Genomic DNA, 55,720 nt, shown 5'->3' on the forward strand with positions numbered 1-55,720 from the left:
CAGTTCAGCGTCCCTCGGGACCAGCCAGGTGACGGGCGATGACCATCCGCTGAATCTGGTTGGTGCCCTCGACGATCTGCAGGACCTTGGCCTCGCGCATATAGCGCTCGGCCGGGAAGTCCGCGGTGTAGCCGTACCCGCCGAGGATCTGGACGGCGTCGGTGGTGACCTTCATCGCCGCGTCCGTGCAGTGCAGCTTGGCCATCGCCGCCTGCTTGGCGAACGGCCGGCCCGCGTCGCGCAGCCGTGCCGCCGCGAGGTACAGCGCGCGGCCGGCCTCGATCTGGGTCGCCATGTCGGCGAGCATGAAGCGCAGTCCCTGGAAGTCGGCGATCGGCTTGCCGAACTGCCGGCGCTCGCTCGCGTACGCCACCGCCTCGTCCAGCGCCGCCTGCGCCACGCCGATCGCGCAGGCCGCGATGCCGAGCCGGCCGGAGTCGAGTGCGGACAGGGCGATGGCGAAGCCCTGGCCCTCCTCGCCGAGCCGCCGGTCGTCGGCGACCCGCACGCCGTCGAAGTGGACCTGGGCTGTGGGCGAGCCCTTCATGCCCATCTTCTTCTCGGGCGCCGCCGCGCTCAGGCCGGCCGCGTCCCCGGGCACCAGGAAGGCGGTGATCCCGCGCGGGCCCTCCTCGCCGGTGCGGGCCATGACGGTGTAGAAGTCGGCGATGCCGCCGTGCGTGATCCAGGCCTTGGTGCCGGTGATCACCCAGTCCTCGCCGTCCCGCACGGCCTTCGTCCGCAGGGAGGCCGCGTCCGAGCCCGACGACGGCTCGGAGAGGCAGTACGCCCCCAGGAGCCCGCCGCCGAGCATCGCGGGGAGATGCTCGACCTGCTGCTGCTTGGTGCCGTAGGTGGCCAGGGCGTAGGAGGCGAGGGTGTGCACGCTGACGCCGAGGCCGACGGTGAGGCGGGCCGCGGCGAGCTCTTCGAGGACCTGGAGGTAGACCTCGTACGGCTGGTCGCCGCCGCCATGTTCGGAGTCGTACGGCAGGCCGAGCAGTCCGGATTCGGAGAGCAGGGTGAAGACCTCGCGCGGGAAGCGTCCGGCGTCCTCCTCCTCGGCCGCCTTCGGGACGATCTCGCGCTGCGCGATGTCGCGGACGAGCGAGAGCAGATCCCGGGCCTCGTCCGTGGGCAGTTGACGGTCCACCGGCTGCGGGGCGCGGTCGGGCATGGCGACGATCCTCCCTGTCGGGCACATCGGCGCACATCCGCCTTGGGTGGGGCGGCTGCGCCGGGTCTCACTGGTGCCGGGCCGATGCTCGCATTCCCGGGTCTCGGAAGCTGCTGACCAGCGGCTGTGCGCTGTGAGTATGCCCGATCAGAGGCATCGCGTCACCAGTTAACGACCGCTCACTCAAAAGAGTATCCGGCAAGTTATCCGCGGCGCGGAAATTGGTCCGAACCATTGACGTACTGGTCTAGTCCTCCTACGGTGACAGATCAATGCATCAGCGCGTTCATGCCAATCGGAGCATGCTCCCCTCTCCCCCACGAGGAGACACCCGATGCACATCTCCCACCGCCCGCGCATCCGCCTGCGGGCGCTCGTGTCCGCCGCATGCGCGGCCGTCCTCGGCGCCGGGCTGCTCGCCGGCGCGGGCTCCAAGGTCATCGGCTACTTCACCGAATGGGGCACCTACGACCGCAAGTACTACGTCAAGAACATCGAGACCTCGGGCTCGGCCGCGAAGCTCACCCACATCAACTACGCCTTCGGCAACGTCACGGGCGGCAAGTGCGCGATCGGCGACTCCTGCGCGGCGACCGAACGCACCTACACCGCGGCCGACGGCAAGTTGAGTGCCGTCGGCCACGCAGCGGCGTAGTACGTCGACTGGTACAACCGTTCCTCGCGCGGCTGACCGAAGTCGGCTCAACCACACGCCCGGATCGCTCCGAGCCGCCCCCGCGAACGGTCTTCGGGGCCGGAGAGCGCGCTGGTCCACTTCGGCGATCCGCGTCTTACGGCCGACAGGCTGCGCGAAGTCCTCGGCGGGGCTGATCCACCCTCCTGCGGCCCTCGGCTGCAAGCACCCCGACGGGTAGCTCTCTCGGCGCGATCCTCTGGTCGCGCGCGAGTCACACCTCGCCGATAGCAGGCGCCCCGCTGCAACCGATCAGCACAGCATATCGCCCGATGAGAGCAACTCGTGACGCAACGTGGTCAACCCGGCAGGCACCAACCCGATGACGTACGACTTCTTCGGCGCCTGGGACGCGACCGGACCGACGGCTCCGCACTCGGCGCTGAACTCCTACTCCGGCATCCCGAAGGCGGACTTCCACACCTCGGCGACGATCGCCAAGCTCAAGGGCCTCGGCATCCCGTCGGCCAAGCCGCTGCTCGGCATCGGCTTCTACGGCCGCGGCTGGACCGGCGTCACCCAGTCGGCGCCGGGCGGCACGGCGACCGGGACGGTGGGCGGCACGGCGTACGCCAAGTGCGGGAGCGAGTGGTGGAGTTACGACACGCCCGCGACCATCGCGACGAAGATGGCGTACAAGAACCAGCAGGGCCTTGGCGGGACGTTCTTCTGGGAACTGAGTGGGGACACGGCGAACGGTGAGCTGATCAAGGCGATCGACTAGCCGGGCCCAGGGGCTGATCGACCAGCCGGTCCCACGGAGGCGTGGGGCGGAGGACCACGAGACCTCCGCCCCCTGGGGCCGGTCCCGGGTCAGTCGTCCCGGCGGGCCGGCTCCGGGGCCCGGTAGGCGGGGTCGAGCTCCTCGATGGCCCGCATGGCACCGCCGAGCATCTTCACCAGCAGCTCGCGCATGGTGTCCCGGGGCAGCTCGGGGTGGTCCATCCAGTCGAGGGTGGCGCCCTCCACACTGCACACCCAGGCGAGCAGGCCCATGCGGGCCATCGGGGCGATGTCGGTGCGACCGTACGCCCCCTCGGCGATGGTCGCGACGATCGCCTCGCGCACACCGTCCCGGATCGCGTGCACCTCGGCGTCGAAGCCGACGCCGCCGCTGACGATGGTGCGGTAAGCGGCCTGGTTGTGCTCGGCGTAGCGCAGATAGCTGTCGATGGTGCGGTGGACCCGGCCCACCGGCTCCATTTCGACGCCGCTCGCCGCATAGGTGACCAGGTCGGCCACGGAGTCCTGGATGATCGCCAGGTAGTAGCCGCGCTTGGACTGGAAGTAGTAGTAGATGAGCCCCTTGGCGACATGGGCCTGGCGGGCGATGTCGTCCATGGAGAGCGCGTCGTACGACGTGTCGGCGAACAGCTTCCGCCCGATGGCGATGAGTTCGGCACGGCGCGCCACCGAGCGTTCGGTGCCGCGAGCCCGGGGACGGGCCGCGTCGCGCTGTTGACTAATATTCAATTTCGACCCTGTTGTTCAACGGGCGGCGGGACATCCGCAGTATGGCAGACCTTCACCGGCTGCTCGTTCGAGTCTGGTCGACTTTGACAGGACTATTGGACAACAGGGTCGACATATGCCCGATAAGCGGCCCGATGTGCGTCAGGTCACAACACTCCCACCGCGGCGAGCGCGGCCCGCTGGCGCGGGGTCGGGCTCGCCGGGAAGTAGAGGTAGCAGACGCCTCCGGTGCCGGAGACGACCTTGCCCTGGGCGTTGTACCGCTTGGTCCGCAGCCAGATGTTCTCCCACTCACGCCGCTTGTAGACGCGCCGCACCGCCTCGTTGCTCGGTGAGTTCGGGTCGTTGGCGATCACGTCGCCGTCGGCGGTGAAGCCGATGACGGTCATCAGATGCCCGGCGGTGCCGTACCCCGCCCCGGTCAGCTCCGCCTCCAGGAAGGACTGGGACGTGATGGCCGGGATGCCGGCCGCGATCAGCCTCTCCACGTCGGTGAGCGAGCCGAGCCGGGTGACGACGCCCTGCAGGCCCTCGAAGGTGGCCGCGTAGGCGGCGTTGAACGGCCAGTTTCCGCAGCCCTCGTACTGGTGGTCGTAGGTGAACCGGGCCGCGTGGCAGACCTGCGGGTCGGCGAACGACGGGTCGACCCAGGCCAGCTGCTCGCGGGTGAGCCGGCCGCCCCAGTACTCGATGATCATCTGCGAGGAAGTGGGGCTGCACCAGGCCTCGCCGCCGTTGTCGTACTCCGGGTACTGGCCGATGTGGATCTCCTGCGAGTAGCGAGGGACGATCAGTTCCCGGGCCAGGCCGGGGGCGGAGGCCGGGACGGTGAAGCGGTCGGGGACGTCGGAGCCCATCGCGCCGGCCCGCCACACGGTGGGGGTGAGCTTCGTGCCGGGCTTGCGGTACAGGGTCAGCCGCAGCCGGTACGAGGCGAGCCGCAGGCCGGTCGCCGGGTCGTCGATGGCGAACGTGTCGGTCCAGACGCTGCTCTTGCCGTCGCTCTGGTCGTCGACCGAGGTGCGGCGGATGTCCTGGTCGCCGGCGGCCCAGCGGCCCATGACGTACCAGGGGGTCGCGGTGCCGTCGGAGTAGGTCCCCGAGAGTTCGATCTGGAGCCAGGTGCCGTCAGGGGTGCGCGCGTTCCAGGAGGCGATCGCCTCGGTCGCGGGGACGCCGAGCCGGTGGACGGGGGAGGTCCAGGTCGCGTACTCCCAGCGGGCGGTTCTGCCGGTGTGCGGGTCCGTGTGGTCGGTGATGCCCGCGGGCGTGGCGATCACGATGCCGGGGCGCTTGCCCGCCACCGCGCGGGTGCCGGTCGCGGTGCCGGTGCGCCAGTCGGTGTACGTGGTCCAGGCGCGGTTGTCGACGGTGCGGGCCGGGGTGTCGGCGGTGGCATCGGCCGGCTCGTCGGCGGCGCCCGCCGGGCTCGCGGCGCCCGCCACGGCCGCGGTGACCGCGGCGGCGAGGACGGTTCTGCGGGACGGCTGTTCGGCTCTGCTCATGGGCGGAAGACTCCCAGGTGTCCGATTCGGCGGCTCCTGTGCACGGCTGTCCGCCAACTATGACCGCACGAGGCAGCCGCTACCAGCACTTCGGCCCCTGGCGTGGCTACGAACATTGGTGTCGGCCACTGGCACCAATGCTGATGATGTCCCGTGGCCTCAACCGTCCTACGGGCGGGGCGGGATGAGCGATCGGGCCCCGGTGCACACCGCCGCCACGGTGTGCACCGGGATCGATGACAGCCCCTCAGACCAGGTCCATCGCCGCGACCTCGTCGGGACGGCCGTAGCTGACCGGGCCGTGGAAGCGGCGGCGGGCGGTGGTGCACCACCACACCGTGGCCACGCCCAGGACGACGACCAGGGCGACCGGCGCGTAGTTGAACGAGTCGACGGTCACCGGCGAGGCCTGCGGCAGCATGAACAGCACGCTGCTGAGCAGGATCCAGGTCACCGCGACGATCCCGACCGGCCTGCCCCAGCGGCCCAGGTGCCAGGGGCCGGGCTGGAACTCGTCGCCGAGCCGCAGCCTCAGCAGGATCGGCACGGCGTAGGCGAGGAAGAGCCCGACCACGTTGACGCTGACGATGGCCGTGAACGCCGTGTGCGACCACCACCCCGGCACCACGAGCGCCAGTGAGCAGCAGACGGCCAGCCACACCGCCTTGACGGGCGTGCGGGTGCGCGGCGAGACCGAGTGCCACCAGCGGGAGCCTGGCATCGCGCCGTCCCGGGAGAAGGCGAAGATCTGCCGGGTGTTGCTGGTGAGATTGGCCAGGCCGCAGAAGAGCATCGCGCCGATCACGATCAGCAGCAGCACCTTCGCGGTGCCCACACCGAGCCCGTCGATCAGGATCTGCACGGGCGGTGCGTCGGCGCTCGCCACTCGGTCCTCGTCACGAATGCTGTAGACCAATGCGAGCATCAGCAGCAGTCCCGCGATTGCCGAGTATCCGATCGCCCGGGTGATCCCCTTCGGCGCGTTCACCGTCGCGCGGACTGTTTCCTCCGACATGTGGAAGCTGCCGTCGAAGCCGGTGAAGGTCCAGCTCGTCACCAGCAGTCCGAGCATCCCGCCGTAAAGGGCACTGGTGAAACCGGTGTTGTTCGCGAAATGCGTGACGTAGGAAGCCGGCTGATGGTGATCGGGAATCACGATCAGGGCGGTCACGATCACCACGAGTCCGCTGAGCAGCCACCACACGGAGATCCGGTTCAGTACGGCGACCAGGTGCACGGTGTAGGTGTTGGCGAGCCCCTGCACCACGATGATCAGGGCCGTGATCAGCACCGTGCGGTGGCCGGACGCCTCGTACGAGGGCCACTGGAGGGCGATGAAGGCCTGGATGAAGGTGGCGGCGGCGTACCCGGTGGCGGCCGTGCCGCCGACCTGGCCGACGAAGTTCAGCCAGCCGGTGTACCAGGACCAGGCGCCCTTGTGCCGTTTGGCGAGTTTCCCGGCGGAGAAATACAGTGCGCCACTCGTCGGATAGGCCGAGGCGACTTCCGCCATCGCTGCTCCCACGAAGAGCACCATGACGGAGACGCCGATCCAGCCGAAGACGAGAATGCTCGGACCGCCCGCGTTCAGACCGAACCCGAAACCCGAGAAGATACCCGAGATGATGTTGATGATGGTGAACGAGATGGCGAAATTGTCGAACGCCTGAAAGCGCCTCGTGAGTTTTCTCGGATAACCCATCGCATGCAGTGTGGCGTCATCGTCGAGCGCGATCGGATCCGCTCCCCCGTGCGCTCGTGCGCGCCGTGCGGATATCCGTTGTGACACGGTCCGGACCTCTCTCTCGGTGGGGGGTGGCGGTCCGTCAGGCGGTCGGCACGGGCAGCCCGCAGGCGCGCCGCGCCCGGGACAGTTGCTCGGCCGGGTCGCCGAAGACGGACCAGGGCATGCGCGAGGCGTAGGGCCCCATCGCCGTGAAGACGGCGCGCGCCTGCGTCTCGCACCCGGCCATGACCAGGGCGTGCGCGAGGTAGGCCAGGTCGAGGACCGGAGTGAAGGGGTAGCCGGCCACCGTGGGCAGCCAGTGGTGGTGGATCGCCAGGGCGGTCGCGCGCCACTGCGGCTGCTCCCAGACGCGGTCGGCGAGCAGTTGGGTGGGGTCGTAGCACTCGACGAGGGCGACCAGGGGAAGCAGGCGCAGCGGTGAGTCGGCGGGCGCGCGCTGGCCGAGGAAGGCGGCGACGTCCCAGGCGGCGGTCACGGAGCCGCCGTAGCGGGGGAAGTAGCTGGCCAGGAAGCGATGGTGGGCCTCGCGGTGCCAGGGGTCGAGCGAGAGGACGTGCGCGAACAGGCGCCAGGGTCCGGGCGGTGCGGTGAGCAGTCCGCGGGGTGCCGGTTCGCGCAGCTGGTGCAGCCGGGCCATGGCCAGCTTGGCCACCCAGGGGGTGGGGTCGGCGCCGCCCACCGTCGCCGCCCGGTCGCAGGCGGCCAGCGCTATCCGCTCCAGCGCCTCGGTGCGCGGGTCGTGCGCGTCGGCCGCGCGCAGCGCCCGCAGCACGGCGACCCGCGCCCACATCAGCGCGGCCTCCGGGCCGGGCTCCTCCGCCAGCCAGCGCTCGACGAGGTCGGAGTCGGCGGCCTCCGAGGCGAGCACCAGGGAGCGGTGGGCCCGCAGCCGTAAGTCACCGCGGGTTTCGGCCAGGGCGTCGCGGGCGCTCAGATAGCGCCCGGCGCGGACATCGACGCATACGCTCGCCAGCACGCGGTCGTCGGCCGCCGGATGCCACACATACTGCCCTTCGAATAACCCAGCGGCCATGTGTCCCAGCCCATCCCCGTTACGTCATCCCACAGTTGCGCACCAGGCACCCTACTCAGCGTGGGCCTCAACCGGAACGTGGATTTCACCGTGGTGGCCGGAGTTTTTCGGCTGCATTGCGGACCTCGGCCGGCTAGTTCAAAGCGACACCTTTTCTCTTCTCGCCGCCGCCCGCCGCCCCATCCGCTTTCGCCCGCTACTAGAATGTTCCAACGAAATATGCCCACCTCCGCTTCGCTTTCGGGAAAGACGATTCACGCCCTCGCCACCCGGCTCCGCCGCCTCCCGCCGTCCTGCGGCCCCGTCCGCCTGATCGGCGTCGACGGGCACGCCGGCTCCGGAAAGTCCACGTTCGCCGGGCAGTTGGCCCGGGCGCTGGACGACGCCCCGGTGCTGCACCTCGACGACATCGCCAGCCACGACGAGCTGTTCGAGTGGACCGGACGCCTGCTGACCCAGGTGATCGCACCTCTCTCGCGCGGCGAGACCGCCCACTACACCCCCTACGACTGGCGGGCCCGCCGCTTCGGACCGCCGCTGCCCCTGCCGCCCGCCCCGGTGATCGTCATCGAGGGCGTCGGCGCCGGCCGCCGCGCGCTGCGTCCGTATCTCGCCGAGCTGGCCTGGATGGAGCTGCCGCACGAGGACTCCTGGGCCCGGGGGCGCTCACGGGACGGGGAGGAGCAGCGGGAGTTCTGGGAAGGCTGGGTCAGGGCGGAGCGCAGACACTTCGCCGACGACCCTTCCAGGCCTTTCGCCGGCCTTCTGGTCCGACAGCGCGGAAAGGGATATGAGGTGACTCCCGGGCCTGCCGGGACAGTTGGACCGGACCAGCCCATCACGCAGGGTGACGACCCATCGGCAATGTGCTGAACTTGTGAAGAACCCCGTCGGCCAAGTTCCCGGAGTGCCTCAACTCGGCTTGACCCGGGGGCCGTACAGGACTTACGTTCTCAATGTGCGGTCGTTCGAGACCGCCCGAAGACGCGAAGCCCCCGGTTGTTCCCCCGTGATCGGGGGCTTCGTTCTACCCTGATCCCTTTTTCCGGGCGCCGAGAGGCGCGATTTGCTCACCCTCGGTCACCGAGCGCGCTCCCCCGGATCTGCTCCCACCTCGCCAAACGGCCGGTGCGGCACCCTGGGGCGGGCCACGCCCTCGCAGGTACGATGCCCTCGGTGCGCCCTACGGACGGCTGCTCTGCGCACCGTTGCAACTCCGGTCCACGGTACGGCCGTTCGATCAAGGTGGCCGACGGGCGAGCGGCCGGCCAACCGACGGGGGCACGGTTTGTGGGGGACGTGATGGACTTCGGCACGCAGGGCCCCGAGGCCCCGGCCGACCTCGCCTGGCTGCGAGGTGTGGATGCCTACACGATGGGCGCGTATCCACAGGCGGAGGAGGAGTTCCGTACCGCGGTGCGGATCGATCCCGGGATGGCCGACGGCTGGCTCGGCCTGCACGCGCTGCGCGTCGACACGACGACGGCGCTGCTGCGGATGTTCCGGCACCGGGAGCGCTTCGGGGAGCAGCGCGCCCGGCACCGGCGCACGCTCAACTCCTGGTACTGGCTGGGCTGGTGGGTGCAGCCGGTCCTGGAGAGCCCCCGCGATCTGCTGCTGGCGCACGCCTCGCACTGGCTGGACGGCCGGCACGTCCCGGAGCTGGACCGGGCGCTCGCCGGGCTCCCGCCCGTGGACACCGACCACCAGGTCCGCTTCCTGCACGCCTGCCGCGCCTATCTGGTCAAGGACTGGGAGCAGCTCGTACGGCACACCGACCCACTGCTCGACGATCCGATGCTCGGCATCGAGGCCGGCCTGTTCGGGGGCATGGCGCGGGTGCGCCTCGAGATGTACGGGCAGGCCGAGCCGCTGCTGTCGGCCGCGCTGATGCGGTGCCGCAGCGAGCAGCCGCAGCGCAAGGAGCTGCGGTACTGGCTGGCGCGGGCGCACGAGGGCACGGGCCGGTCGGCGGCCGCGCTCCCCCTCTACCGCGCGGTGCACCGAGTCGACCCCGCCTTCATGGACACCTCGGCCCGGCTCGCGGCCATCGCCGAGGGCGACGGGTACGACGACCCGACCGACCTCGCGGCGATCACGCTCACCGGGTTCGGCGGGGACATGGCCGACGGGCCCGACGGTCTTGACCCGCTGTTCGGCACCGAGGGCCGGGAGCTGAAGCTGTCCGACCCGGACCTGCCGCCGGCCGGGCCGCTGTCGTCGGTGGCGGATCCGGCGGTGCGCCAGAAGACGGGCGTACCGTCGCAACCGTTGCCCGCCGGTCCGACCGATCCGCAGTTACTCGAGGAGGCGCTCGCCGAACTCGAGCGCATGGTGGGGCTCGAGCCCGTCAAGCGCCAGGTCAAGGCGCTGTCCGCCCAGTTGAACATGGCCCGGCTGCGGGCCGGGCAGGGGCTGCCGGTGCAGCCGCCGAAACGGCACTTCGTCTTCTCCGGCCCCTCGGGCACCGGCAAGACCACGGTCGCGCGCATCCTGGGCCGCGTCTTCTACGCCCTCGGGCTGCTCGGCGGCGACCATCTCGTGGAGGCCCAGCGGGCCGATCTGGTCGGCGAGTATCTGGGCCAGACGGCCGTGAAGGCCAACGAGCTCATCGACTCCGCGCTCGGTGGCGTGCTGTTCGTGGACGAGGCGTACTCGCTGTCCAACACCGGCTACGGCAAGGGCGACGCGTACGGCGACGAAGCCCTTCAGGTGCTGCTGAAGCGGGCCGAGGACAACCGGGACCACCTGGTGGTGATCCTCGCCGGCTATCCCGAGGGCATGGACCGGCTGCTGGCCGCGAACCCCGGTCTGTCCTCGCGCTTCACGACCCGGGTCGACTTCCCCTCGTACCGTCCCCTCGAACTGACCTCGATCGGTGAGGTGCTCGCCGGGGAGAACGGAGACGTGTGGGACGAGGAGGCACTGGACGAGCTGCGGTCGATCGCCGGGCATGTGGTCGACCAGGGGTGGATCGACGAGCTGGGCAACGGGCGGTTCCTGCGGACGCTGTACGAGAAGAGCTGTGCGTATCGGGATCTGCGGTTGACGACTTATCCGGGGGCGTTGACGAGGGACGACTTGTCGACACTTCGGTTGCCGGATCTGATGCAGGCGTATGGGGAAGTGCTGTCGGGGCGGGGGCCGCAGGATCCGTCTGCCATGTGAGCGGCGTTGAGCTGTGCCCGGCGGCTTGGTTGCCGCCGGTGGTGGGGTCGGCCATGTGATCCGCGTTTCGCTGTGCCCGGCGCCTTGGTTGCCGCCGGGGGTGGGGTCGCTCGCCCGCGCTGGCGGGGGTGCCGCCTGCGCCCACCCGTGCCGCCCCAGCGGCACGACTGCCCGCAGGCTGCGTTGGGATGCGGTGCCGCCGGGTCGGCGGCGGTGTGTCTCAGCCCGCCAACGCCCCCTCCGGCTCCCCTCTGCTCACCCGCGGCCCCGTCACCCGCACCTCCGGCACCTCCCGATGCGCCGGGTCCCGTACCTCGCCCACCAGGAGTTCCAGTACGTCTTCCAGCGCGACGAGCCCCAGGACCTTGCCGGACGCGTCGGCCACCTGGGCCAGATGGGTCGCGGCGCGGCGCATCACCGTCAGGGCGTCGTCCAGGGGGAGTTCGGAGCGCAGGGTCGTCATCGGGTGCCAGACCTGCTGGGGTACCGCGCGCTCCGACTCCTCCAGGTCCAGTACGTCCTTCACATGCAGGTAGCCCATGAAGGCGCCGGTCTCCGCCGCCACCGGGAAGCGGGAGTACCCGGTGCGGGCGGTGAGCGCGACGATCTGCCCGGGGGTGACCGAGGGGCTGACGGTGACCAGGGACTCGCGCTTGAGCAGCACGTCCGTCACCGGGCGCGAGCCCAGCTCCAGGGCGTCCTCCAGGCGCTCCTGCTCCTCCGGGTCGAGCAGTCCGGCCTGGCCGGAGTCCTCGACGAGCCGGTTGAGCTGCTCGCTGGTGAACACCGCCTCGACCTCGTCCTTCGGCTCGACGCGGAACAGCCGCAGGATGGCCTGGGCGACGGCGCCGAGGGCCACGGTGATCGGCCGGCAGAAGCGGGCGAAGTAGACCAGGCCGGGGCTGAGCCACAGCGCGACCTTCTCCGGCGCCGCCATCGCCAGGTTCTTCGGCAGCATCTCGCCGATGACCAGATGGAAGAAGACCACCGCGGCGAGTGCGATGACGTAGGTGAGGGGGTGAATCATGCCTTCCGGCAGGTGGATCCACTCGAACAGCGGCTCCAGCAGGTGTGCCACCGTGGGCTCCGCGACCGCACCCAGCGTCAGGGAGCAGACCGTGATGCCGAACTGGGCCGCCGCCATCATCTCCGGCAGCCGCTCCAGGCCGTACAGGACCTTGCGGGCCCGCGCCGTGCCCAGCGGTTCGATCTGGCTGCGGCGGACCGAGACGAGGGCGAACTCGGCGCCGACGAAGAAGCCGTTGGCGAGCACGAGCAGCGCGGCGAAGACGAGTTGGAGGACGCTCATCGGGCGACCTCCACCACGGCCCCGGTCCGCACCAGCCGGACGCGCTCGGCGCGGTAGTGGCCGACCCGGCGCACCGACAGCCGCCAGCCCGGCAGCTCCGCCTTGTCGCCGACGGCCGGGATGCGTCCGAGCAGGTCGGCGACCAGTCCGGCGACGGTCTCGTACGGCCCCTCGGGCACATCGAGTCCTATGCGCTGGAGGATGTCGACACGGCAGCTTCCGTCGGCGTCCCAGGCCAGGCGGCCGTCCTCCGGCGGAGCGGCGGCGAGTTCGGGCAGGTCCTGGCCGTCGTGCTCGTCGCGGACCTCGCCGACGATCTCCTCGACGATGTCCTCCAGGGTGACCACTCCCGCGGTGCCGCCGTACTCGTCGACCACGACCGCGATGGGCTGCTCGCTGCGCAGTTGGGCCAGGAGCGGCTGGACCGGCAGGGTCTCGGGGACGAGCAGCGCCGGGCGGGCGATACGGCCGACCGGGGTGCGCAGACGTTCACCCGAACGGATCGCCAGGGCGTCCTTCAGATGGACCATGCCGACGATCTCGTCGATCTTCTCCCGGTAGACCGGGAAGCGGGACAGGCCCGTGGCGCGCGTCAGGTTGACCACGTCCTCGGCCGTGGCCGACGACTGCAGTGCGCTCACCTTCACGCGCGGCGTCATGACGTGCTGCGCGGTCAGCTCACCGAGCGACAGCGTCCGTACGAAGAGGTCCGCGGTGTCCTGTTCCAGGGCGCCGGCCTGGGCGGAGTGCCGGGCCAGGGAGACGAGTTCGCCGGGGGTGCGGGCGGAGGCCAGCTCCTCGGCGGGCTCGATGCCCAGGGCACGGACCAGACGGTTCGCGACCGAGTTCAGCGCGGCGATCACCGGGCGGAACAGGCGCGCGAAGACATGCTGCGGGCCGGCGACGAAGCGCGCGACCTGCATCGGCCGGGACACCGCCCAGTTCTTGGGCACGAGTTCGCCGATCACCATCTGCACGGCCGAGGCCAGCAGCATGCCGACGACCACGGCGACACCGGGCACCGCGCCCTCGGGGATGCCGATCGCGGTGAACGGGCCGCCCAGCAGGTCGGCCAGCGCCGGTTCGGCGAGCATGCCGACCACGAGGGAGGTGATGGTGATGCCGAGCTGGGTGCCGGAGAGCTGGAAGGACAGTTCCTTGAGCGACTCGACCACCCGGCGGGCCCGTCGGTCGCCTTCCGCGGCGGCCTTCTCGGCGTCCGTCGCCTCGACCGTGACCAGGCCGAACTCGGCCGCCACGAAGAAGCCGTTGGCGAGAATCAGCAGGAACGCGGCTGCCAGGAGCAGCAAGGGGATGCTCATGATGCCGCCGCCCCGGTATGTCGGGAGGGGGCGGCGCAGGTACTACAGGACGATCCGTCCATCGCTGGAGGGAATCACTCCTCGGGTAGCAGGGGGGCCTCTGAGGACCGGTTGGGACATCAGGTCGGAACATCAGTGGCGGAGGCGCCACGAAAACGCCTCCGCCAACAGATTAATCAAGACATCGCGATTTACGTCAGGGTGAACGTCTCCCCGTGAGCCCGATGGCCCTGTGAGTCAGCCCTCATGGTCCTCGGGCTCCCTGATGGCACGGGCCTCGGCGAGCGCCCGCAGGGTGCGGGCGTCGGCGATGGCGCGCTGCTTGGCGATGCCCGGCTGGATGCCGAGCGCGGGCAGGCTGGTGCCGTCGCTGAGATTGAGGAACACCCAGGGGTCACCCGGGCGGAGGTTCACCTGAAGGATCTCCGCCCAGTCCAGACGGCGTTTGGTGGCGATGTTCACCACGGTGACGCCGGACTCGTCGGCGACGACCTTCACGCGTGCCAGCATGGCCAGCACGCCGGACATCAGCGCGCCGGTGAGGATGAAGCTGAGGCGCTCCCCCGGGCCGAGCTTCTCCAGCAGCAGCGCGACCGCCGTGATGACGACGAAGATCGCGGCGCCCGCGGTGAGCAGGACGGCCCGGGTGCGGCCCGGCCGGAAGGTGACGGGAAGGGCAGGCAGTTCGGACATCGCTGGCTCTCTACAGACGGCAGGCGTGGATGGCCGTGGTCAGGATGGCCCGGGCGCCGAGGTCGTACAGGTCGTCCATGATGCGCTGGGCTTCCTTGGCCGGAACCATCGCCCGGACGGCGACCCAGCCCTCGTTGTGCAGCGGCGAGACGGTCGGGGACTCCAGGCCCGGGGTGAGGGCGACGGCGTTCTCGAGCTGCTCGACGCGGCAGTCGTAGTCCATCATCACGTACGTCCGGGCGACCAGGACGCCTTGGAGGCGGCGCAGGAACTGCTGCACCTTGGGATCCTCGCCGTCCGTGCCGGTGCGGCGGATGACGACGGCCTCGGACTTCATGATCGGCTCGCCGACGACCTCCAGGCCGGCGTTGCGCAGCGAGGTGCCGGTCTCGACGACGTCCGCGATGACCTGGGCGACACCGAGCTGGATGGAGGTCTCGACGGCGCCGTCGAGGTGGACGACGGAGGCGTCGATGCCGTGGTCGGCGAGGTGCTTGGCGACGATGCCCTCGTAGGAGGTGGCGACCGTCTTGCCGCTGAGGTCCGCCAGGTCGTGGCCGACGATGCCGGGCCTGGTGGCGAAGCGGAAGGTGGAGCGGGCGAAGCCGAGCGGCAGGATCTCCTCGGCGTTGGCGCCGGAGTCGATCAGCAGGTCACGGCCGGTGATGCCGATGTCGAGCTGGCCGGAGGCGACGTAGATGGCGATGTCGCGGGGGCGGAGGTAGAAGAACTCGACGTCGTTCTCGGGGTCGACGATCCGCAGTTCCTTGGACTCGCGCCGTTGCTGGTAGCCGGCCTCATGCAGCATCTCCGCCGCAGGGCCGGACAGTGAACCCTTGTTGGGGACGGCGATGCGCAGCATGAGGTCGGCTTCCTTCGTTCGCTCTTACGGTGTGCGGGTCTTCTTGAGGCTGGCGGTGCTCAGAGGTGGGCGTAGACGTCGTCCAGGGAGATCCCGCGGGCGACCATCATCACCTGGACGTGGTACAGCAGCTGCGAGATCTCCTCGGCGGCCGCTTCCTTGCCCTCGTACTCGGCGGCCATCCAGACCTCGGCGGCCTCCTCGACGACCTTCTTGCCGATGGCGTGGACGCCCTTGCCGACGAGTTCGGCGGTGCGGGAGGTGGCGGGGTCGCCGTTTGCGGCCTTGTGCTGGAGCTCGGTGAAGAGCTCCTCGAACGTCTTCTTGGACATGGTGGCGCCCACTTTACGCGTAGTGCCGGTCCACCTAGCGCCACGGTTCAGATACTGAGCGGAGAGTCGCGGCGGTGGCCACCGCCGCGGTCACCGCCTCGTGCCCCTTGTCCTCGTTGGACCCCTCGATGCCCGCCCGGTCCAGGGCCTGCTCCTCGGTGTCGCAGGTCAGCACGCCGAAGCCGACCGGGACGCCGGTCTCGACCGAGACCTGGGTCAGGCCCTGGGTCACACCCTGGCAGACGTACTCGAAGTGGGGGGTGCCGCCGCGGATGACGACGCCGAGGGCCACGATCGCGTCGTAGCCGCGGCCCGCGAGGACCTTGGCGACCACTGGGAGCTCCCAGCTGCCGGGGACCCGCAGCAGGGTCGGCTCGTCGATCCCCAGGTCGTGCAGGGCGCGCAGGGCGCCGTCCACCAGTCCGTCCATCACCTTCTCGTGCCACTGTGCCGCGATGACCGCGACCCGCAGGTCGCCCACATTGTGTACGGACAGCTCCGGTGCGCCCTTGCCGCTCACGTTCTTGAGTCTCCTCGGTGTGCTTCTTCTGGTCTTACTGGTTGGTGCAGGTGGACAGCGCGGTCTCGGGGGCGGCGTCCAGCCAGGGCAGGTCGTGCCCCATCCGGTCGCGCTTGGTGCGCAGGTACGTCAGGTTGTGCTCGCCCGCCTGCACGGGCATCGGCTCCCGCTCGGTGACCTCGATGCCGTGGCCGAGCAGCGCGTCGGTCTTGTCGGGGTTGTTGGTCAGCAGGCGCACGCTGCGCACGCCGAGGTCGGCCAGGATCCGTGCGCCGGCGCCGTAGTCGCGGGCGTCGGCGGGCAGGCCGAGTTCGAGGTTGGCGTCCAGGGTGTCGCGGCCGCGCTCCTGGAGTTCGTAGGCGCGCAGCTTGGACATCAGGCCGATGCCGCGCCCCTCGTGTCCGCGCAAGTAGACGACGACGCCGCGGCCCTCGTCCTGGATGCGTTCCAGGGCAGCCCGCAGCTGGGGGCCGCAGTCGCAGCGCAGGGAGTGGAAGACGTCGCCGGTGAGGCATTCGGAGTGGACGCGGACGACGACGTCCTCGCCGTCGCCGATCTCGCCGTGCACGAGCGCGACGTGCTCGACGCCGTCGGCGGTGGAGCGGTAGCCGTACGCGGTGAAGGCGCCGTGGGCGGTGGGCAGGTGGACCTCGGCCTCGCGGCGGACGGTGGGCTCGGGCCGCTGCTCGGCCGGGGCGGCCTCCTGCCGGGCCGGCTTCGGGCGCTCGGCTTCGCGGCGGTAGGCGATCAGGTCCTCGATGGAGACGATGGTCAGGCCGTGCTTGCGGGCGAACGGGATCAGCTCGGGCAGCCGCAGCATCTCGCCGTCCTCGCCGGCGATCTCGACGATGGCGCCGGCCGGGCGCAGCCCCGCGAGCCGGGCGAGGTCGACGGCGGCCTCGGTGTGGCCGTCGCGGACCAGCACGCCACCGGGCCGGGCGCGCAGCGGGAAGATGTGGCCGGGCCGGACGAGGTCCGACGGCTGTGCCTCCCCGCTCGCGAGGAGTCGCAGCGTGGTGGCCCGGTCGGAGGCCGAGATGCCCGTGGTCACACCGTGGGCGGCGGAGGCGTCCACGGAGACGGTGAAGGCGGTCTTCATCGACTCGGTGTTGTCCTCGACCATCTGCGGGAGTTCGAGCCGGTCCAGCTCCTCGGGCTCCATGGGCGCGCAGATCAGGCCGCGGCACTCGCTCATCATGAAGGCGACGATCTCGGGGGTCGCGTGCTCGGCGGCGATGACGAGGTCGCCCTCGTTCTCCCGGTCCTCGTCGTCGACGACCACGACCGGGCGGCCGGCCGCGATGTCGGCGATGGCCCGCTCGATCGGGTCGAGGGTGAGGTCCTCGAAGCCGTCGGTGCTGTACAGAACAGGTGCCGTGGTCATGCCGGCGCTCCTTCCAGGACGGGCCGCGCGCCGTCGCGGGAGCGCAGCCACCAGTCGCGCATGCCCCACAGGACGAGTGCGCCGTAGATGACGTAGACGAAGCCGGAGAAGGCGTAGCCGTTGGCGAAGTTGAGGGGGACGCCGACCAGGTCGACGAGCAGCCAGGCGAACCAGAACTCGACCATGCCGCGCGCCTGGGCGTACATGGCGACGACGGTGCCGACGAAGATGTAGGCGTCCGGCCAGGGGTCCCAGGACAGGGTCGGGTACGCCTCGAAGAGCAGCGCCACCGCGACGGTGCCGACGGCGGCCGCGGCGGCCATCGCCGCGCGCTCGCGCCAGGTGGCGAACCGGACGCTGATGTGGCCGTCCGCGCCCTGGTCCTTGCCGCGCTGCCACTGCCACCAGCCGTACAGGGCGACGAGCATGACGATGGCCTGCTTGCCGGCGCTGCCGGTCAGATGGCCGAAGAAGGCGCCGAAGAGGATCAGGCCGGCGAGGAACTGCACGGGCCAGGTCCATATGGAGCGCCGCCAGCCGAGGGCGAGGGCGGCGAGACCGAAGAGGTTGCCGACCATGTCCGACCAGAGGATGTGCTGGCCGAACAGGGCGAAGGCCTCGGAGTTCAGCGAGTTCACCGGGCCGCCGCCCCGGTGGAGGAGACCCGGTCGCCCAGCATCCGCTCGACGTACTTGGCGATGACGTCGACCTCGAGGTTGACCGGGTCGCCGGGCTGCTTGTGGCCGAGCGTGGTCAGGTCGAGGGTGGTGGGGATGAGGCTGACGGTGAAGTAGTCGGGCCCTGCGTCGACGACGGTGAGGCTGATGCCGTCGACGGTGATGGAGCCCTTCTCGACGACGTACCGGGACAGGTCCGCGGGGAGCGAGACCTTCACGATCTCCCAGTTGTCGGAGGGCTTGCGCTCCAGCACCTCGCCGGTGCCGTCGACGTGGCCCTGCACGATGTGCCCGCCGAGGCGGGCGCCCACGGCGGTGGGGCGCTCCAGGTTGACGCGGGAGCCGACGGCGAGGGCGCCCAGGCTGGAGCGGTTCAGGGTCTCGGCCATGACATCGGCGGTGAACTCGTCGCCCTCGTGGTCGACGACCGTGAGGCAGACGCCGTTGACCGCGATGGAGTCGCCGTGCTTCGCGCCGTCGGTGACGACGGGGCCGCGCACTCGGAAGCGACAGGCGTCGTCGAGGGTCTCGACGGCGGTGATCTCGCCCAGCTCTTCGACGATTCCGGTGAACACTTCCCGGGTCCTCCTGCCTCATTCGGGCACGGACTCCGGGGCCTGTCGATGACGACAGAATGTACGAGCGAGAGCACCGGGCGACGCCGGACGGGGCTCGCCTCGTGGACGAACCGGTACGGCGGCGCGCATGGATGCCCGCCCGCCGCGCACTGCCTCCCATCCGGACTTTAACCGTCGGTCCAGGAATTTCACCTGGTCAACCGGCCGCTGGAGGCGACCGGGTCGCGGACTGTAACCGCCGGTTCGGACTTTCACCGACCCCGGAGTGCGCTGCTTCTGGTACAGGGCCAGTTTGCCACGCCTGATCGGCGTCCATACAGGCGAAGGGTGTGGGCTGCCTCACAGGCTCCCTCACTGGACTTCCACGACCGCCCCCGACGCACTCAACTCCCCTACACGGAAATGCCATTGATGCTGGTCCGTACCTATTGACGCTATGGTCTAGTCCTCTCTAGGGTGCGGGAGCCTGCGGGAACCTCTTCGCCCTCGGCCCCCTCTTCCAGTGCGGCCCCGCAGACGACCCGGCGGCGGTGACGACGGCCCTTGCCCGCCGCCGGGTCCCCACATGGCCGCCGACGGCGCTCTGGCAGGGTGGGGCCATGACGATCACCGCGGCCGCCGAAGAGTTCGAGACCCACCGTTCCCGGCTGTTCGGCCTCGCGTATCGCATGCTCGGCTCCGCCCACGAGGCCGAGGACACCGTGCAGGACGCCTATCTGCGCTTCAGCGGCGCCGACCGCGACGGGATCGAGCATCCGGCGGCCTGGCTCGCCAAGGTCGTCACCAACCTCTGCCTGAACAGGCTGACCTCGGCGAGGGCCCGGCGCGAGCGGTACGTCGGGCCCTGGCTGCCGGAGCCGGTGATCACCTCGGACGGCACGCTGGGGCCGCTGGAGTCCGCCGAGCAGCGGGACGCCGTGTCGCTGGCGATGCTGGTGCTGCTGGAGCGGCTCACACCGACCGAGCGGGCCGTGTACGTGCTGCGGGAGGCGTTCGGTTACGGCCACCGGGAGATCGCCGGGGTGCTGGAGCTGACCGAGGCGAACTGCCGCCAGCTCTACCGGCGGGCGGTGCGGCGGATGGATGACGGGCAGGCGCGGTTCGAGTCGACGCCCGAGCGGCAGGAGGAGCTGGTCAGGTCATTCCTGACGGCGGCCCGCGAGGGGGACTTCAGCGGGCTGGAGAAGCTGCTGGCGGCGGACGTCGTCTGGTCGAGCGACGGCGGCGGCAAGGCCCAGGCGGCCCTGCGGCCGATCGAGGGCCGGGAGAAGGTGTTCCGGTTCCTGGAGGGTGCGACGCGGACGATCCTGGTCGGCATCGGCTTCACGGAGATCGAGATCAACGGCGCGACCGCGCTGGCCGCGTGGGCGGGCGACACGCTGCTGGCGGTGGTGGCGCTCGACGTGCGCGACGGGCTGATCGCGCACGCCTGGGCCGTGGTGAATCCGGACAAGCTGGACTTCGTACGCCGTCAGCTCGCGCGGGCGTAGCGGGCTGTCACATTTCGCACGGGGTACTCGGTCCCAGCTCACGAGGGGCGCTCCAGCCTGGGGTGCCCGGCGTCCGAAGGGGCTGAACAGCATGACCACGATCCTGGTGACCGGCGGCACCGGCACACTCGGCCGGCTCGTCACCGAGCGGCTGCGCGCGGACGGGCACGAGGTGCGGGTGCTCAGCCGGCACGCCCAGCCGTACGCCGTCGATCTGCGCAAGGGCGGTCCCCGTCTGGACGAGGCGCTGGCGGGCGTGGACACGATCGTGCACTGCGCGAGTTCGCCGGGCGGCGGGGACGAGGAGGCGGCGCGGCACCTGATCGCGGCGGCGCGGCGGGCGGCCGTACGGCACCTGGTGTACATCTCGATCGTCGGCGTCGACCGCGTGCCGTTCGGCTACTACAAGGCCAAGCTCGCCGTGGAGCAACTGGTCGAGGAGTCGGGGCTGGGCTGGACCGTGCTGCGTACGACGCAGTTCCACAACCTGGTGGTGCGGGTGCTGGAGGCCATGGCCAAGCTGCCGGTCATGCTGCTCCCGGCCCATGTGAAGGACCAGCCCATCGAGGTGGCGGAGGTCGCGGACCGGCTCGCCGACCTCGCGGTGGCGGCCCCGGCCGGGCGGGTCGAGGACATGGGCGGCCCCGAGGTGCGGACCTTCGACTCCCTGGCCCGCGCCTACCTCAAGGCGACCGGCCGCAAGCGACTCGTCGTGCGCGTCCCCCTGTGGGGCAAGGGATACCAGGGCTTCCGCTCGGGCGGCCACCTGGCACCGGAGCGGGCGGTGGGCAAGGGCACGTTCGAGGAGTTCCTGGGGCGGCGGTCCGGGGGTGGGCGGGGCGCCTGAGGGGCGGTTTCGCAGGCCGACTCGGGGGTTGCTGTCCGGGCGGGGGTCCAGGGCGTCGGTTCCAGGACATCGGTCCAGGAAATCGGTTCCAGGTCGTCGGTCCAGGACGTCGGCTCCAGGACATCAGTTCCAGGTCGTCGGTTCCAGGGCGTCGGTCCAGGACGTCGGGCGCCTGACCGGCGCTTCGCGGCGGGGCTCAGGTGTTGCCTGGACGGACCGGGGTGGGCCGGGGGTGCCGTGCGGGCCTTTCACAGCACCCCCAGGCGCCCGGCCGACGGTGCCCAGCGCAGCTCAGGCCCTGCCCGTGCCGCGGACCGGGCAGACGGAGCCCCTCACCGACGCTTCATGGGCTCGGGCGCCGCCGCACGGACCCGGGCCGGCCAGAACGTCCGGCCGAGGCGCACAGCCGACTCCGGCCTTACCCGGGACCCAGAACCGGGCCGATGGAGCGCCCCTGACCCACGCTTGACGGGCTCGGGCGCCGCCGCACGGACCGGGGGCCGGCCAGAACGTCCGGCCGAGGCACACAGCCGACTCCGGCCCTGCCCGGCACGCAGACCCGGGCCGACGGAGCGCCCCTGACCGACGCTTCACGGGCTCGGGCGCCGCCGCACGGACCGGGGGCGGGCGAGACTTCCGGTCGAGGTACGCAGCCCGACTCCGGCCCCGCCCGGGACGCAGACCCGGGCAGGTGGAGCCCCTGACCGGTGTTGGCGATTCGCGGCCCGGCCCAAGGCTTCGGTGGTCAGCGGGCCGGTGGTGCGAACAGGTCCTCCTGTGCGGCGTCGCGCGCCGTGAGCAGCGCGCCGCGCAGGACGGCGGCGCCGCCCAGGGCGCTGGGTCGTACGACGGTAGCGAGCGGGGTCATCCGGCGGATCCGGTCCTCCACCCGTGCCGCCAGCGCCTCCCCGCCGGCCTGTCCGACCTCCCCGCCGAGGACCACACACCCGGGGTCGAGGATGGCGACGACGGAGGCGACGCCGATGGCGAGGCGGTCGGCGAGGGCGTCAAGGAAGCGGGCGGCGGAGACTGCGTCGCGGGGGGTGGCGGCGACCGTGGGTGGTGGGGCGTGCGACACGTCGCCCGGTGTCATCGCGTCGGAGGTGTGGCGGGAGGGGGGTACGGATGCGGCCGTCGATTCGCCGTGTTTCGGCGCGCCGCCGTGTTTCGGCGCGCCGCCCTGTTCCCGTGCACCGCCTTGTTCCGGCACACCATCCTGGTCGGACACACCGCCCTGTTCCCGCACGCCGCCTTGTTCCAGCACACCACGCTGGTCCGACACACCGCCCTGCTCCCGCACACCACCCTGTTCCGACACACCGCCCTGCCCCCGCGCACCGCCTTGTTCCGGCACACCACCCTGTTCCCGTGCACCACCATGTTCCGACGCACCACCGTGTCCCCGCGCACTGCCGTGTTCCGACGCACCGCCGCGTCCCCGCCCACCACCATGCTCCGACGCGCCACCACGTCCCGACGCACCCCCACTCATCTGCGCGACCAGCGCCACCGCCTCCCCCACGACCTCCGCGGCAACCGGCTCGCGCGCGGGCCTGCCCTCGACGGTGAACCCGTGCGCGCACGCCAGTTCCACGATCCCCGCCGACCCCGCCAGCGAGTGGAACCCGCCCTCGCAGTCCACCGCCGACGGGAGTCCCGCCGTCCCCGGCACCGGCAGGAAGCCGATCTCGCCGGTGCCGCCGGAGGCGCCGCGGCGCAGGGCGCCGTCGAGGACCACGGCCGCGCCGGTGCCGTGGCCCAGCCACAGCAGGACGAAGGTGTCCCGGTCGCGGGCGACTCCGTCGCGCTGTTCGGCGAGGGCGGCGAGGTTGGTCTCGTTCTCGACGGTGACCCGAGCCGCGGGGAGCCGTTCCTGGAGCGTCGCGACCAGGCGGCGGTGCCACTCCGGCAGGCCGGTCGAGTCACGCAGCTCGCCGCTCGCCGGGTCGATCAGGCCCGGGGCGCCTATGCCCACCGTGTGCAGCCGGTCCGCCCCGGCCTCCTTCACGACCCGCTCCACCAGCGTCACCGCCTGCTCCACGGCGGGCCCCGTCCCGGTGTCGCCGCCGATCGGCACCGACGCCTCGGCGAGCACGGCCCCGACCAGGTCGGACACGACCACGGAGACACCTTCGGTACGGACGTCCAGCGCCGCCAGATGGGCGCGGTCGGCGACGATGCCGTACAGCCTCGCGTTCGGCCCGCGCCGCTGCTCGCCGGCCTCGCCCACGACCGCTATCAGGCCGGCGGCGGTGAGGCGCTCGACGAGGTCGGCGACGGTCGGCCGGGACAGTCCGGTGAGCTGCTTGAGCTGACCCGCCGTCAACGGGCCCTCCTGCTGGAGCAGTCGCAGGGCGAGACGGTCGTTGATGGCCCGGGCGGTGCTCGGGGATGCGGGCATGCCGGGATCCTTCCAGATCGCGGGACCGCGCAGCACGCGGCCGGGAGTTGGGCAGCAGCCGTCGGCCCGGAAATTCTCTATCTATCAGGCAGGGTCCCTGATAGTTTACGCCCGACCTGAGCACCGAGCGACGACCTAGAGGACCTAAGGGGCCGCACAATGAGTGGGATGGTCTACGACCTGCGCGAAGTCAGGCGCGCCCGGTTCGCGGTGGGCGCCGTCTTCGCCGTGCACGGTGCCGTCACCGGCTCGTTCGCGACGCGCGTGCCGTGGATCCAGGACCATGCCGGGGTCAGCGCCGGGCAGTTGGGGCTCGCGCTCGCCTTCCCCGCGCTCGGCGCGTCCGTGGCGATGCCGCTGGCCGGCAGCATCAGCCACCGCTTCGGCGCCCGGAACGCCCTGCGCGGACTGATCGCCCTGTGGACGCTGGCCCTGATCCTGCCGTCCCTCGCCCCCAACATGCTGACCCTGTGCCTGGCCCTGTTCGTCTACGGCGCCACGGCGGGCATGGCGGACGTGGCGATGAACGCGCTCGGCGTCGAGGTCGAGAACCGCCTCGACCGGTCGATCATGTCGGGTCTGCACGGCATGTGGAGCGTGGGCGCCCTGACCGGCTCGGCGGCCGGCACGCTCGCGGCGCACCTGGGCTCGGACGCCCGGCTGCACCACGCGCTCGCGGCGGCGGCGCTCACCCTCCTCGGGGTGGCGGCCTGCCAGTGGGTGCTCGACCTCCAGCCCGCCGAGGACGAGGAGCCGCCGCCCCGGTTCGCGCTGCCGCCCAAGTCGGCGCTGCTCATCGGCGCGGTCGGCTTCTGCGCGGTCTTCGCGGAGGGCGCGAGCCTGGACTGGTCGGCGGTGTATCTCCGGGACCAGCTCGGCACCTCGGCCGGTCTCGCGGCGGCCTGCACGACCGGCTTCACGCTCACCATGGCGATCGCCCGGCTCGTCGGCGACAAGGTGGTGGACCGCTACGGCGCGGTGCGCACGGTCCGGTTCAGCGGCTTCCTCGCCACGCTCGGCGGACTGCTCATCATCGCGTCGGATCAGCCGGCCCTGGCGATGACCGGGTTCGCGCTGCTGGGTCTGGGCATCGCCGTGGTCGTGCCGCTGTGCTTCGCGGCGGCGGGCCGCAGCGGCCCCAACCCCTCGCTGGCCATCGCGGGCGTCGCGACGATCACGTACACCTCGGGCCTGATCGCCCCGAGCGCGATCGGCGGGATCGCCCAGGCGACCAGCCTGATGGTGTCGTTCTGCCTGGTCACCTTGCTGGCGTCCGGACTCGCCGTGTTCGCCGGCGTCCTGCGCGCGGGCGACCGCGACCGCCCGAAGGTCAGGCGGCCGGACGCGGCGGTTCCGGACCCGCGGCCCTGACCGGTCACGCTCAGCACCTCTGATCGGCCCGCGCCGTCCGGCCCCCGGCGAACGCCCTCACCGCGGGGCAGACGGTCCAGCGGCGCCCCCGTATTCGGCGTGCCCCACCGCAGCGCAGCCAGGCGCCCACCGCGATCACGAGGGCCGCCGTGCCGTAGGCGGAGGCCTGGAGGGGGAAGCCGCCGCCGAGGAGGTAGACGACGGTGCCGGCGAGGGTGACGGTCAGCCATTCCCAGCGGCCGTCCAGGGCCACGAGGGCGATCACGAGCAGGGAGTACCAGGGATAGCTCGGCGAGAAGAGGAGCAGGGCGACGCCGGTGACCAGCAGGGCGCCGCGCCAGGGCCGGGCCGGGTCCCCGCGCCACCACACGTACAGGCCGGTCAGCGCAAGCAGCGCCGCTGCGGTCACTCCGGCGGCCGCGTCCGGCAGCAGCAGCCGCAGCAGGGCGAAGCGGCGTACGTGGCCGGGTTCGTAGCCCTCCTCGTGGAGGTAGCCGGGCAGGTAGCCGAGGACGCCCGCGCCGGAGGCCACGACGTAGGGCAGGTAGGCGAGGGCCACGGCGGCGACGGCGGCCGCGACGACGCGCAGGACGCGGGCCGGGCCGCGCTGTCCGGACAGTGCGCCGGGCAGGGCGAGGACGGGCAGGAGTTTGACGGCGATCGCCGCGCCGAGCAGCGCGCCGCGACGGGTCCCCGCGGTGGCGGTGCCGAGCGCCAGCACGACGAACAGCACGCCGAGGGTGTCGATGTGGGCGTTGTTGACCGCTTCCAGGGTGACCGCCGGGCACCAGGCCCACAGCGCGGTCCGGGCCGGGGCGCGCCGCGGGTCGCCGCGCCGGCGCAGGACGCGGAGCAGGGCGAGGGTCGTGCCGAAGGCGAGGACGGCGCCGCCGATCTGGAGCGGCTTGTGGCGGCTGTCCGGCGGGGACAGCGTGTGCACGGCGAGGAACCAGCCCTCGGAGACCGGGGGGTAGATGGTGGGGGCGGTGGGCCGGTTCATGCGGACGCACAGGCCGCTGCCGGTCTGGGAGAGCCCCCATCCCTCGCAGGCTTCCTGTGTGGGGAACAGCCAGGGGTCGCGCAGGTGGGCGAGTTCGGGTGCGGCGGGCGGGTGGGCGTAGGGGGAGATCCCGGCGGCCTGGACGCGGCCGTCCCACACGTAGCGGTACATGTCGTCGCTGGTGCGCGGCTGCGCGGTGAGCCCGGCCAGGGCGATCGCGGCCGAGCCGGCGAGGACGAGGACCGTCGCGGCGCGGGCCGGGACCTTGCGTACGGCCCACACGGCGGCGGCGAACAGCGCCCAGGCGACGGCGTATCCGGCCAGCAGGCGACCGGGTGCGCTGCGGTTGTCGCCGGCGTGGAGGGTGTCGACGACAACGGCGGCCAGGGCGGCGAGAAGGACCGCGATCACGGCGATGCGGAGGCGCGCAGTGCGTGCGGAGGGACGCGGGGGCGGGGCCGCGGCGGAGGGCCCGGGGTGCTGCTGCCGGTGCGGGGTGGTGACGTCGGTCATGGACGGTCCGGCCCTCGGTGGGGCGTGGGTCGTACGGTCCCTCCGTGGCGGGCGGGCCGTGCGGCCCCGCCATGTCGCGGGGGACGCACGGCGTCGGACTCCGCGTGCGGGCGGCGCAGTTCGAGGAAGGGGCGGTCGTCGGTCGACCACCGGCCGGTGAGGACCCATCCGGTGGCGTCGGCGGCGCGCAGCAGGGCGGTGGCGCCGACGCGGGCCCAGGGAAAGGGACGTCCGTGGCGGCCGTGGGCGTCCTCGACGCGGAAGGTGAGGCGTTCGTCCACGTCCTGCTCGGCGGCCTCGGCCAGCAGGCACCCGCCGGGGCGCAGCAGGTCGCGCAGGCGGGCGAGCAGCGCCCTCGGGTCGCCCCCGATACCGATGTTGCCGTCCATCAGCAGGACCGTGTCCCAGCGGCCTTCCCTGGGCAGCCGGTCGAAGACGGACCGCCGCAGCGCGGCTCCGCCCCGGCGGCGGGTCAGGGCGACGGCGGCCGGGCTGACGTCCACCCCGAGCGCCGTCATGCCCCGGTCCGCCAGGGCGGCCACCAGGCGTCCCGGACCGCAGCCGACGTCCAGGACGGGTCCGGTGCAGCGGTGCAGCACGCCGGTGTCGGCGGCGTCGGCCGGGGCGCAGAAGCGCTCTACGTCCAGCGGCAGCAGTTCGGCCGCCCCGTCGGTGCGCGGTGCCATGCAGCGCAGGTACAGCGGGCCGCGGCCGGTGCGCAGGGCCCGGTTGTAGGGGTCGTCCGTCCAGGGCTTCCCCGCGTCGACGGGTGTGCGCCGATCGGTGCGCCGCACAGGTCGCTGGAGTGGGGAGGACAGCGTGGTGTGCACGAGGTTCTCCTCCGGCCCGGTTCGTTCCAGCGGCTTGGTCCGCCCGGCGACGGCGGCCTGCGTCCCGTGTCCCGTGCCGCTCATCGGACGGGCTCCGCGAGCCGGGCCATGGCGGCGGCGAAGCGGGATCCGGGCGGGCAGCCGGCGGCCACCGAGGCGGCGTCGGCGGCGGTGTCCACGTCGCGCAGCGGCGGCAGGTCACGCACCGTCAGTCCGGACTCCGCGAGCCTGCGGCGTTGCAGGGCCCCGGTGCGGTCGGTGGACATCGGGACGCCCCGCACGAGGGCCCCGGCCCGGGACGGGTCCGACAGGCCCAGGGCCCAGAATCCGCCGTCGGCGGCCGGCCCGAACCAGGCGTCGTACCCGTCGCGGCCGACCTCGGCCAGCAGGTCGGGCGTGAGCTGCGGGGTGTCCATGCCGACCAGCAACGCCGGGCCGTCGTCGCAGAGTTCGAAGGCGGCGGCGATGCGCTCGTCGAGTCCGCCGGACGCCTGGGGCACGACCTCGAAGCCGCGCGGCAGCCAAGGACCAGGGGTGCCGTCGAGGACGAGGATCCGGCGCCGGGCGGGGATCCGGAGAACGGTGTGGAGGGTGTCGGCCAGCGCGGCCTCGGCCAGGGCGGCGGCCTCCCGCGGGGTGTACGACGGGGTGAGGCGGGTCTTGACCCGGCCGGGCACCGGCTCCTTCGCGATGACCAGCAGGGTGGCCGAACCGGCGTTCACAGGGCGGGAGTTCATCGGGCGCCTCCCGCGACGGCGGGGGCGGCGAGGGCCGGCTGCTCGGCGAGGACGGCCCGTGTCCCACATACCGGCGGCCAGGTGCCGGTGCCCTTCGAGCGGCCGGTACGAGGCCGACTGGGCGGGATCCGTTCCGGCACCCACGGCAGGGCCTCGGTCTCATCGAGGCACGGCGGCACGACGTCCACAGCGGAGGTGGGGGATGTCTCGATCACCTCACTCACCCTACGGACACAAATAAGACAAAAGGGATTCCAGGTCCTTACGGATCACTGACGTCGCGCGCAGCCTCCGCCCGGGGCGCTCTCCTGCCGTGAGACTCGACCAGATGAAGCACATACTCGTCGTGGACGACGATCCGACCGTCTCCGAGGTCGTCGCCGGCTATCTGGACCGGGCGGGATTCGCCGTCGACGTGGCCGCCGACGGCCCGACCGCGGTGGCGCAGGCCGCTGCCCTGCCACCCGACCTCGTGGTGCTGGATCTGATGCTGCCCGGCATGGACGGACTGGAGGTCTGCCGCCGCATCCGGACGGCCGGCCCCCTCCCGGTGATCATGCTGACCGCGCGCGGCGACGAGGAGGACCGCGTCCTCGGCCTGGAGGTCGGCGCGGACGACTACGTCACCAAGCCGTTCAGCCCCCGGGAACTGGTGCTGCGGGTCGAGTCCGTGCTCCGCCGGTCCGGCGCGGCCGCGGCCGTCCGGGCCGAGCGGCCGGAGCCATGGCTGCGGGCCGGCCCGATCGCCCTGCACCCCACCGCCCGGCGCGCCACCCGCGCGGGCGCCGAACTGGCCCTGACCATCCGGGAGTTCGACCTGCTGGAGTTCTTCCTCCGGAACCCCGGGCAGGCCACGAGCCGGGAGGAGCTGATGCAGCGGGTCTGGGGGTGGGAGTTCGGCGACCTGTCGACCGTCACCGTGCATGTGCGGCGGCTGCGCGAGAAGGTCGAGGACGACCCGGCCCACCCGCGTCTGATCAGCACCGTGTGGGGTCTCGGCTACCGCTTCGACGCTCCCCTGCCGCAGGAGGTCGAGGCCGGTCATGGTCACTGACGCGCTTCTCATCGCGCTTCTCTCGGCGATCGGCGCGGCGGGCACCGGGCTGCTGGGCGTCGCGGCCCTGCGGGCGCTGCGGCACCGGTCCGTCGCCGTGTCCCTGGCCGTGGTCGCCGCCGTCACCGTGGCGGCGATGCTCTCCGGAACCCTGCTCGTGTCGTGGGCGATGTTCCTGTCCGACCACGACCTGTGGGTGGTGACGACGGTGTGCTTCATGGCCGCCGTCGTCTCGCTGGCCGTGGCGCTCCTGCTGGGCCGCAGCGTCGTGCGGGGCAGCCGGCAGCTGGCCGAGGCCACCCGCGCCCTCGGGGACGACGGCAGTTTCCGCCCGCCCGCCGCCGCGCCCACCGCCGAACTCGCCGAGCTCAGCCGCCAGTTGGCCGCGACCAGCGCCAAGCTCGCCGCCTCCCGGGAACGGGAGCGGACCCTGGAGGCCTCACGGCGCGAACTGGTCGCCTGGATCTCCCACGACCTGCGCACCCCGCTGGCCGGCCTGCAGGCGATGACCGAGGCCCTCGAGGACGGCATGGTCGCCGATCCGCGCGTCTACCACACCCGGATCCGTACGGAGGTCGGCCGCATGAGCGCCATGGTCAGCGACCTGTTCGAGCTCTCCCGCATCCAGGCCGGCGTGCTCACCCTGTCCCCGGCCCGGATGTCGGTCTACGACCTCGTCGGCGACGCCATCTCCGGCGTCGACGCCCTGGCCAGGGAACACGGCGTACGGCTCGTGGGCGACGGGGTCGAGCCCGTGCCGGTGGAGGTGGACGGCCGCGAGATGTCCCGCGTCCTGGCCAACCTGCTGGTCAACGCGATCCGCCGCACGCCCGCCGACGGCACGGTCGCCGTCGCGGCCCGCCGTACGGCCGACCGGGTCGTGCTGTCGGTGACCGACGGCTGCGGCGGTATCCCCCCGGAGGACCTCCCCCGGGTCTTCGACACCGGCTGGCGCGGCACCGACGCCCGGACACCGCCGGCCGGCGCGGGGCTCGGGCTGGCCATAGTGCGCGGCATCGTGGAGGCCCATCAGGGGCGCGCGGCCGTGAGCAACGTGCCGGGCGGCTGCCGGTTCGAGGTACATCTGCCGGCGGCCTTCTGAGCGGGTCTTCGAGTGCATCTGCCGGCGGCCCTCTGAGCAGGTCTTCGGGGGTGCATCTGCCGGCGGCCCTCTGAGCGGGCCGCGGAGGCAACACCGGCGCGGCGGGGACCGGGCCGGTCGAGGCACACGCGTCAAGCCCGGGTCCGGCGAGGGCTGTCGGCCCTCTCGGCGTCCTCGGCGGGACGGGACGCCGCCACCGTCAGCAGGGCGAACGCCACGGCGAAGCCGACCATGGTGTACACGCCCCTCGGCCAGAAGATGTGGCTGTCGACGAACGACCAGCACGCGGCGAGCAGGACGACAGCGCCCGGCAGCACCCGCACACCGTGCCGTCGCCACAGCACCGCGCAGGTCGCCAGCGAGGCCACGGCCAGCCCGTACACCCCGATCCGCCCCAACTCGTCGCCGGTGGCGAACAGCCGCCCGGCAGCCCCGCGGACACCGTGGTCCAGCACGGTGCCGGCGGAGATGCCGGCCACCGCGTCCAGGCCGGAGTAGTACGCGGCGTAGCAGAGGGATCCGGCCCAGGCGAGCACCGTCAGAGCACCTTCCGCGTCGCGGCGCGGCCAGCCCCACAAGGGGACCAGCAGCCCGAGCACGAGGAAGGGGAAGACGGGCAGCAGGACGATGTGCAGTCCCGCCCAGTCGCCTGCCGTGGCCGCCGTCAGATGCCGGGGATGTATCACGCCCGCGACGGCCAGCAGCAGCGGAGGGGCCGTCACCAGGGCCATCAGGCGAAGGGTACGGAAGGATCGCATCCGGTCACGCTAGGCGGGCGCCCACGGCTCCGACGCGCCCGTCGGCGACGCGTAAGACACCTGTAAGACGGCTCGCGGGCTGACCGGAGAGGATGCGTCACGCATCATCAGGCCGCCGTCGGCCACCGCGTCCGAGCAGCCCCCGTACGACCGCCCACAGCGCCGTCACCACGGCCACCGCCAGCAGCGCGATCAGCCAGTTGCGCGGATAGTCCAGCGGCAGCACCGACGAGTTGGCCGTCCTCCCCGGCCGCAGCAGCACCGGCAGCGCCACCGCCGTCAGCGCGCCCGCGACCAGCAGGGCGCCGCGGACCGGCCCGCGCACACCGCCCCGCACCAGCAGCAGCCCGGCCAGCAGTACCACCGGGGCGATCACCGCGTCGTGCAGGACGACCGCCCCGCCGAGCCACACCAACACACCCCACAGGTCACGGACTTCCATCAGCAGGGAAGCCCCGACGCCCATGAGCGCCACACCGGCCACCCCCACCGCCACCCGCAGCGCCTTCATGCCAGCACCTCCAGCCGGCCGACCCACTTGGTCTGCAGCACACCCGGCCGGTTGGGGGCGATGAGGCGTGCCGGATAGCCGTGGTCGGGGTCGAGTTCCTCGCCGTTCAGCCGCAGGGCGAGCAGCGTCAGCGGATCGCGGGCGTGTGCGTGGCCCATCTCCGAGACCCGGTAACCGCCGCGCAGTTGCAGCGACACCACCCGCACCCGCGCCCGCTCCGGCGCACCCGCGCGCTCCAGCAGGTCCACGACCCGTACGCCGGTCCAGCGCGCCGACTTGCTCCAGCCCTCCACGCACGCGATCGGCAGCTCGACCTCGTGCTGCGGCAGCGCGCGCAGCTCGTCCAGCGTCACGGTGTACGGCCGCGGGCCGGTCACCACCAGGCGGTACTCCTCGTCGGCGATCCGGCCGACTCCGGCCGCGGCGGCGGTCCGGTTGACCGGCAGCCCCTGCGGCCCCTTGTCCGGGTGCCGGGGCGCGAACAGCAGGAAGTCCTTCAGCGGGGTGAACGACTGCCCCACGGTGGTGAGCGTGACGGCCCCGACGGCCGCGCCCACCGCGGCCAGCAGCGAGCGCCGGTCGGGGCCGTCCTGCGCGGGCAGGGCGAGCGTCCCCGGCGACCGGCGGGTCCAGTGCGCCCTGATCTCCGGTGCCTTGACCGCGATGTGCAGCACCAGCGCCCCGACGACCACCCACGCCACCGCGTAGTGCACCGGCACGAACGAGAACGGCCACGGGTACCACTGGGCCGCGTTGAGCAGCCCGGTCGCCAGCTCGAAGACGGCACCGGCCACCAGCACCGCGACCGACAGCCGCTCCAGGAGGTGCTTGACCGACCGGAACGGCGGCCACTGGAACAACCGCGGATACACCGTCCAGAGCTTCGCCAGCAGCAGCGGGATCGCCGCGGTGCCGGAGGCGACGTGCAGGCCCTGGGTGAGCCGGTATCCCCAGGCGGGGCGGCTCGGGACGGCGTTGGCGAGCCAACCCGGCGGGTGTTGCATGAAGTGGCTGATCAGACCGGTGGCGAAGCAGACGACGAACGCCGGTCCCAGCCAGCGGCCGATGACGGTCGCCGTGCGGGCGTCATGCAGTCGGCCGCGGAACACCGGTGGGGAGACACGCAGTTTCATGTCCTCCATCCCACTCGGCGCACGGCCGTCGTGGAACCAACGAACCCTTACGGACCAGGGACGTCACGGTGAGGGTCACCGCGCCAGGTCGTAGGCGTACGACGCCGTGAAGGTCCCCGGCTTCCCCTTGCACCCGTCCGACTCCCCCGGCAGCTTCACCCACAGGTAGGCGTCGATGCGCGCCTCGCCGGTCGCCGTCGTCGGTGCCCGGCCCAGCTTGCGGCCCGCGGGGTCGCACCACTCGCCGTCGGCCGGGGCCCCGGCGCCGTTGCGGCTGGTGTCGACGACGGCGCCGAGCGAGGCGGGGCCGCCGAGGGCGTCGAGGACCTGGCGGTCGTGGGTGATCTCGTCGGCCGTGGTGTGGAAGTTGGAGACGTTGCTGAAGATGCCGTCGGAGGACGCGGTCGAGGCGGCGCCGGCCTGCCGCAGCAGCTCCGCCTGCTTGCCGGGCGCGTTCCAGCCGGAGTGCCCGGCGTCGTAGTACACGCGCGCCTTGGGGTTCGCCTCCTTCAGGACGCGGCCCGCGCGGGCGAGGGAGGCGAAGCGGTCGGCGCGGGCACCGGCGGTCAGGCACTCGGACTGGGCGATGGAGTCGGGCTCCAGGACGACGATGACGTCGCCGGAGCCGAGCCCGGCGGCGAACCGGTCGATCCAGGCGTCGTAGGCGTCGAGGCTGGGCGCCCCGCCCTGGGAGTGGCCGCCGCAGTCGCGGTCCGGGATCGCGTACGGCACGACGACGGGCACCCGCCCCAGCGCCGAGCCTCCGGAGGTGACCGCGCGGACCCGGGCGGTGATGGTGTCCGGCGTGAAGTCGGCGAACCACACCGCGGCCGGCTGGGCGGCGATACGGGACCGGATGACGGCGTGGCGCGGGTCGGCGGGGTTGTCGCGGACCCAGTCCAGCACCTGGGAGTCGGGGTGGCGGTAGAGGCGGGGGGATACGACGGCCGTCCGCTGTTTCCGCTCGGTGCCGGTCGGCGAGGGCGTGGGGGTGCTCTTCCTCGGAGTGGGGGTCGGCGAGGCGGACGTCGGCGAGGGCGACGGTGCGGCCGACGGGGAGGCGGACGGCAGCAGCGGCAGGGACTCCAGGCTCGGCGAGCGGGTCACCCGGGGCGGCCCGGCCTCGTCGGTGGTCCTTCTGTCATCGAGCGCCGACAGCGTCCCGGTCACCGCGCCGACGGCGACCACGACCGAGGCCGCCACCACCATGGCGCCCCGCCGGGCCGCCCTCCTGCGCTCGGCCCTGCGTGCGGCCCGTCGCTGGGCGCGTAAGCCTGGCACCGTCCTGCTCCCCCTCCCCCACAGCGAGCGCGTTCCCCCGTTCTGGGGAAGCGCCGGGCCCGCCGACAGCGCGGCCAGCCTAAAGCTGGGACATTGCCCCCATGGCGCAATGCGAACAATTCACCACAGCCGTGGACGCCGTCATCTCCCGTATGCGCGCCCTCGACGCGACCCTGCCCGAGCGCGACGGCGTCGCCGTCTTCAACCGCGTCTACCTCACCGTCACGGAGGAGGTCGACCGGCACATCGACGGCGCCCGGTTCCCGGACGCGCGGGCGGCGATCACGCTGGACGTGCGGTTCGCGGAGCGGTATCTCGCGGCGGTGGCGGCCGAGGACGGGCGTCGCCCGCCCGCCTGCTGGCGGCCGCTGTTCCAGATGCGCCGGCATCCGGGCGTACGGCCGTTGCAGTTCGCGCTCGCGGGCATCAACGCGCACATCGGCCACGATCTGGCGCTCGCCGTGGTGGACGCCTGTCGTAGCCTCGGCTGCGAACCGGGCGAGCTGGAGGACGAGTTCGATCGGGTGGGTGATCTCCTCGTCTCGCTGGAGGAGCGCGTCCGCGAAGATCTGATGCCGGGCCCCGATCTGCTCCAGATCGCCGACCCGCTGACCCATCTGCTGGGCTCGTGGAGCCTGGAGCGGGCCCGGGACGCCACCTGGGCGGCGGCGCGGGCGCTGTGGGCGCTGCGCAGGTTGCCGGACGTCGCGGAGGAGTTCACCGAGCGGCTGGACGCGGCGGTGGGGTTCGCGGGACGCATGCTGCTCACGCCATTGGCGGACTGATCTCGGCCACACCGCGCGGTACACCCGCCCCATGCGGGTACTCGGCCTAAGTTGACGATTGAACCGTCTGTGACGAGCCGACCAGAATCTGTGACGGACCGACGCAAAGGAGCGTACGGATGCCCATTCGGCTGGGGCTCAGCCTTCCCCAAGCACAGCAGTACGACATCGGCCGCGATGTGCCGGACGTGGCGCGCACGGCCGAGCGGATCGGTTACGAGAGCCTGTGGGTCTATGAGCGGGCCCTGTTCCCGGAACCCCAGACGCAGGGCCTGTACGGCATCGAGGGGCTGCCGTGGCCCGAGATGTACCGCGGCGTCCCCCACCCCCTGGTGACCCTGACCCTCGCGGTGCCGGCGACCGAGCGCGCCCGGCTCGGCACCAGCGTCCTGGTCGCCCCGCTGCACAACCCGTTCCAGCTGGCCAAGGCGCTGGGCACGCTGGACGCGGCGAGCGGCGGCCGGGTCGTGGCGGGCTTCGGCACCGGGTGGTCCCTCGACGAGTACGCGGCCGCGAGCGTGACGCCGTTCGAGGAGCGGGGCAAGGCCCTCGACGAGATGATCGACGTGTGCCGGGCCGTGTGGGGCCCGGACCCGGTGTCCTACGAGACCCGCCACTCCAAGGTCGCCTCGGCCGTGGTCGCGCCCAAGCCCGCCCGGCCGATCCCGATCCTGGTGCCCAGCAACAGCAAGAAGGCGATGACCCGGCTCGTCGACCGCCTCGACGGCTGGATGCCGATCGCCATGGGGGCCGAGCAACTGGCCGCGCAGTGGCGGCAGGTGCAGGACCTCGCGGCCGAACGCGGACGCACCGAGCCGATCCGGTCCGCGGTCCGGGTCAACGCCCGGTACACCCCCAAGGCGTACGACGGCGCCGACCGCTCCGCGTTCCAGGGCAGCGTCGAGCAGATCGTCGAGGACCTGGCCGCGCATGTCGTGGACGGCCTCGAGGAGTTCTTCTTCGAGTTCCAGGGCCAGGCCCGCGACGCCCAGGAGCTCAAGGACATCGCCGCCGAGGTGTACGAGGCGGTGCGGGCCGCCGGGATCTGACGGTCCCGCCCCGGCTCAGTCCTCGGGCAGTTCGACCGGCGCGATCTCGTCGTAGACGTCGCCCGGCCCCGGGTTGGTCGCGTCGGTCGCGCCGCCGAAGTGGTGCATCACGCCCCAGACCGCGTTGAGCGCGGTCTGGACGGCGCCCTCGGCCCAGCCGGCCGTCCAGGAGATGTCGTCGCCGGCGAGGAAGATGCCCCGCTTGTCCTCGGGCAGCCGGTCCTGCATGAAGTGGGTGAACAGGCGCCGCTGGTAGCGGTAGTGCCCGGGCAGGTTGGCCTTGAACGCGCCCATGAAGTAGGGCTCGTTCTCCCAGGACACGGTCACCGGGTTGCCGATGATGTGCTTACGGATGTCGACCTTGGGATAGATCTCGCCGAGCGACTTGAGCATGACCTCCATCCGCTCGTGCGCGGACAGCGGCAGCCACTTCAGACTGTCGTCGCACCAGGTGTAGGAGAGACAGATGACGGCGGGCTGGTCCGGACCGTCGTCGAGGAGATAGGTCCCGCGCGTCATCCGGTCGGTGAGCGTCATCGACATGACATCCCGACCCGTCTCCTCGTCCTTGTCCAGCCAGAACGGCCGGTCCACCGGCACGAACAGCTTCGAGCTCTCCATGTAGTGGGTGCGCTCGATGGCGGTCCAGTGGTCGATCGGGAAGAGCGAGTCGTCGCAGGCGATCTTCGACAGCAGCATCCAGGACTGGGCGGTGAAGATCGCCGCCTGGTAGGTGCGGATGTCGCCGTCGGCGTCGGTCACGGTGATCCGGTTGCCGGCGGCGCGGTGCAGGCGGGTGACGGCCGGGCGCGGCGCGCCGTTCTCGTGCAGCTTCGCCAGCGACGTCCCGTGGGCCCAGTGGACGATCTTCTCCGGCTCGCGCTCCCAGAGGCGGAGCGGCAACTGCTGGGAGCCGCCGACGATGCCGCGGTGGTGGTCGTCGGCCTCGGTGTAGACGACGCGCAGGATCTCCAGGATGGAGTTCGGAAAGTCGGTGTCCCAGCCGCCGGTGCCGAAGCCGACCTGGCCGAAGATCTCGCGGTGCCGGAACGACTTGAAGGCTTCGGAGTCGCAGAGGAAGCCGTAGAAGGTCTGGTTGTCGAGCTTCTCGACGAGCTGGGACCAGATCTCACGGATGCGCGGCACGTCCCGCTCGCGCATCGCGCGGTTCATGTCGGAGAAGTCGGCGCCCTCCTCGAGGCACTTGTTCCAGGCGTCGGCGACATCCCGGTAGACCTGCGGCAGGTCGTCGATCGTCTCGGCGTAGTGGGACTCGCCCTTGAGGTCGACGACGGTCGAAGGCGTCGCCTCGGCGAGGGGGTTGGGGAAGGGGCGGGTCTCGAGCCCCACCAGGTCGATGTAGTGCTGCAGCGCCGTGGAGGACGGCGGGAACCGCATCGCGCCCATCTCGGCGGTCAGGCCCTCGGCGCCCGGGCCGTCGAAGCCGACGGTGCGCAGCCGCCCCCCGATCCGGTCGGCCTCGTACACGACGGGCTTGAGGCCCATCTTCATCAGCTCGTACGCGGCGACGATGCCGGAGAGGCCGCCGCCGATGACCGCGATCTCGGTGCCGTGCTCGGTCGCCGGTATCTGGCCGAGCCCCGCCGGGTGGGCGAGGAAGTCGTCGTACGCGTACGGGAAGTCCGGGCCGAACATGGTGATCGGCGGCTGCTGCTCGTCGGCGTGCTGGACGGCGTTGGGCACCATGGACGTCATGGGGTGCGGGACTCCTTGCGAGTGCTGCTGGGGAGGCTGGGGGATTCAGACGAGGGACCCGTAGAGACCGGGGCGGCGGTCCTTCAGATACGGGTTCGCCTCGCGGGAGGCGGCGAGGAAGGCGGGGTCGACGTCGGCGAGGACCAGTTCGTCACCGTGGCCCGCGCGGGTGCGGGCGACTCCATCGGGGCCGGCCAGCGTGGACAGCCCGACGAACTCGAACTCCCCTTCCCGGCCAGCCCGGTTGACGTACGCCACGTACATCTGGTTCTCGAAGGCCCGCACCGGGATCATCGACTCGGCGACGAACTGGAACGGGTGCATCTGCGCCGTCGGGACGAGCAGCAGGTCGGTGCCGGCCAGGGCGTGGGCGCGGACGTTCTCCGGGAACTCGACGTCGTAGCAGATCAGGATGCCGACGCGCAGGCCGCCGAGTTCGGCCTGGACGATCTGCTTCTCGCCCGGTGTGAAGTGGTCGCGCTCGAAGCAGCCGAAGAGGTGGGTCTTGCGGTAGTTGGCGAGCCGGGTGCCGTCGGCGGAGATCAACTGGGCGGAGTTGAAGACGGTCTCGCCGGCCCGCTCGGGGTAGCCGTAGGCGATCGCCAGGCCGTGCCGCGTCGCGGTCTCGGCGATCGCGTCCGCGCAGTCGCCGTCGGCGGGCTCGGCGAGGCGGGCGATGGCGTCGCCGATCGCGTACCCGGTGAGGAACATCTCCGGCGTCACCAGCAGCCCGGCCCCCGCGGCGGCGGCACGGCCCGCGGCCTCGTCGAGGACCTTGAGGTTCTCGACGGTCGAGCCGGGGCGGCCGGAGCTCTGGAGCAGGGCGGTGCGCATGCGTGTTCCTCACCGGACGAGAGGGGGATCGGGGGGCCGCTTCGGGGCCATCTAGACGGTACGGGCGGCTGACCAGGGCGGACAAGAAGGAGCCGTTGCGCGCCGGTGAGCGGTTTGTTGCGTCGGTCGCTGGACCGGCGGCGATTCGTTGCGGGCCGTCGTCCCCGGCGTGCGTTGCGCCCCCTTCGAGAAGGTCAGGAAGGGGGCGGGCGACTTCAGGGTCGTGCCGTGGCGGCCCGAGCCCTGGCCAGCGCCAGGGCCGTCACCAGGTAGGGCACCGCGAGCACCGCGAAGACCGTGCTGTGCGGCGCGCCTGTGCCGAGCAGCGCGTACCCGCCGAAGGTGACGACCGTGGCCAGCTCGGTGCCCAGGCTCGCCACGGAGGTGAGGGTGGCCCGGCGGGAGTCGTCGATACGGTGCTGGAGGCGGGCGTCGGCGAGCACCTCGGCGAGCTGGAACCCGGCGAAGGCGAGGCTCACCAGGGCGATACCGGCCAGTGAGCGGGCCGCGGCGCCGACGGCCAGGGCGAGTGCGGCGCCCGCGAGCAGCGCCGCGAGCCCTCTCGTGCCGAGGCGTTCGGCCGGTCCGGCCAGGAGGCTTCCGGCGGTGGCGCCGGCCCAGATCAGCATGATCAGGTAGGGCACCGTCGCCTCGGCGACGCCGATGTCCCGGATCAGCAGCGGGGTGTACTCGTCGAGCGCGCCCCACACCGCGGCCACGGCCGGGATCAGCAGCAGGGCCCCGCGCACCGAACGTTCCCCGCGGACCTGGGCGAGTCCGGTCCGCAGGGTCGTCGCCCAGTTGTCGTCGGAGGACTCCGCCCGCGTCCGGTGCTCGGGGAACCGGGTCGCGGTGGCGGCGGTCAGCACACAGGCCAGGAAGCTCGCCACGCCGACGGCCGCGTAGCCGCCCTGGGCGAAGACGGGCCCCGCCAGGCCGATGGAGGTCACGGTGCCCACCAGCCGCGCGGCCCGGGCCCGGCCCATGATCCGCGCATACCGCCCGGCGGCGCCGAGCCGGTCCAGTTCGTCGTACACCAGCGCCTCCAGCGCACCGGAGCCGAGCGCTCCCCCGGCGCCCCACAGGACGAAGCCGGCCGCGAAGGCCCAGTACGACGGGACGACGACCCACAGCGCGAAGCCGACGGCGGTGAGCAGTGGGCCGATCCACAGCAGCCGGCGACGCGAGACGGTGTCGGCCCAGGCGCCGGAGGGCACCTCCAGCACCACACCGGTGATCGACCACAGGGCGAACAGGGACGAGATCTGCCAGAGCGACAGGCCGGTGTCGGCGAACAGCAGCGCGTACACCGGGTAGAGCAGGACGAAGTCGTCGAGGAACGAGTAGCCGTACAGCGTGGTCGTCAGCCGCCGGACACCGGTGGTGGGCACGCGTGCAGGTGAGAGTGTCATGAGGCCTTCCCGCAGGGACTGGTCGGACGCCGGAGGTACGGCGTCCGAGGCGGCCCTCGGGAGGCACGGCTGGTGGATCAATGTCGCCAGGTCATGGCACCGATGGTAGGCCGGTCCGGCTCATTCGCGCAGGGAGAATGTGGTGATCACGGCCGCGTGGTCGGACGGCCACTCGTTGTGCTCGACGTCCGGCCACGGGCGCGGGTGGCCGCTGACGTACGTCTCGGAGCCGAGCACCCGAAGGCCCCGGTGCAGGACGAAGTCGATCCGGTCCTGCGGCTCCGGGCGCCCGCTGCCGTCCTCGTGCACGGGGTGGATCGGCGACCAGGTGTGGCCGGGGTGGGCGGTCGGGTCCGGGTGGGCCTCGCGGTAGGAGTCGCGCAGCCCCGCGTCCTCTGCGGCCTTGGTCACCGGCCACTCCACGTCCGGCCCATCCAGGTGGGAGGGGCTGTTGAAGTCGCCGACGAGGACGACCGGCATGGTGTCGTCGAGGCGGCCGAGAGCGTCCTGCATCTGGGCGAGGCGCACGTCCTCGTGGGCGGTCGGATCACCGTCGGTCACATAGGGCCCGTACTCCTTGTAGTCCAGATGGACCGTCCATACGTCCGCCTCGACCCCCTCGTGTACACGGACCCGCACCCCGGCCGCCCCGTAGAACCCGACGTCCGGGTCCCCGAAGCGGGCCGTGATCGGGTACCGGCTGATGACGCCGAGGTTCTCCCCCGCTCGGTGGTGATACCAGCCCAGGGCGTCGGCGAGTTCCTCCGCCGCCGTGCCGTACGTCTCCTGGAGTCCGACCACGTCCACGCCGGTCTCGGCGATGACCTTGAGCTGCTTGGCCCGGTGGTCGTGGACCTTCGTGCCGCCGTACCAGAGGTTCCAGCTCATGACGCGGAGGCGGTACGGCAGCAGGGAGCGCAGCGCCGAGGGGGTCACGCCCTCCAGGCCGGCCACGACGGTCCGTCCGGGCGCCGCCTCGATGGGCGCGAGCGAGGGCACCGCGAGCACCGTGCACCCGGCGGCCTCGGCGGAAGCGACACCGGTCGCGGTGTCCTCGACGGCGACGCACCCGGCCGGGTCGACGCCCAGGACACGGCAAGCGGCCAGATACGGGTCGGGGTCCGGCTTGGTGCGCTCGGTGTCGTCGGCGGTGACGGAGACCGCGAAGCGGCCGGCGCCGAGGGCTTCGAGGACGGTGTCGGCGACGGCTCGGGGCGACGCCGTGACCAGGGCGGTGGGGACGCCGTCGCGGGCGAGGGCGTCGAGCAGGTCGAGGGCGCCGGGGCGCGGGACGATGCCGGCGCGGACGCGGTCGGCGAACTCGCGGTGCAGCACGTCGGCCAGCTCGGCGACCGGTGCGCCGGTGGCCGCGGCCAGCCAGTCGGCGGTGTGCTCGACGGGCCGGCCGAGCACCTCCGCCTCGTCGGCCTCGGTCAGGGCCCGGCCGGCGACCCGCTCCACCGCCTCCCACCACAGTCGCTCGGTGTCGACGAGCGTGCCGTCCATGTCGAACAGGACGGCTTGGAGCGGGAGTCGAGTCACGGTCGTCTCTTTCTTGCGCGGGGGGTTCAGTGGGTCGTACGGGGGGGTCAGCGGCTACGTTCGGCCACCAGCACCGGCCGCTCGGGCAGCGACACGCTCACCGCGGCCCCGGCGCCCAGCGCGGCGCCCTCGTGGGCGGGCAGGTCGGCCTTCACTTCGGTGCCGTCGGGGAGCCGTACGGTCAGCCGGGTGGTGGCACCGAGGAAGGCCGTGGCGACCACGCGCGCGTCGGAGGCGCCGTCGGCACGCACCACCACGGCCTCCGGCCGCACCAGCACGTCCACGTCGGACACCGAGGGTGCGTCGCCGTCGACGGACAGCCGCCGGCCCAGCACCTCCACACCGCCGTCGACGAGCCGGCCCGGGATCCGGCTCATCGTGCCGACGAACTCGGCGACGAAAGCGGTGGCCGGGCGGCCGTACAACTCGGCGGGCGCGGCGCACTGTTCGAGCCGTCCGGAGCGCATGACGGCGACCCGGTCGGCCATGGACAGGGCCTCCTCCTGGTCGTGGGTGACGAAGAGGGTGGTGATGCCGAGCTCGCGCTGGAGCCGCCGGATCTCCTCGCGGAGCGTCAGCCGCACCTTGGCGTCGAGCGCCGACAGCGGCTCGTCGAGCAGCAGGACGCGGGGGCGCAGGGCGAGGGCGCGGGCCAGGGCGATGCGCTGCTGCTGGCCGCCGGAGAGCTGGTGCGGGAAGCGCTCGCCCTTGTCGGCGAGGCCGACCAGCTCCAGCAACTCGGTGGCGCGGGCCCGCCGTTCGGCGGTGCGGACCTTGCGCATGCGCAGCCCGAAGGCCACGTTGTCGCGTGCGTTCAGATGCGGGAAGAGGCTGTACGACTGGAAGACCATCCCGGCGTCCCGGCGGTGCGCGGGGATCGCGGTGACGTCCTCGCCGCCCACCAGCACCTGGCCGGAGTCGGGGTGCTCGAAGCCGGCGAGCATGCGCAGGGCGGTGGTCTTGCCGCAGCCGGACGGGCCGAGCAGGGCCAGGAGTTCGCCGGGCCGGACGGTCAGGTCGAGTCCGTCCAGGGCCACGGTCGGCCCGAACTCCCGGCGCAGGCCACGGAATTCAACGGTGGCGGCCTGCGTGGTGGCCGTCGCTTCAGCTGTCTTTTCGAGCACGGTCATGGTTCATCCCCGGGAGGTAGTACGGGTACGGCCGCCGACGCCGGCGAGCGCGAGGAGCAGCACCCAGGTCACGAGCAGGCTGAGCACGGACACGGCGACGGACAGCTGGGCCTGCGAGCCGCTGACGTTGACGATCCACACGGCGAACGGCTGATAGCCCCCCAGCAGCTGCGCCACGGTGAACTCGCCGAGCACCAGGGCGAGAGTGAGGAAGGATGCGTTGAGCAGCGCGCCTTTGAGGTTGGGCAGGACGGCCTGGGCGATGGCCTGCGGCCAGCCGGCGCCGCAGCTGCGGGCGGCCTCCACGAGGGTGCGGACGTCGACGGCGCGCAGCCCGGCGTCCAGGGCCCGGTACACGAACGGCAGCGCCATCACGACGTAGGCCAGGACCAGCACGAACGGGAAGTCCGGGTTCTGGATGGCGACGAACGTCTGGAACAGCGGCGTGCGCGACAGATGCTCGGGCCCCCACTGCAGCACCGTCCTGATCCCCGCGACGAACGCGATCGGCGGCACGACCAGCGGCAGCGAGCACACCACTTCCACGACCGGCCGCAGCCGGGGCGCGCCGAGCCGCAGCGCGACCATGGCGGGCACCATCAGCAGCAGGACGAGGGCGATGGTGGCGGCGGCCAGTTCCAGCGAGAGCAGCAGGCTGGAGACGAAGCCCTCGGTGGAGAAGATCCGGGTGTAGGCGTCGAAGGTGAGCCCCTGGCCGGGCACGTCGACGGTGAAGACGACCGACGCGGCCAGCGGCACCAGGAAGTACAGCCCGGCGAGGCCGAACACGCCCCACCGCCACAGGTTCAGGCGAGCCATCGCGCACTCCGTCGTTGCAGGGGCAGATACACCGCCATGACCAGCCCGGCGACCAGGACCATGTCGAGGCTGAGGGCGAGCGCCACGTTCTCCTGGCCGACCAGGACGTTGCCGGAGAGGGCGTCGGCGATCTGCAGGGTGACCAGGGGGACGGAACTGCCCACCATGGCGGCGGCGGTGGCGTACGCGGCGAAGGCGCTGCCGAAGAGCAGCACGAACCCGCCGAGGAGCGTGGGCAGCAGGACGGGCAGGGCCACGTGCCGCCAGTACTGCACGGTGGTGGCGCCGTTGTTCTGCGCGGCCTCGCGCCACTGGACGCGCAGCCCCTCCAGGGCGGGGGTGATGGTCAGCACCATCAGCGGGATCAGGAAGTACAGGTAGACCAGGACCAGTCCCCAGAAGCTGTAGAGGTCCCAGCCCTTGTCCGTCAGGCCCAGGTGCCGGGTCAGCACACCGGCGTTGCCGAGCGTGGCGACGAAGGCGAAGGCCAGCGGGACACCGCCGAAGTTGGCGAGCACTCCGGACGCGGTGAGCACGGCCTGGCGCAGGGCGCGGAAGCGGGAGGTCACCACGGCCTGGGCGAGCGGCAGCCCGCACAGCGCCCCGAGCGCGGCGGAGACGGCGGACAGCTTGACGCTGCCGAGCAGGGCCGTGAGGTAGGCGCCCTGGAGCGAGGCCGTCAGGTTGTCCGCGCTGTACGAAGTCGCCCCCGTGGCCGGGTCCTTGACGGTGAAGGCGCCGTCCAGCATGGCCAGGGCGGGCAGCCCGAAGGCGAGCGCGGTGAGGACGAGCAGCGGGACGACGGCGAGCCAGCCGGACGACCGGCGCCGCCGCTTCACCGCGGCGGCGGGCGCCGTGTCGACCCGTACGGCGGTGGCCGTCATCCGGAGACGGCCTTCGCCCAGCCCTGCCCGAGGACCGTCTTGGCCTTGTTCTGCTGGGCCTCGGTCGGGAAGGAGGGCGTCCCGGAGACCTCGGGCAGCTTGGCCGCGGCCGTCTTGTCGAGGGTGCCGGCCTTCTCCATGGCGGTCATCAGCGCCGGACGGGCGAAGCCCTTGAGCCACAGGTTCTGGCCCTCGGGGCTGTAGAGGTACTCCTGCCACAGGCGGGCGGCCGCGGGGTGCGGGGCGTCCTTGTTGATGGCCTGGGAGTAGTACTGCGAGAACTTGCCGTCGTCGGGCACCGACACCTGCCAGTCGACGCCCTTGGACTTGAACTCCTCGGCGTACCCGGCGTTGAGGTAGTCCCAGTCGAGGGTGATCGGCGTCTCGCCCTTCTCGACCGTGGCCGGGGTCGCCTCGACGGGCGTGAAGTTGCCGTTCTTCTTCAGCTTGGCGAAGAAGTCGACGCCGGGCTGGATGTCGTCGAAGGAGCCACCGCTCGCGAGGGCGGCCGCGTACACCCCGGCGAAGGCCGCGCCGGACTTGGTGGGGTTGCCGTTGAGGGCGACCTGCCCCTTGTACTGCGGCTTCAGCAGATCGGCGAAGGTCTTCGGGCACTCCTTGACGCGCCCCGCGTCGCAGCCGATGGAGATGTAGCCGCCGTAGTCGTTGAACCAGCGGCCCTGCGCGTCCTTCTGCTCCTCGGGGATGTCGCCGAAGGCCTGCACCTTGTACGGCGCGAGCAGCCCCTGCTGCGCGGCACTGATCGCGAAGGAGCTGCCGAGGTCGAGGACATCGGGGGCGCGGTCCTGGCCCTTCCTCGAGGTCACGGCGTTGATCTCGTCCTGGCTGGAGCCGTCGGGGTTCTCGACCTCGATCTTGATGCCGTACTTCTTCTGGAAACCGTCGATGAGGGCGCCGTAGTTGGCCCAGTCGCGGGGCAGCGCGATGGCGTGCAGCGTGCCCTCCTTCTTCGCCGCCTCGACCAGCTTGTCCATGCCGCCGAAGTCGGCGGCGGAGGTGGCGGTGGCGGCGCTCTTGCCGTCGGCGGTGGTGGACACGTTGTCGGGGGCGGCGCCACAGGCGCTCAGGGCGAGCGCGGCTACGACGGCGAGGGCGCCGCCGCGGGCGGCGGTTCTCGGCAGGGCTGTGCTCAACAAAGACGTGGACACGGTTGCTCCAGGGGACGCGCGAGGGTGCAGGAGGATCTTGCCCAGGAAAGGTCTCGAACTTGTCTGAACAAGTTGGCCCCAGTAGGCCCGCCGATGGTGACACGTCCGTTAACACTGGCGAAAGCCTCCGCCTTGAATTTGTGCACACTCATGGCTGACCGGGACCACCGGACGATCTCGATTAGGCTGGTCACGCTGTGCACAGCGACCGACTCAGAGGGGAAGCATGACGGCGCGACACGAGGAGATCGCCGACGAACTGCGCCGGGCGATCGACCGCGAGCAGTACACGGTCGGCAGTCTGCTGCCCGCCGAGACCGACCTCGCGGCCCAGTACGGCGTCTCACGCGGCACGGTCCGGCAGGCCGTCGCCGCCCTGACCGCCGAGGGCCTCATCGGCTCCCGCCAGGGCGCCCGCCGCGTGGTGCTGGCCAGCCGCCGCAGCCAGAGCTTCGCGGAGCTGCGCAGCTTCGCCCAGTGGGCGCACGCGATGGGCCGGGAGGCGACGGGGCACGTGGTGACACAGGAGTACCGCCCCGCGACCACCGAGGACGCCGTACGCCTCCAACTGGGCGCCGGAACGCTGGTGTTGCACGTCCTGCGGCTGCGCGGCCTGGACGGCGAGCCGGTGCTGCTGGAGCGCACGGTCTACGCGGACTGGATCTCCCCCGCCGTCGAGGCCATAGAGCCCGACTGCCCGTCGGTCACGCAACGCCTGTACGACGACACGGGGTTGGTCTTCGCCTACGGCGAGCACGTCATCGACGCGGTGGCGGCGGGGGCGCGGGACGCCGAACTGCTGGGCATCCGCCGGACCAGTCCCCTCCTGCGGGTCCGGCGCGTGACGACGACCCGCGAGGGGCGCCCGGTGGAGTGGTCGGACGACCGCTACCGCTCGGACGCGGTGAGCTTCAGCGTGCACAACTCGATCGACAACAACGCCCTGGCCCGCAAGACGGCCGACTGACGCCCTCCCCCGAACGGCTACTCGGCTCCGCCTGCCGGAGGAGGCGGCAGCGAGGGCGGACGCGCAGGATTGCCGCCATGGACGCCACCGACATCCCCACCCTGCCGTTCATCGACGAACACACGACGACCGTCGAGACGAACGCGGCCGCCGTCTGGCGCGAGCTGGACGCCATGATGCACGGCGCACGCGGATTCCACGTGGCGGTGTCGGCCCCGGGCCACGAGCTGGCCCTGGTCGGCCGCCATCCGTTCTCGACGTACGCGCTGATCTTCCATCTGGAGGAGGCGACTCCGGGGCACACGCGCTTGCGAGCCGAGACCCGGGCGAGGTTCCCCGGCCGGGCGGGTGCCGTCTACCGACGGCTGGTCATAGGCACGGGCGGCCATGCACTGGTCGTACGGCACATGCTGAGAAAGGTCCGCAACAACGCCGTTTAAGGGGCGCGGGGAACTGCGCGACCAGCCCCCACCCGGCCGCAGCCAAAAAACTACGTAGGCGCCCCAGAAGAAAACCGCCGCAACAAAGGCGACAGCACCAACACAGACTTGGTCCGTTCCACAAACGGCTCCCCCGCGATCCGCTCGAGCACCCGCTCAAAATGCCGCATGTCAGACGCAAAAACCTGCACCACCGCATCCGCCTCCCCGGTGACGGTCGACGCGGCCACGACCTCCTGATACCGCTCCAGCCCCCGCCGGATGGTCTCCGGCGAGGTGTTGTGCCGGCAGAAGATCTCGACGAACCCCTCGGTCTCCCAGCCGAGGGCCGACGGGTCCACCCGTACGGTGAACCCGGTGATGGCCCCGGTGGCGCGCAGCCGGTCCACGCGCCGCTTCACCGCGGGCGCGGACAGGCCGACGAGTTGCCCGATGTCCGCGTAGGAGCGGCGGGCGTCCTCGGCGAGGGCGTGCACGATGCGTTCGTCGAGATCGTTCAGCACTGCGGGTGGTTCACTTCACTTCTGACACGGCGAGACGAGAACGGCGATAGCCGTACACGAAGTAGAACACGAGACCGGCGGCCATCCAGAACCCGAAGACGACCCAGGTGACGGTGTCGAGGCTGAACATGTTGTACGCGCAGAACAGGAAGCCCAGCACGGGCAGCACCGGCCCGAACGGCACCCTGAACGTGCGCTCGAGCTCCGGGCGCCTGTAGCGCAGGACGATCACCGCGATGTTGACCAGCGCGAACGCGAACAGCGTGCCGATGCTGGTGGCGTCGACGAGCTTGCCCAGCGGGATGAGCGCCGCGAGGGTGCCGCAGAAGAGGGACACGATGACGGTGTTGAGCCGGGGCGCGCCGGTCTTGCGGTGGACCTTGCCGAGCGCCTTGGGCACCAGGCCGTCGCGGGACATCGCGAAGAGGATGCGGGTCTGGCCGTAGAGCACGGTCAGCACGACGCTCGCGATGGAGATGACCGCGCCGAGGGCGAGCAGCGTGCCCCAGAAGGACTGGCCGCTGACGTCGTTCATGATCGCGGCGAGGGAAGCGCTGGAGCCCTCGAACTTCGTCCAGTGCCACGCGCCGACGGCGACACCCGCGACCAGCACGTACAGCGCGGTCACGATGATCAGCGAGAGCATGATGGCCCGCGGCAGGTCCCGCTTCGGGTCCTTCGCCTCCTCACCGGCGGTGGAGGCGGCGTCGAAGCCGATGTAGGAGAAGAAGAGCGTGGCACCCGCGGCGCTCACGCCGGCCATGCCGAGCGGCATGAAGTCCCTGTAGTTGCCGGACTTGAAGCCCATGAAGCCGACCGCGCAGAACAGCACCAGCGCGGCGATCTTGACGGCGACCATGATGGTGTTGGCGCGGGCGGACTCGCGGACGCCGCCGAGCAGGAACACCATCGCCAGCAGGACGACGATCAGCGCGGGCAGATTGATGATCCCGCCCTCGCCGGGCGCGGACGACAGCACGGACGGGATGGTGACGCCGATGGTCCCATCCAGCAGCTCGTTGAGGTACTCGCCCCAGCCGACGGCGACGGCGGCCACCGACACGCCGTACTCCAGCACCAGACACCAGCCGCAGACCCAGGCGACCAGTTCGCCCATCGTTGCGTACGCATACGAGTACGAGGAGCCCGCGACCGGGATGCTGCCCGCCAGCTCGGCGTAGGACAGGGCCGAGAAGAGCGCCGTGAGACCGGCTATCACGAAGGCCAGGGTGACCGCGGGACCGGCCTCCGGTACGGCGTCGCCGAGGACGACGAAGATGCCGGTGCCGAGGGTGGCACCGATGCTGATCATGGTGAGCTGCCACAGGCCGAGGGAGCGCCGCAGGGACCCTCCCTCGCCCTGGCCACCCTCCGCGACCAGGCGTTCCACGGGCTTGCGACGCATCAGGCGCGCGCCGACGCCGAGGGACGCCGGGGCGGCGGACTGGCCTGGGGATTGCGGGGGTGCGCCTTGGTCGAGCACGCGCTGGCTCCTTATCGCTGCCGGTCAGGGCGACAGGGACCGGAGGTGCCCCGGGCAGCGGGGACCCATCGAGCGGGGTCCCTGCCACGCCACGTACGAGGCGACAGCCTATGAGCAGTGCCGTTGCGGGTGAAATGCAGCAACCTTGCGCATGACCGCAAGATCATTGCGTTCCCGGGGGTTGGGTGGGTGTTCGTTGCGCGGAGGCATTCGACCGTTGCGCAGGGGGTCTCACAGGGCCTTGACGAGGAGCACGCAGCCTGCTGCCTGCCCATGCCGTGCGCCGCCGCGCGCGGTTGTCGTCGCAGGCACCGAGGCCGTCTCACCGTGCGGCCACGCTGGAGGGTCCTTTTGTTTCGCCCCCGCCACCGCTACCCGTCCCAGGGGCTGGCTTTCCCAGCCCGTCCGGCGCCCGAGGACGGGCTACACCACCATGCCCAACCCCCAAGCCCCAACCCACCCACAGGGGCCGCCCCTCCCGACCCCGGTCCGTGCATCTCAGCCCGTCCGGCGTTTGAGGACGAGGCCCCTTCAGGGCCGAAGCGGGGGTCTGGGGGCCGCAGGCCCCCAGCGGGGGTCCGGGGCAGCGCCCCGGGATGGGACGGGTAGGGGCGGCGGGGGCGAACCCCATCGGCAGGGCGTCAGCTCCAGCTCGCGTGCAGTGGCTTGCCCTCCGCGTAACCCGCCGCGCTCTGGATGCCGACGACGGCCTTCTCGGCGAACTCCTCAAGAGAGGCCGCGCCCGCGTAGGTGCAGGACGACCGCACGCCCGCGATGATCGAGTCGATCAGGTCCTCCACGCCCGGGCGCGCCGGGTCGAGGAACATGCGGGAGGTGGAGATGCCCTCCTCGAACAACCCCTTGCGGGCACGGTCGTACGCCGCCTCCTCCGACGTACGGTTGGCCACCGCCCGCGCGGAGGCCATGCCGAACGACTCCTTGTACAGCCGCCCGCTGGAGTCCTGCTGAAGGTCGCCCGGCGACTCGTAGGTGCCGGCGAACCAGGACCCGACCATCACGTTGGACGCACCGGCGGCCAGCGCCATCGCGACATCGCGCGGGTGCCGGACACCGCCGTCGGCCCACACGTGCTTGCCGTACTTCTTCGCCTCGGCCGCGCACTCCAGCACCGCCGAGAACTGCGGCCGACCGACGCCGGTCATCATGCGGGTCGTGCACATGGCACCCGGGCCCACCCCGACCTTGACGATGTCGGCACCGGCCTCGATGAGGTCCCGCACACCCTCCGCGGCGACGATGTTGCCGGCGACGATCGGCACCCGCGGGTCGAGCGCCCGCACCGTCCTGATCGCGGCGATCATCGACTCCTGGTGGCCGTGTGCCGTGTCGATGACGAGAGTGTCGACGCCCGCGTCGAGCAGTTGCTTGGCCTTCCCCGCGACATCGCCGTTGACACCGACGGCGGCCGCTATGCGCAGCCTGCCGTTCGCGTCGACGGCCGGCGTGTACAGCGTGGCGCGCAGGGCGCCCTTGCGGGTGAGGATGCCCGCGAGGCGGCCGTCCTTGTCGACGGCCGGGGCGTAGCGCCGGTTGTGGTGGTCGAGGGTGTTGAAGGCCTCGCGCGGGTCGAGGTCCGCGTCGAGGAGCAGCAGGTCACGGGACATGACCACTTCGAGCTGCGTGAAGCGGTCCACGCCGGACAGGTCGGAGTCGGTGACCACGCCGATCGGCTTGTGGTCCTCGTCGACGACGACACCCGCGTTGTGCGCGCGCTTGGGCAGCAGGGCCAGCGCGTCCGCCACGGTCTGGTGCGGGGCCAGCACGATCGGGGTATCGAGGACGAGGTGGCGGCTCTTCACCCAGGAGATGACGTCCGTGACGACGTCGATCGGGATGTCCTGCGGGATGACCACGAGGCCGCCGCGCCGGGCCATCGTCTCGGCCATCCGCCGCCCCGCGATGGCGGTCATGTTGGCGACGACCAGCGGGATCGTGGTGCCCGTGCCGTCCGGGGAGCTGAGGTCCACGCCCTGCCGCGAGCCGACCGCGCTGCGGCTCGGGACCATGAAGACGTCGTCGTACGTCAGGTCGTACGCGGGCTGGATGTCATTGAGGAAACGCACGTGCTGCACATCCCAGTCGATCAGAGGTGGCCCCCGGACAGGTCAGCCAGGGGGAAGAGCACGTACTTCATTGTCCCATGCTGACCGGAATACGATGCACGGTCGCATCGTCCAAGCAGGTCAGAGGCCTCCTAGGAGGATCCTCCAAGTCGCCGGTCAGCCTCGCGAGAGCGCGGCGCGCGCCACGGCCAGGAATTCCTCCCTGCGCGCGTCGAACTCGTCGAGGACGACGCGCTGCGCACGCAGGCACCGCATCAGGGCACCGGCAGCGGCCGCCGGCTCCGCGGGGCCCTCCAGGAGTACGACGGTGTAGGCGCGCTCCAGATCCAGCCGGTCGGTCGGCTGCCCCTCCCACGCCCTGCCCGCGCGGGCGCCCGCGTCGGCGGCCTCCAGGAAGCGCACGTAGGCCTGACGGCGCTGGTCGTGGACGCGGGTGGCGCGCTGCTCCTCGACCGTCAGCCGCAGCGTGTGCAACGCGGCCTCGGCCTGCCGCTCCCCGGCCGCGCGCGTCGACCGCGCGGAGATCACACTGCCGGCGAGCGCGGCGCCGGCCCCGATCAGCGCGGCGAGAACCGCGACCAGCCACTCACTCATGGCACGCATTCTGCATGTCCGCATCAGGCGGGGGCCGGGTGGGGCCGACAGCGCCCCGGATACCATCGCCACGCTGCACCTGACCGCACCCGCGAAAGGGCCGCCGATCTGCGTAAACGCGATACACGGCAGGTACACGACGAATAGAATGGAAGAACACTTGGGCGACGGGCGACGGGCGACGGGCGACGGGCGACGGGCGACGGGCGACGGGCGACGGGCGACGGGCGACGGGCGATCGCGGAGCTGCTGCTGCCGCCGAGCGGTGCGTGCTGTTCGCGGCGCGGTCGCAGAACGCACTGCACCGGCTGCTTGACACGCTCCCCGTCTTCGCCGGTGACCGACGCATCCGGCACCGCTTCACCCTGGTCCCCGGCTCGGACTTCTCCCTCGACGCCCTCACCGCGATAGAGCGGGCCGGCGCCCGCACCCTCCCCTGGTCCCAGGCCCTGACCCGCCGCTTCGACCTGGTCCTCGCCGCCGGCCCCAAGGGTGACCTCCACGCCCTGCACGGCCCCCGCGTCCTCCTCCCGCACGGCGCCGGCTTCAACAAGACGCTCCCCGACGAGGGAACCGCGGACTCCGCGTCCGGCCTCGACCCGGCTCACCTGCTGCTGCCCGACGGCGCTCTCCTCGCCGACCTGTACGCGTTCGCCCACCCCAGCCAGGTCTCCCGGCTGGCCGCCGTCAGCCCGGCGGCGGCCGCCCGCGCCACGGTCGTCGGCGACCCCGTGCTGGACCGCTTCCTGGACTCCGCCTCCCCCGACCGCCGCGACCACTTCCGCGCCGCCCTGCGCACCGGCGCCCGCCGCCTCGTCGTACTCGTGTCGACCTGGGGCCCCGAGTCACTGCTGAGGCGCCGCCCGTCGCTGCCCGCCGACCTGGCCGCCGTGCTGCCGTACGACGAGTACCAGCTCGCCCTCGTCCTGCACCCCAACGAACGGGTCCGGCTCGGCACCTTCGACCTGGAGCAGTACCTGGAGCCGGCGCGCGCGGCGGGCCTGATCCTGCCCGCCGCGTACGAGGAGTGGGCCTCGGTCATCGTCGCCGCGGACGTGCTGGTCTCCGACCACGGTTCGGCGGCCCTGTACGGGGCGGCACTGGACCGCCCGCTGCTAGCGGCGTACGACGGCGGCGAGGAACTGCTCCCGGGCAGCCCGATGGCGACCCTGCTGGACAGTTCCCCCCGTCTCGGCACCGACGTCTCCGCCACCCCGGCCGCCCTCGCGGCAGCGCTCCGCTCCCACCGTCCGGGCAGCATGCGCGCCGTGGCCGACACCGCCTTCGCCGAGCAGGGCAACGGCCTCCACCGTCTCCGCGAGGAGCTCTACGCCGTCCTCGGCCTCGAACCCCCGGCCACCCCTGCCGTCCCCCGCCTCCTCCCCACCCCACCGGCGGCCCCCTCCGCTCCGTCCGCCTTCGCGGTAAGCGTCCACCGCGACGCGCAGGGCCGCATCCACGTGACCCGTCACCCGGCCCACCTGACCCCGCCCTCCCCGGCTCACCACCTCGCGGCCGAAGCCGGCAGTGCGAACCGGCGCTACGTCCAGAGCGCCGCCCTCATCCACCGCAGGGCGGGCCGCCCGGGCACGGCACAAGTCGGCAGCGCGACCACCCTGACCGCGGACGCCTGGAGCGACCGCACCCTGACCGCCCACCCCGGAGGCCGCCGTACCGCGGCGGTGATCGTCTCGACCACCCACTGCCTGCTCCGCACCCGCGGCGGCCCGCTGCTCTCCGCCCGTATCTCGCCCTGCCCCGAGCAGAACGACCTCGTATACGCCGACCCGGCAGCAGTCCTCTCCGCCGTCCACGCCGCCCTCATCACCACCGAGGCCGACGCCCCACCGACCACCCTGACCTGCACTCTGGGCGACCGCTCCTTCGCCGTACGCCTCGCTCCCGCGACTCAGGACGAGGCCGCACTGCCCGTGTAGCCCCGCAACACCGCCGAGCCCACCCCAACCCGCTTCCCTCCCGCGACCCACGACAAGGCCGCACTGCCGGTGAAGCCCCGCGACACTGCCGAGCTCACCCCAACCCGCTCCGCTCCCGCACAGCCCCCGCCGCCGCCCGGTGCTCCCGCGCCTCCGCCTCCCGTCCCTCCCGCTCGGCGAGGTCGGCGAGCGCGTCCAGTACCCGTGCCTCGTCGCGGGAACCGCCGCGGCCCCGCGTCCCCTCCAGCGCGGCCCGGTACCGCTCGCGGGCCTCGTCGGCCCGGTCGAGGCGGGCCAGGACGCCGGCCAGCGCGAACTCCGCCCGTGCCGTGAGCCGCGCCCGGTTGCCGGCCGCGAACTCGGCGCGGGCGCGCGTCAGCAGTTCCGCCGCCCGCTCCAGTTCGCCGAGGTGGGACAGGGCCTCGCCCAGGCGATAGGTCTGGAGCGTCACGCCGTAGGCATTCCGGATCTCCGCGTGCACCGCGCCCGACGCCTCGAAGTCCGCCGCCGCGGCCGCCCAGTCGCCCCGCGCGGCCCGCAGCATCCCACGGAACTCCGTCGCGCTCGCGGCGAGTTTCCGCTCCTGCTCCGAGCCCCCGAGACCGGCCCGCACGGCACCGAGCGCGGCCGTCATCTGTTCCTCCGCCGCCTCGAAGTCCTCCTGCTCCCACAGCGGACGGGCGAGCTGGCAGCGCATGCGGACGACGGCACGGACGTCGCCCCCGCGCTGCGCCGCCGCCACCCCCGTGCGGAACGCGTCGATGTGGTCGGCGTAGTGCGGGTGGTCCAGGAAGTGGGTCCACAGGGGCTCGCACAGCGCCCATGCCTCGGTCGTCCCCCAGTCCTCGGCCACTCCGGCCGCGTACGCGACACGGACGCACTCGAACAGCGCGTGCCGCTCGGCCTCCAGCCACTGGTACGCCCGGCGCTTGGCCCGCGCACCGGAGTCGCCGTCGCGCTCGAACAGCACGTCATGCGTGCCGGGCACCTCAGGAACCCGCGGGGCAACGGCGAGCCGCGGCCCGGCGGCCACCAGGTCGGCGCGCTGCGCCTGGCGCAGGTACCACAGCACGATCCGCCGCCGCGCCGCCGCCCGCTCTCTCGGGTCCCCGTCACTCTCCGCCCGGCGCCGCGCGTGCGCCCGCAGCGGCTCGGGGAGCCGTACCCGGCCGTCGTCGTGCTCTCCGCCGGCCAGCAGTCCGGCCTCGCGCAACTCGTCCAGCGCGTCCTCGGCGGCATCGGCCCCGTGGCCGAGCAGCGCGTCGGCCGCCGCGAGGGTGAGGGAGGGGCCGGGGAAGCCGGCGAGCAGCCGGTAGAGCCGGGCGGCCTGGTCGCTCAGCCCCCGGTAGGCCGCGTCCCAGACGCGCTCCACCTTCTCGATGCCCTGGTCGTTCAGCTCGGCCGTGAGCCTGCTCAGCAGCCGGGGCAGCGGCCGTCCCGGATGGCGGCGCAGCCAGCGGCCGGCGACGTGCAGCGCGGCGGGCAGTCCGCCGCACAGTTCGAGCAGCTCACGCGTCGCGTCCGGTTCGGCGGCCAGCCGTGCGTCGCGCGCCACCTTCTCCAGCAGGTCCAGCGCGTCCGCCTCGGTCAGGGGATCCAACGGCAGCTCCACGGCGGCCCCGGCCTGGAGGTCGTACAACGGACCGTGGCTGGTGACGATCACCAGGCTCGCGCCCGAGGCGGGCAGGAGCGGTTCGACCTCCAGGGTTCCGCTGCGGGCGTTGTCGATGACGACCACCAGCCGCTTGCCGTGCGTCAGTGACCAGTACTGGCGTGACCGTTCCCCGAAGACGGGGGCGATCCAGTCGGCGCCGAGGGAGCGCAGCAGGTCGCCGAGGACGTCGGCGACCTCCACGGCGCCGCCGCGGCGCAGGTCGTCGAGGTCGACGTAAAGGACGCCGTCGGGATAGTGCTCCGCGACCCGGCGGGCCAGCCGGAAGGCCAGCTCCGTCTTGCCCGTGCCGCCGTATCCGCTCACCGCCACGCACAACGGCCGCGCGGCGGTCTGTGTCCTGGCCCCCTGCCGCTCCGTGACGAGCCGGAGCACCCGGTCCTGCGGCCCCTCCCGGTCCACGAAGTGCGCCGGTTCCGGCGGAATCTGGTACACCATCCGTCGCTGACTCCCGTCCGCTGCCTGTGCCGGACACGAACCTATCCGGTAACGGGAGTTGATATTCCGTCAGGCCACACGCGGGGCGTCACCCGAGGGCGAGCGCCACGGTCAGCGAGGAGGCGCGGGCGACCGCGTCGGCGAATACGTCCTGCGCGGTCCCCCACTCGCCGGGCCGCGCCTTCGCATACGGCTGCCAGTTCCGTACGACGACCACCAGGCCCCGTTCGACGGCGCCCGCGGGCCAGACGGTGCGGTCGGAGAGGGAGTCGACGAGCGCGTCCCAGTTGCGGCCGAACCAGTCGGGAAGCTCCAGGTCACGGGCGCACCGGTCCATCAGGCCCGCCTTGTCCGTGACCCCGTCGAGGTCCAGCGTGACCACGTGCTCCGTCATACGCCGTCAGTTCCCGTCCGGATCGGCCCGGTTGAGCGCGTTCTTCGGGGTCGGCCCGGCCGTCATCAGGTAGTCCGCCGCGGAGGTGTCCGTCACCAGGCTGGTGACGAGCCCGGAGCGCAGCACGGCGTCGATCGCCGCCGCCTTGCGCTGTCCGCCTGCGATCGCGACGACCTCGGGGATACGGCGGAGCTGGTCGGCCTTGACCGTGATGCACCGCTCTCCCAGGTCCCGCCCGACCCGGCGCCCCTCGGCGTCGAAGAGGTGCGCGGACATCTCGGCGGCGACGCCGAGCGAGGCGTAGTGGGCCCGCTCCTCGTCGCTGAGCATGTCGTGCACCGTGGAGATGCCCGGCTCCCAGGAGCC

The 55,720-nt window shown here is 72.1% G+C and carries 52 protein-coding genes and 1 riboswitch (1 of these 53 running past the window's edge); of the genes, 14 read left to right on the forward strand and 38 right to left on the reverse strand.

Features of this window, described 5'->3' with window-relative positions:
• Positions 1-4 precede the first annotated feature (4 nt).
• Entirely contained in the window at positions 5-1,177 is a 1,173-nt protein-coding gene (locus ACP4J3_RS29755) for an acyl-CoA dehydrogenase family protein (protein ID WP_426539135.1), read from the reverse strand.
• Between the two features lie 334 nt (positions 1,178-1,511).
• On the opposite strand from ACP4J3_RS29755, the gene ACP4J3_RS29760 reads away from it, so the two are divergent.
• Positions 1,512-1,832 (forward strand): hypothetical protein, encoded by a 321-nt coding sequence (locus ACP4J3_RS29760; protein WP_426539136.1) that lies wholly within the window; start codon positions 1,512-1,514, stop codon positions 1,830-1,832.
• Between the two features lie 334 nt (positions 1,833-2,166).
• On the forward strand, positions 2,167-2,595 hold the full coding sequence (locus ACP4J3_RS29765) for a glycosyl hydrolase family 18 protein (RefSeq protein WP_426539137.1): 429 nt from the start codon (positions 2,167-2,169) through the stop codon (positions 2,593-2,595).
• An 89-nt stretch (positions 2,596-2,684) separates the two neighbouring features.
• On the opposite strand, the gene ACP4J3_RS29770 is transcribed toward ACP4J3_RS29765, so the two are convergent.
• The 4 genes from ACP4J3_RS29770 to ACP4J3_RS29785 form a co-directional block, all read right to left on the reverse strand.
• Entirely contained in the window at positions 2,685-3,344 is a 660-nt protein-coding gene (locus ACP4J3_RS29770) for a TetR/AcrR family transcriptional regulator (protein WP_426539138.1), read from the reverse strand.
• 146 nt (positions 3,345-3,490) lie between these two features.
• The gene (locus ACP4J3_RS29775; RefSeq protein WP_426539139.1) at positions 3,491-4,849 is read right to left on the reverse strand and encodes a peptidase C39 family protein; all 1,359 of its coding nucleotides are present in this window, start codon (positions 4,847-4,849) and stop codon (positions 3,491-3,493) included.
• A 247-nt stretch (positions 4,850-5,096) separates the two neighbouring features.
• Complete coding sequence (locus ACP4J3_RS29780; RefSeq protein WP_426539140.1) at positions 5,097-6,638, reverse strand: amino acid permease; 1,542 nt, start codon at positions 6,636-6,638, stop codon at positions 5,097-5,099.
• Between the two features lie 37 nt (positions 6,639-6,675).
• Positions 6,676-7,629, reverse strand: coding sequence for a hypothetical protein (locus ACP4J3_RS29785; protein WP_426539141.1), 954 nt, complete (start codon positions 7,627-7,629; stop codon positions 6,676-6,678).
• 219 nt (positions 7,630-7,848) lie between these two features.
• Between ACP4J3_RS29785 and ACP4J3_RS29790 the strand changes: the two genes are divergently transcribed.
• Both ACP4J3_RS29790 and ACP4J3_RS29795 read left to right on the forward strand, forming a co-directional pair.
• Positions 7,849-8,502 carry a uridine kinase family protein gene (locus ACP4J3_RS29790; protein WP_426539142.1) on the forward strand — a complete coding sequence of 218 codons (654 nt, stop codon included), beginning with the start codon at positions 7,849-7,851 and terminating at the stop codon, positions 8,500-8,502.
• Positions 8,503-8,931: 429 nt separating this feature from the next.
• Entirely contained in the window at positions 8,932-10,797 is a 1,866-nt protein-coding gene (locus ACP4J3_RS29795; RefSeq protein WP_426539143.1) for an AAA family ATPase, read from the forward strand.
• Positions 10,798-11,017: 220 nt separating this feature from the next.
• Here ACP4J3_RS29795 and ACP4J3_RS29800 read toward each other — a convergent pair whose 3' ends face one another.
• The 9 genes from ACP4J3_RS29800 to ACP4J3_RS29840 form a co-directional block, all read right to left on the reverse strand.
• Positions 11,018-12,106 carry a hemolysin family protein gene (locus tag ACP4J3_RS29800; RefSeq protein ID WP_426539144.1) on the reverse strand — a complete coding sequence of 363 codons (1,089 nt, stop codon included), beginning with the start codon at positions 12,104-12,106 and terminating at the stop codon, positions 11,018-11,020.
• Positions 12,103-13,428, reverse strand: a complete 1,326-nt coding sequence (locus ACP4J3_RS29805; protein ID WP_426539145.1) for a hemolysin family protein — start codon at positions 13,426-13,428, stop codon at positions 12,103-12,105. Before ACP4J3_RS29805 ends, ACP4J3_RS29800 begins: the two co-directional genes overlap by 4 nt.
• A 237-nt stretch (positions 13,429-13,665) precedes the next feature.
• Complete coding sequence (locus ACP4J3_RS29810; RefSeq protein WP_426539146.1) at positions 13,666-14,121, reverse strand: PH domain-containing protein; 456 nt, start codon at positions 14,119-14,121, stop codon at positions 13,666-13,668.
• A 10-nt stretch (positions 14,122-14,131) separates the two neighbouring features.
• On the reverse strand, positions 14,132-14,983 hold the full coding sequence (hisG, locus tag ACP4J3_RS29815; protein ID WP_426539147.1) for an ATP phosphoribosyltransferase: 852 nt from the start codon (positions 14,981-14,983) through the stop codon (positions 14,132-14,134).
• A 59-nt stretch (positions 14,984-15,042) separates the two neighbouring features.
• Positions 15,043-15,315, reverse strand: coding sequence for a phosphoribosyl-ATP diphosphatase (locus ACP4J3_RS29820; protein ID WP_031486114.1), 273 nt, complete (start codon positions 15,313-15,315; stop codon positions 15,043-15,045).
• A 34-nt stretch (positions 15,316-15,349) separates the two neighbouring features.
• A complete protein-coding gene (gene ribH / locus ACP4J3_RS29825; protein WP_426539148.1) occupies positions 15,350-15,835 on the reverse strand; it encodes a 6,7-dimethyl-8-ribityllumazine synthase in 486 nt (161 codons plus the stop codon).
• Positions 15,836-15,869: 34 nt separating this feature from the next.
• Complete coding sequence (locus tag ACP4J3_RS29830; RefSeq protein WP_426539149.1) at positions 15,870-17,219, reverse strand: bifunctional 3,4-dihydroxy-2-butanone-4-phosphate synthase/GTP cyclohydrolase II; 1,350 nt, start codon at positions 17,217-17,219, stop codon at positions 15,870-15,872.
• The gene (locus tag ACP4J3_RS29835; protein WP_426539150.1) at positions 17,216-17,857 is read right to left on the reverse strand and encodes a nicotinamide mononucleotide transporter family protein; all 642 of its coding nucleotides are present in this window, start codon (positions 17,855-17,857) and stop codon (positions 17,216-17,218) included. The genes ACP4J3_RS29830 and ACP4J3_RS29835 overlap by 4 nt, the downstream gene beginning before the upstream one ends.
• Positions 17,854-18,471, reverse strand: a complete 618-nt coding sequence (locus tag ACP4J3_RS29840; protein WP_426539151.1) for a riboflavin synthase — start codon at positions 18,469-18,471, stop codon at positions 17,854-17,856. Before ACP4J3_RS29840 ends, ACP4J3_RS29835 begins: the two co-directional genes overlap by 4 nt.
• A gap of 145 nt (positions 18,472-18,616) precedes the next feature.
• Positions 18,617-18,747, reverse strand: a riboswitch (FMN riboswitch).
• A 326-nt stretch (positions 18,748-19,073) separates the two neighbouring features.
• Here ACP4J3_RS29840 and ACP4J3_RS29845 point away from each other — a divergent pair.
• Positions 19,074-19,964, forward strand: coding sequence for an RNA polymerase sigma-70 factor (locus ACP4J3_RS29845; protein ID WP_426539152.1), 891 nt, complete (start codon positions 19,074-19,076; stop codon positions 19,962-19,964).
• A 91-nt stretch (positions 19,965-20,055) separates the two neighbouring features.
• Positions 20,056-20,811, forward strand: a complete 756-nt coding sequence (locus tag ACP4J3_RS29850) for an SDR family oxidoreductase (protein ID WP_426539153.1) — start codon at positions 20,056-20,058, stop codon at positions 20,809-20,811.
• Between the two features lie 745 nt (positions 20,812-21,556).
• Here the strand turns inward: ACP4J3_RS29850 and ACP4J3_RS29855 are convergent.
• On the reverse strand, positions 21,557-23,212 hold the full coding sequence (locus ACP4J3_RS29855; protein ID WP_426539154.1) for an ROK family protein: 1,656 nt from the start codon (positions 23,210-23,212) through the stop codon (positions 21,557-21,559).
• A gap of 159 nt (positions 23,213-23,371) precedes the next feature.
• Between ACP4J3_RS29855 and ACP4J3_RS29860 the strand changes: the two genes are divergently transcribed.
• On the forward strand, positions 23,372-24,583 hold the full coding sequence (locus ACP4J3_RS29860; RefSeq protein WP_426539155.1) for an MFS transporter: 1,212 nt from the start codon (positions 23,372-23,374) through the stop codon (positions 24,581-24,583).
• A 10-nt stretch (positions 24,584-24,593) separates the two neighbouring features.
• On the opposite strand, the gene ACP4J3_RS29865 is transcribed toward ACP4J3_RS29860, so the two are convergent.
• The 4 genes from ACP4J3_RS29865 to ACP4J3_RS29880 are packed head-to-tail and all read right to left on the reverse strand — an operon-like array spanning position 24,594 to position 27,878.
• The gene (locus ACP4J3_RS29865; protein ID WP_426539156.1) at positions 24,594-26,096 is read right to left on the reverse strand and encodes a glycosyltransferase 87 family protein; all 1,503 of its coding nucleotides are present in this window, start codon (positions 26,094-26,096) and stop codon (positions 24,594-24,596) included.
• The gene (locus ACP4J3_RS29870) at positions 26,093-27,010 is read right to left on the reverse strand and encodes a class I SAM-dependent methyltransferase (protein ID WP_426539157.1); all 918 of its coding nucleotides are present in this window, start codon (positions 27,008-27,010) and stop codon (positions 26,093-26,095) included. The genes ACP4J3_RS29865 and ACP4J3_RS29870 overlap by 4 nt, the downstream gene beginning before the upstream one ends.
• Positions 27,007-27,663, reverse strand: a complete 657-nt coding sequence (locus ACP4J3_RS29875; protein ID WP_426539158.1) for a TIGR04282 family arsenosugar biosynthesis glycosyltransferase — start codon at positions 27,661-27,663, stop codon at positions 27,007-27,009. The genes ACP4J3_RS29870 and ACP4J3_RS29875 overlap by 4 nt, the downstream gene beginning before the upstream one ends.
• Positions 27,660-27,878: a hypothetical protein gene (locus ACP4J3_RS29880; RefSeq protein WP_426539159.1), complete on the reverse strand. Its 219-nt coding sequence runs from the start codon at positions 27,876-27,878 to the stop codon at positions 27,660-27,662. Before ACP4J3_RS29880 ends, ACP4J3_RS29875 begins: the two co-directional genes overlap by 4 nt.
• 113 nt (positions 27,879-27,991) lie before the next feature.
• Here ACP4J3_RS29880 and ACP4J3_RS29885 point away from each other — a divergent pair, with 113 nt between their 5' ends.
• A complete protein-coding gene (locus ACP4J3_RS29885) occupies positions 27,992-28,717 on the forward strand; it encodes a response regulator transcription factor (protein WP_426539160.1) in 726 nt (241 codons plus the stop codon).
• Positions 28,707-29,819 (forward strand): sensor histidine kinase, encoded by a 1,113-nt coding sequence (locus ACP4J3_RS29890; RefSeq protein WP_426539161.1) that lies wholly within the window; start codon positions 28,707-28,709, stop codon positions 29,817-29,819. The genes ACP4J3_RS29885 and ACP4J3_RS29890 overlap by 11 nt, the downstream gene beginning before the upstream one ends.
• Before the next feature lie 131 nt (positions 29,820-29,950).
• Here the strand turns inward: ACP4J3_RS29890 and ACP4J3_RS29895 are convergent, their stop codons facing one another.
• The 4 genes from ACP4J3_RS29895 to ACP4J3_RS29910 all read right to left on the reverse strand — a co-directional run bounded on the left by ACP4J3_RS29895 (position 29,951) and on the right by ACP4J3_RS29910 (position 33,430).
• Positions 29,951-30,550: a hypothetical protein gene (locus ACP4J3_RS29895; protein WP_426539162.1), complete on the reverse strand. Its 600-nt coding sequence runs from the start codon at positions 30,548-30,550 to the stop codon at positions 29,951-29,953.
• Between the two features lie 124 nt (positions 30,551-30,674).
• A complete protein-coding gene (locus ACP4J3_RS29900; protein ID WP_426539163.1) occupies positions 30,675-31,088 on the reverse strand; it encodes a hypothetical protein in 414 nt (137 codons plus the stop codon).
• Positions 31,085-32,230: a molybdopterin-dependent oxidoreductase gene (locus ACP4J3_RS29905; RefSeq protein ID WP_426539164.1), complete on the reverse strand. Its 1,146-nt coding sequence runs from the start codon at positions 32,228-32,230 to the stop codon at positions 31,085-31,087. Before ACP4J3_RS29905 ends, ACP4J3_RS29900 begins: the two co-directional genes overlap by 4 nt.
• 66 nt (positions 32,231-32,296) lie before the next feature.
• Entirely contained in the window at positions 32,297-33,430 is a 1,134-nt protein-coding gene (locus tag ACP4J3_RS29910) for a glycoside hydrolase family 6 protein (RefSeq protein ID WP_426539216.1), read from the reverse strand.
• Between the two features lie 173 nt (positions 33,431-33,603).
• Between ACP4J3_RS29910 and ACP4J3_RS29915 the strand changes: the two genes are divergently transcribed.
• Positions 33,604-34,287: a DUF5995 family protein gene (locus tag ACP4J3_RS29915; protein WP_426539165.1), complete on the forward strand. Its 684-nt coding sequence runs from the start codon at positions 33,604-33,606 to the stop codon at positions 34,285-34,287.
• A gap of 119 nt (positions 34,288-34,406) precedes the next feature.
• Positions 34,407-35,336 carry an LLM class F420-dependent oxidoreductase gene (locus ACP4J3_RS29920; protein WP_426539166.1) on the forward strand — a complete coding sequence of 310 codons (930 nt, stop codon included), beginning with the start codon at positions 34,407-34,409 and terminating at the stop codon, positions 35,334-35,336.
• 15 nt (positions 35,337-35,351) lie between these two features.
• Here ACP4J3_RS29920 and ACP4J3_RS29925 read toward each other — a convergent pair whose 3' ends face one another.
• The 8 genes from ACP4J3_RS29925 to ACP4J3_RS29960 all read right to left on the reverse strand — a co-directional run bounded on the left by ACP4J3_RS29925 (position 35,352) and on the right by ACP4J3_RS29960 (position 44,827).
• Positions 35,352-37,052 carry a flavin monoamine oxidase family protein gene (locus ACP4J3_RS29925; RefSeq protein ID WP_426539167.1) on the reverse strand — a complete coding sequence of 567 codons (1,701 nt, stop codon included), beginning with the start codon at positions 37,050-37,052 and terminating at the stop codon, positions 35,352-35,354.
• 45 nt (positions 37,053-37,097) lie between these two features.
• Positions 37,098-37,886, reverse strand: coding sequence for a carbon-nitrogen hydrolase family protein (locus ACP4J3_RS29930; protein WP_426539168.1), 789 nt, complete (start codon positions 37,884-37,886; stop codon positions 37,098-37,100).
• Between the two features lie 215 nt (positions 37,887-38,101).
• Positions 38,102-39,298: an MFS transporter gene (locus ACP4J3_RS29935; protein WP_426539169.1), complete on the reverse strand. Its 1,197-nt coding sequence runs from the start codon at positions 39,296-39,298 to the stop codon at positions 38,102-38,104.
• A gap of 120 nt (positions 39,299-39,418) precedes the next feature.
• On the reverse strand, positions 39,419-40,840 hold the full coding sequence (locus ACP4J3_RS29940; RefSeq protein WP_426539170.1) for an HAD-IA family hydrolase: 1,422 nt from the start codon (positions 40,838-40,840) through the stop codon (positions 39,419-39,421).
• A gap of 47 nt (positions 40,841-40,887) precedes the next feature.
• Positions 40,888-41,970, reverse strand: coding sequence for an ABC transporter ATP-binding protein (locus ACP4J3_RS29945; RefSeq protein ID WP_426539171.1), 1,083 nt, complete (start codon positions 41,968-41,970; stop codon positions 40,888-40,890).
• A 3-nt stretch (positions 41,971-41,973) separates the two neighbouring features.
• Positions 41,974-42,789, reverse strand: a complete 816-nt coding sequence (locus tag ACP4J3_RS29950; RefSeq protein ID WP_426539172.1) for an ABC transporter permease — start codon at positions 42,787-42,789, stop codon at positions 41,974-41,976.
• A complete protein-coding gene (locus ACP4J3_RS29955; protein WP_426539173.1) occupies positions 42,777-43,673 on the reverse strand; it encodes an ABC transporter permease in 897 nt (298 codons plus the stop codon). Before ACP4J3_RS29955 ends, ACP4J3_RS29950 begins: the two co-directional genes overlap by 13 nt.
• On the reverse strand, positions 43,670-44,827 hold the full coding sequence (locus ACP4J3_RS29960) for an ABC transporter substrate-binding protein (protein WP_426539217.1): 1,158 nt from the start codon (positions 44,825-44,827) through the stop codon (positions 43,670-43,672). Before ACP4J3_RS29960 ends, ACP4J3_RS29955 begins: the two co-directional genes overlap by 4 nt.
• 241 nt (positions 44,828-45,068) lie before the next feature.
• Here ACP4J3_RS29960 and ACP4J3_RS29965 point away from each other — a divergent pair, with 241 nt between their 5' ends.
• Complete coding sequence (locus ACP4J3_RS29965) at positions 45,069-45,809, forward strand: GntR family transcriptional regulator (RefSeq protein ID WP_426539174.1); 741 nt, start codon at positions 45,069-45,071, stop codon at positions 45,807-45,809.
• Between the two features lie 77 nt (positions 45,810-45,886).
• Positions 45,887-46,249, forward strand: a complete 363-nt coding sequence (locus ACP4J3_RS29970) for a hypothetical protein (RefSeq protein ID WP_426539175.1) — start codon at positions 45,887-45,889, stop codon at positions 46,247-46,249.
• Between the two features lie 50 nt (positions 46,250-46,299).
• Here the strand turns inward: ACP4J3_RS29970 and ACP4J3_RS29975 are convergent, their stop codons facing one another.
• From ACP4J3_RS29975 to ACP4J3_RS29990, 4 genes are all read right to left on the reverse strand, one after another.
• Positions 46,300-46,752, reverse strand: coding sequence for an Lrp/AsnC family transcriptional regulator (locus ACP4J3_RS29975; RefSeq protein WP_426539176.1), 453 nt, complete (start codon positions 46,750-46,752; stop codon positions 46,300-46,302).
• 10 nt (positions 46,753-46,762) lie between these two features.
• On the reverse strand, positions 46,763-48,235 hold the full coding sequence (locus ACP4J3_RS29980) for an amino acid permease (RefSeq protein ID WP_426539177.1): 1,473 nt from the start codon (positions 48,233-48,235) through the stop codon (positions 46,763-46,765).
• Between the two features lie 641 nt (positions 48,236-48,876).
• A complete protein-coding gene (locus ACP4J3_RS29985; RefSeq protein WP_426539178.1) occupies positions 48,877-50,319 on the reverse strand; it encodes a GuaB1 family IMP dehydrogenase-related protein in 1,443 nt (480 codons plus the stop codon).
• 156 nt (positions 50,320-50,475) lie between these two features.
• Complete coding sequence (locus tag ACP4J3_RS29990; protein ID WP_426539179.1) at positions 50,476-50,913, reverse strand: hypothetical protein; 438 nt, start codon at positions 50,911-50,913, stop codon at positions 50,476-50,478.
• Between the two features lie 269 nt (positions 50,914-51,182).
• Between ACP4J3_RS29990 and ACP4J3_RS29995 the strand changes: the two genes are divergently transcribed.
• Positions 51,183-52,850, forward strand: a complete 1,668-nt coding sequence (locus ACP4J3_RS29995; RefSeq protein ID WP_426539180.1) for a translation initiation factor 2 — start codon at positions 51,183-51,185, stop codon at positions 52,848-52,850.
• Between the two features lie 94 nt (positions 52,851-52,944).
• Here ACP4J3_RS29995 and ACP4J3_RS30000 read toward each other — a convergent pair whose 3' ends face one another.
• From ACP4J3_RS30000 to ACP4J3_RS30010, 3 genes are all read right to left on the reverse strand, one after another.
• Positions 52,945-54,960 (reverse strand): NB-ARC domain-containing protein, encoded by a 2,016-nt coding sequence (locus ACP4J3_RS30000; RefSeq protein WP_426539181.1) that lies wholly within the window; start codon positions 54,958-54,960, stop codon positions 52,945-52,947.
• An 88-nt stretch (positions 54,961-55,048) separates the two neighbouring features.
• The gene (locus ACP4J3_RS30005) at positions 55,049-55,354 is read right to left on the reverse strand and encodes a barstar family protein (RefSeq protein ID WP_426539182.1); all 306 of its coding nucleotides are present in this window, start codon (positions 55,352-55,354) and stop codon (positions 55,049-55,051) included.
• 6 nt (positions 55,355-55,360) lie between these two features.
• Positions 55,361-55,720, reverse strand: the final stretch of a protein-coding gene (locus ACP4J3_RS30010; protein ID WP_426539183.1) for a sugar-binding transcriptional regulator. It continues 684 nt past the right edge of the window; the window shows 360 of its 1,044 coding nt (coding positions 685-1,044); the start codon falls outside the window, past its right edge; it ends in the stop codon at positions 55,361-55,363.

It is taken from the genome of Streptomyces sp. UG1, assembly GCF_049974585.1.
Lineage (GTDB): Bacteria > Actinomycetota > Actinomycetes > Streptomycetales > Streptomycetaceae > Streptomyces.

What these genes read in the sequence shown, in the direction of transcription:
- ACP4J3_RS29755 (WP_426539135.1), bottom strand. Translation starts at nt 1,177, where the DNA reads ATGCCCGACCGCGCCCCGCAGCCGGTGGACCGTCAACTGCCCACGGAC.
- ACP4J3_RS29760 (WP_426539136.1), top strand. Translation starts at nt 1,512, where the DNA reads ATGCACATCTCCCACCGCCCGCGCATCCGCCTGCGGGCGCTCGTGTCC.
- ACP4J3_RS29775 (WP_426539139.1), bottom strand. Translation starts at nt 4,849, where the DNA reads ATGAGCAGAGCCGAACAGCCGTCCCGCAGAACCGTCCTCGCCGCCGCG.
- ACP4J3_RS29785 (WP_426539141.1), bottom strand. Translation starts at nt 7,629, where the DNA reads ATGGCCGCTGGGTTATTCGAAGGGCAGTATGTGTGGCATCCGGCGGCC.
- ACP4J3_RS29790 (WP_426539142.1), top strand. Translation starts at nt 7,849, where the DNA reads ATGCCCACCTCCGCTTCGCTTTCGGGAAAGACGATTCACGCCCTCGCC.
- ACP4J3_RS29795 (WP_426539143.1), top strand. Translation starts at nt 8,932, where the DNA reads ATGGACTTCGGCACGCAGGGCCCCGAGGCCCCGGCCGACCTCGCCTGG.
- ACP4J3_RS29800 (WP_426539144.1), bottom strand. Translation starts at nt 12,106, where the DNA reads ATGAGCGTCCTCCAACTCGTCTTCGCCGCGCTGCTCGTGCTCGCCAAC.
- ACP4J3_RS29805 (WP_426539145.1), bottom strand. Translation starts at nt 13,428, where the DNA reads ATGAGCATCCCCTTGCTGCTCCTGGCAGCCGCGTTCCTGCTGATTCTC.
- ACP4J3_RS29810 (WP_426539146.1), bottom strand. Translation starts at nt 14,121, where the DNA reads ATGTCCGAACTGCCTGCCCTTCCCGTCACCTTCCGGCCGGGCCGCACC.
- hisG (WP_426539147.1), bottom strand. Translation starts at nt 14,983, where the DNA reads ATGCTGCGCATCGCCGTCCCCAACAAGGGTTCACTGTCCGGCCCTGCG.
- ACP4J3_RS29820 (WP_031486114.1), bottom strand. Translation starts at nt 15,315, where the DNA reads ATGTCCAAGAAGACGTTCGAGGAGCTCTTCACCGAGCTCCAGCACAAG.
- ACP4J3_RS29830 (WP_426539149.1), bottom strand. Translation starts at nt 17,219, where the DNA reads ATGACCACGGCACCTGTTCTGTACAGCACCGACGGCTTCGAGGACCTC.
- ACP4J3_RS29845 (WP_426539152.1), top strand. Translation starts at nt 19,074, where the DNA reads ATGACGATCACCGCGGCCGCCGAAGAGTTCGAGACCCACCGTTCCCGG.
- ACP4J3_RS29850 (WP_426539153.1), top strand. Translation starts at nt 20,056, where the DNA reads ATGACCACGATCCTGGTGACCGGCGGCACCGGCACACTCGGCCGGCTC.
- ACP4J3_RS29855 (WP_426539154.1), bottom strand. Translation starts at nt 23,212, where the DNA reads ATGCCCGCATCCCCGAGCACCGCCCGGGCCATCAACGACCGTCTCGCC.
- ACP4J3_RS29860 (WP_426539155.1), top strand. Translation starts at nt 23,372, where the DNA reads ATGAGTGGGATGGTCTACGACCTGCGCGAAGTCAGGCGCGCCCGGTTC.
- ACP4J3_RS29865 (WP_426539156.1), bottom strand. Translation starts at nt 26,096, where the DNA reads ATGACCGACGTCACCACCCCGCACCGGCAGCAGCACCCCGGGCCCTCC.
- ACP4J3_RS29870 (WP_426539157.1), bottom strand. Translation starts at nt 27,010, where the DNA reads ATGAGCGGCACGGGACACGGGACGCAGGCCGCCGTCGCCGGGCGGACC.
- ACP4J3_RS29875 (WP_426539158.1), bottom strand. Translation starts at nt 27,663, where the DNA reads ATGAACTCCCGCCCTGTGAACGCCGGTTCGGCCACCCTGCTGGTCATC.
- ACP4J3_RS29885 (WP_426539160.1), top strand. Translation starts at nt 27,992, where the DNA reads ATGAAGCACATACTCGTCGTGGACGACGATCCGACCGTCTCCGAGGTC.
- ACP4J3_RS29890 (WP_426539161.1), top strand. Translation starts at nt 28,707, where the DNA reads ATGGTCACTGACGCGCTTCTCATCGCGCTTCTCTCGGCGATCGGCGCG.
- ACP4J3_RS29895 (WP_426539162.1), bottom strand. Translation starts at nt 30,550, where the DNA reads ATGGCCCTGGTGACGGCCCCTCCGCTGCTGCTGGCCGTCGCGGGCGTG.
- ACP4J3_RS29900 (WP_426539163.1), bottom strand. Translation starts at nt 31,088, where the DNA reads ATGAAGGCGCTGCGGGTGGCGGTGGGGGTGGCCGGTGTGGCGCTCATG.
- ACP4J3_RS29905 (WP_426539164.1), bottom strand. Translation starts at nt 32,230, where the DNA reads ATGGAGGACATGAAACTGCGTGTCTCCCCACCGGTGTTCCGCGGCCGA.
- ACP4J3_RS29910 (WP_426539216.1), bottom strand. Translation starts at nt 33,430, where the DNA reads ATGGTGGTGGCGGCCTCGGTCGTGGTCGCCGTCGGCGCGGTGACCGGG.
- ACP4J3_RS29915 (WP_426539165.1), top strand. Translation starts at nt 33,604, where the DNA reads ATGGCGCAATGCGAACAATTCACCACAGCCGTGGACGCCGTCATCTCC.
- ACP4J3_RS29920 (WP_426539166.1), top strand. Translation starts at nt 34,407, where the DNA reads ATGCCCATTCGGCTGGGGCTCAGCCTTCCCCAAGCACAGCAGTACGAC.
- ACP4J3_RS29925 (WP_426539167.1), bottom strand. Translation starts at nt 37,052, where the DNA reads ATGACGTCCATGGTGCCCAACGCCGTCCAGCACGCCGACGAGCAGCAG.
- ACP4J3_RS29930 (WP_426539168.1), bottom strand. Translation starts at nt 37,886, where the DNA reads ATGCGCACCGCCCTGCTCCAGAGCTCCGGCCGCCCCGGCTCGACCGTC.
- ACP4J3_RS29935 (WP_426539169.1), bottom strand. Translation starts at nt 39,298, where the DNA reads ATGACACTCTCACCTGCACGCGTGCCCACCACCGGTGTCCGGCGGCTG.
- ACP4J3_RS29945 (WP_426539171.1), bottom strand. Translation starts at nt 41,970, where the DNA reads ATGACCGTGCTCGAAAAGACAGCTGAAGCGACGGCCACCACGCAGGCC.
- ACP4J3_RS29950 (WP_426539172.1), bottom strand. Translation starts at nt 42,789, where the DNA reads ATGGCTCGCCTGAACCTGTGGCGGTGGGGCGTGTTCGGCCTCGCCGGG.
- ACP4J3_RS29955 (WP_426539173.1), bottom strand. Translation starts at nt 43,673, where the DNA reads ATGACGGCCACCGCCGTACGGGTCGACACGGCGCCCGCCGCCGCGGTG.
- ACP4J3_RS29965 (WP_426539174.1), top strand. Translation starts at nt 45,069, where the DNA reads ATGACGGCGCGACACGAGGAGATCGCCGACGAACTGCGCCGGGCGATC.
- ACP4J3_RS29970 (WP_426539175.1), top strand. Translation starts at nt 45,887, where the DNA reads ATGGACGCCACCGACATCCCCACCCTGCCGTTCATCGACGAACACACG.
- ACP4J3_RS29990 (WP_426539179.1), bottom strand. Translation starts at nt 50,913, where the DNA reads ATGAGTGAGTGGCTGGTCGCGGTTCTCGCCGCGCTGATCGGGGCCGGC.
- ACP4J3_RS30000 (WP_426539181.1), bottom strand. Translation starts at nt 54,960, where the DNA reads ATGGTGTACCAGATTCCGCCGGAACCGGCGCACTTCGTGGACCGGGAG.
- ACP4J3_RS30005 (WP_426539182.1), bottom strand. Translation starts at nt 55,354, where the DNA reads ATGACGGAGCACGTGGTCACGCTGGACCTCGACGGGGTCACGGACAAG.